This is a genomic window from Micromonospora vinacea, assembly GCF_015751785.1.
Taxonomy (GTDB): Bacteria; Actinomycetota; Actinomycetes; order Mycobacteriales; family Micromonosporaceae; genus Micromonospora; species Micromonospora vinacea.
This window is the reverse complement of record NZ_JADOTY010000001.1, coordinates 4,166,011-4,222,881: the sequence shown is the minus strand read 5'-3', so window position 1 is coordinate 4,222,881 and position 56,871 is coordinate 4,166,011. Positions and strand designations below refer to the sequence as shown.

Annotated in this window: 52 protein-coding genes (2 of these 52 cut by a window edge); 26 read left to right on the top strand and 26 right to left on the bottom strand. The window is 71.4% G+C overall.

Annotated features, from left to right (window positions below):
* The 4 genes in view from IW249_RS19940 to IW249_RS19925 are tightly spaced (at most 52 nt apart) and all read right to left on the bottom strand, a layout consistent with a single transcriptional unit that may run on beyond the window.
* Positions 1-198 carry the beginning of a Na+/H+ antiporter gene (locus IW249_RS19940; protein WP_196922140.1) on the bottom strand. It extends 1,374 nt beyond the left edge of the window, so the window shows 198 of its 1,572 coding nt (coding positions 1-198); its start codon is at positions 196-198; the stop codon falls past the left edge of the window.
* A 37-nt stretch (positions 199-235) separates the two neighbouring features.
* Complete coding sequence (locus tag IW249_RS19935) at positions 236-1,201, bottom strand: TIGR03885 family FMN-dependent LLM class oxidoreductase (RefSeq protein ID WP_196922139.1); 966 nt, start codon at positions 1,199-1,201, stop codon at positions 236-238.
* Between the two features lie 52 nt (positions 1,202-1,253).
* A complete protein-coding gene (locus IW249_RS19930) occupies positions 1,254-2,669 on the bottom strand; it encodes an NADP-dependent succinic semialdehyde dehydrogenase (RefSeq protein WP_196922138.1) in 1,416 nt (471 codons plus the stop codon).
* A 12-nt stretch (positions 2,670-2,681) separates the two neighbouring features.
* On the bottom strand, positions 2,682-2,945 hold the full coding sequence (locus IW249_RS19925) for a DUF6343 family protein (protein WP_091401582.1): 264 nt from the start codon (positions 2,943-2,945) through the stop codon (positions 2,682-2,684).
* A gap of 123 nt (positions 2,946-3,068) precedes the next feature.
* Between IW249_RS19925 and IW249_RS19920 the strand changes: the two genes are divergently transcribed.
* Both IW249_RS19920 and IW249_RS19915 read left to right on the top strand, forming a co-directional pair.
* Positions 3,069-3,662, top strand: coding sequence for an antibiotic biosynthesis monooxygenase (locus tag IW249_RS19920; protein WP_196922137.1), 594 nt, complete (start codon positions 3,069-3,071; stop codon positions 3,660-3,662).
* A gap of 120 nt (positions 3,663-3,782) precedes the next feature.
* Complete coding sequence (locus IW249_RS19915; protein WP_196922136.1) at positions 3,783-4,634, top strand: GDSL-type esterase/lipase family protein; 852 nt, start codon at positions 3,783-3,785, stop codon at positions 4,632-4,634.
* Between the two features lie 17 nt (positions 4,635-4,651).
* On the opposite strand, the gene IW249_RS19910 is transcribed toward IW249_RS19915, so the two are convergent.
* The 3 genes from IW249_RS19910 to IW249_RS19900 form a co-directional block, all read right to left on the bottom strand.
* Complete coding sequence (locus tag IW249_RS19910) at positions 4,652-5,407, bottom strand: EcsC family protein (protein ID WP_196922135.1); 756 nt, start codon at positions 5,405-5,407, stop codon at positions 4,652-4,654.
* Positions 5,408-5,456: 49 nt separating this feature from the next.
* Positions 5,457-5,603 (bottom strand): hypothetical protein, encoded by a 147-nt coding sequence (locus tag IW249_RS19905; protein WP_167457721.1) that lies wholly within the window; start codon positions 5,601-5,603, stop codon positions 5,457-5,459.
* A 106-nt stretch (positions 5,604-5,709) separates the two neighbouring features.
* Positions 5,710-6,570 carry a peptidase M23 gene (locus IW249_RS19900; protein ID WP_196922134.1) on the bottom strand — a complete coding sequence of 287 codons (861 nt, stop codon included), beginning with the start codon at positions 6,568-6,570 and terminating at the stop codon, positions 5,710-5,712.
* 421 nt (positions 6,571-6,991) lie between these two features.
* Here IW249_RS19900 and IW249_RS19895 point away from each other — a divergent pair, with 421 nt between their 5' ends.
* The 3 genes from IW249_RS19895 to IW249_RS19885 are packed head-to-tail and all read left to right on the top strand — an operon-like array spanning position 6,992 to position 9,082.
* Complete coding sequence (locus IW249_RS19895; protein ID WP_091401570.1) at positions 6,992-7,912, top strand: proteasome assembly chaperone family protein; 921 nt, start codon at positions 6,992-6,994, stop codon at positions 7,910-7,912.
* A gap of 37 nt (positions 7,913-7,949) precedes the next feature.
* The gene (locus IW249_RS19890) at positions 7,950-8,747 is read left to right on the top strand and encodes an exodeoxyribonuclease III (RefSeq protein WP_196922133.1); all 798 of its coding nucleotides are present in this window, start codon (positions 7,950-7,952) and stop codon (positions 8,745-8,747) included.
* A gap of 17 nt (positions 8,748-8,764) precedes the next feature.
* Positions 8,765-9,082: an antibiotic biosynthesis monooxygenase family protein gene (locus tag IW249_RS19885; protein WP_196922132.1), complete on the top strand. Its 318-nt coding sequence runs from the start codon at positions 8,765-8,767 to the stop codon at positions 9,080-9,082.
* A gap of 179 nt (positions 9,083-9,261) precedes the next feature.
* Here IW249_RS19885 and IW249_RS19880 read toward each other — a convergent pair whose 3' ends face one another.
* Both IW249_RS19880 and IW249_RS19875 read right to left on the bottom strand, forming a co-directional pair.
* Positions 9,262-10,062, bottom strand: coding sequence for a class F sortase (locus IW249_RS19880; protein ID WP_231393795.1), 801 nt, complete (start codon positions 10,060-10,062; stop codon positions 9,262-9,264).
* A 118-nt stretch (positions 10,063-10,180) separates the two neighbouring features.
* Positions 10,181-10,846 (bottom strand): hypothetical protein, encoded by a 666-nt coding sequence (locus IW249_RS19875; protein WP_196924867.1) that lies wholly within the window; start codon positions 10,844-10,846, stop codon positions 10,181-10,183.
* Between the two features lie 130 nt (positions 10,847-10,976).
* Here IW249_RS19875 and trmB point away from each other — a divergent pair, with 130 nt between their 5' ends.
* From trmB to IW249_RS19855, 4 genes are all read left to right on the top strand, one after another.
* Positions 10,977-11,684 carry a tRNA (guanosine(46)-N7)-methyltransferase TrmB gene (gene trmB / locus IW249_RS19870; protein WP_372432981.1) on the top strand — a complete coding sequence of 236 codons (708 nt, stop codon included), beginning with the start codon at positions 10,977-10,979 and terminating at the stop codon, positions 11,682-11,684.
* A gap of 112 nt (positions 11,685-11,796) precedes the next feature.
* Positions 11,797-14,310, top strand: coding sequence for a DEAD/DEAH box helicase (locus IW249_RS19865; protein ID WP_196922129.1), 2,514 nt, complete (start codon positions 11,797-11,799; stop codon positions 14,308-14,310).
* A gap of 156 nt (positions 14,311-14,466) precedes the next feature.
* Positions 14,467-15,111, top strand: a complete 645-nt coding sequence (locus tag IW249_RS19860) for a hypothetical protein (RefSeq protein WP_196922128.1) — start codon at positions 14,467-14,469, stop codon at positions 15,109-15,111.
* A 209-nt stretch (positions 15,112-15,320) separates the two neighbouring features.
* Positions 15,321-16,214, top strand: coding sequence for a type IV toxin-antitoxin system AbiEi family antitoxin (locus tag IW249_RS19855; RefSeq protein WP_196922127.1), 894 nt, complete (start codon positions 15,321-15,323; stop codon positions 16,212-16,214).
* Positions 16,215-16,365: 151 nt separating this feature from the next.
* Here IW249_RS19855 and IW249_RS19850 read toward each other — a convergent pair whose 3' ends face one another.
* From IW249_RS19850 to IW249_RS19835, 4 genes are read right to left on the bottom strand one after another with little or no spacing between them, the layout of a single operon-like run.
* Positions 16,366-17,313 (bottom strand): ABC transporter substrate-binding protein, encoded by a 948-nt coding sequence (locus IW249_RS19850; protein ID WP_196922126.1) that lies wholly within the window; start codon positions 17,311-17,313, stop codon positions 16,366-16,368.
* Positions 17,313-18,263, bottom strand: coding sequence for an ABC transporter ATP-binding protein (locus tag IW249_RS19845; protein WP_196922125.1), 951 nt, complete (start codon positions 18,261-18,263; stop codon positions 17,313-17,315). Before IW249_RS19845 ends, IW249_RS19850 begins: the two co-directional genes overlap by 1 nt.
* A gap of 19 nt (positions 18,264-18,282) precedes the next feature.
* Positions 18,283-19,356, bottom strand: coding sequence for a FecCD family ABC transporter permease (locus tag IW249_RS19840; protein WP_307788646.1), 1,074 nt, complete (start codon positions 19,354-19,356; stop codon positions 18,283-18,285).
* Complete coding sequence (locus IW249_RS19835) at positions 19,353-20,399, bottom strand: FecCD family ABC transporter permease (protein WP_196922124.1); 1,047 nt, start codon at positions 20,397-20,399, stop codon at positions 19,353-19,355. The genes IW249_RS19840 and IW249_RS19835 overlap by 4 nt, the downstream gene beginning before the upstream one ends.
* A 141-nt stretch (positions 20,400-20,540) precedes the next feature.
* On the opposite strand from IW249_RS19835, the gene IW249_RS19830 reads away from it, so the two are divergent.
* Positions 20,541-20,900 (top strand): YciI family protein, encoded by a 360-nt coding sequence (locus tag IW249_RS19830; protein ID WP_196922123.1) that lies wholly within the window; start codon positions 20,541-20,543, stop codon positions 20,898-20,900.
* A 12-nt stretch (positions 20,901-20,912) separates the two neighbouring features.
* Here the strand turns inward: IW249_RS19830 and IW249_RS19825 are convergent, their stop codons facing one another.
* Positions 20,913-21,305, bottom strand: coding sequence for a cytidine deaminase family protein (locus IW249_RS19825; RefSeq protein WP_196922122.1), 393 nt, complete (start codon positions 21,303-21,305; stop codon positions 20,913-20,915).
* Between the two features lie 143 nt (positions 21,306-21,448).
* Here IW249_RS19825 and hrpA point away from each other — a divergent pair, with 143 nt between their 5' ends.
* On the top strand, positions 21,449-25,510 hold the full coding sequence (gene hrpA / locus IW249_RS19820; RefSeq protein WP_196922121.1) for an ATP-dependent RNA helicase HrpA: 4,062 nt from the start codon (positions 21,449-21,451) through the stop codon (positions 25,508-25,510).
* 40 nt (positions 25,511-25,550) lie between these two features.
* On the opposite strand, the gene rfbB is transcribed toward hrpA, so the two are convergent.
* Complete coding sequence (gene rfbB, locus IW249_RS19815) at positions 25,551-26,591, bottom strand: dTDP-glucose 4,6-dehydratase (RefSeq protein ID WP_196922120.1); 1,041 nt, start codon at positions 26,589-26,591, stop codon at positions 25,551-25,553.
* 253 nt (positions 26,592-26,844) lie between these two features.
* Positions 26,845-27,774 carry a LysR family transcriptional regulator gene (locus IW249_RS19810; RefSeq protein ID WP_196922119.1) on the bottom strand — a complete coding sequence of 310 codons (930 nt, stop codon included), beginning with the start codon at positions 27,772-27,774 and terminating at the stop codon, positions 26,845-26,847.
* Positions 27,775-27,857: 83 nt separating this feature from the next.
* On the opposite strand from IW249_RS19810, the gene IW249_RS19805 reads away from it, so the two are divergent.
* From IW249_RS19805 to IW249_RS19795, 3 genes are read left to right on the top strand one after another with little or no spacing between them, the layout of a single operon-like run.
* The gene (locus IW249_RS19805; protein WP_307788828.1) at positions 27,858-28,541 is read left to right on the top strand and encodes a succinate dehydrogenase cytochrome b subunit; all 684 of its coding nucleotides are present in this window, start codon (positions 27,858-27,860) and stop codon (positions 28,539-28,541) included.
* A 1-nt stretch (position 28,542) separates the two neighbouring features.
* Positions 28,543-30,480 (top strand): fumarate reductase/succinate dehydrogenase flavoprotein subunit, encoded by a 1,938-nt coding sequence (locus IW249_RS19800; RefSeq protein WP_196922117.1) that lies wholly within the window; start codon positions 28,543-28,545, stop codon positions 30,478-30,480.
* Positions 30,477-31,241, top strand: coding sequence for a succinate dehydrogenase/fumarate reductase iron-sulfur subunit (locus tag IW249_RS19795; RefSeq protein WP_091401529.1), 765 nt, complete (start codon positions 30,477-30,479; stop codon positions 31,239-31,241). Before IW249_RS19800 ends, IW249_RS19795 begins: the two co-directional genes overlap by 4 nt.
* A 188-nt stretch (positions 31,242-31,429) precedes the next feature.
* On the opposite strand, the gene IW249_RS19790 is transcribed toward IW249_RS19795, so the two are convergent.
* The 5 genes from IW249_RS19790 to IW249_RS19770 form a co-directional block, all read right to left on the bottom strand.
* On the bottom strand, positions 31,430-32,470 hold the full coding sequence (locus IW249_RS19790; RefSeq protein WP_196922116.1) for a hypothetical protein: 1,041 nt from the start codon (positions 32,468-32,470) through the stop codon (positions 31,430-31,432).
* Positions 32,471-32,496: 26 nt separating this feature from the next.
* On the bottom strand, positions 32,497-33,393 hold the full coding sequence (locus IW249_RS19785) for an RNA polymerase sigma-70 factor (protein ID WP_307788645.1): 897 nt from the start codon (positions 33,391-33,393) through the stop codon (positions 32,497-32,499).
* A gap of 27 nt (positions 33,394-33,420) precedes the next feature.
* Complete coding sequence (locus tag IW249_RS19780; RefSeq protein ID WP_196922114.1) at positions 33,421-34,593, bottom strand: NAD(P)/FAD-dependent oxidoreductase; 1,173 nt, start codon at positions 34,591-34,593, stop codon at positions 33,421-33,423.
* A gap of 277 nt (positions 34,594-34,870) precedes the next feature.
* Positions 34,871-35,824: a sigma-70 family RNA polymerase sigma factor gene (locus IW249_RS19775; RefSeq protein ID WP_196922113.1), complete on the bottom strand. Its 954-nt coding sequence runs from the start codon at positions 35,822-35,824 to the stop codon at positions 34,871-34,873.
* A gap of 10 nt (positions 35,825-35,834) precedes the next feature.
* The gene (locus IW249_RS19770; RefSeq protein WP_196922112.1) at positions 35,835-37,043 is read right to left on the bottom strand and encodes an NAD(P)/FAD-dependent oxidoreductase; all 1,209 of its coding nucleotides are present in this window, start codon (positions 37,041-37,043) and stop codon (positions 35,835-35,837) included.
* Between the two features lie 612 nt (positions 37,044-37,655).
* Between IW249_RS19770 and IW249_RS19765 the strand changes: the two genes are divergently transcribed.
* The 4 genes from IW249_RS19765 to IW249_RS19750 all read left to right on the top strand — a co-directional run bounded on the left by IW249_RS19765 (position 37,656) and on the right by IW249_RS19750 (position 42,215).
* Entirely contained in the window at positions 37,656-38,840 is a 1,185-nt protein-coding gene (locus tag IW249_RS19765; protein ID WP_196922111.1) for a zinc-dependent alcohol dehydrogenase, read from the top strand.
* Between the two features lie 64 nt (positions 38,841-38,904).
* Complete coding sequence (locus IW249_RS19760; RefSeq protein WP_307788644.1) at positions 38,905-39,825, top strand: SDR family NAD(P)-dependent oxidoreductase; 921 nt, start codon at positions 38,905-38,907, stop codon at positions 39,823-39,825.
* A 112-nt stretch (positions 39,826-39,937) separates the two neighbouring features.
* A complete protein-coding gene (locus IW249_RS19755) occupies positions 39,938-40,942 on the top strand; it encodes a serine hydrolase (RefSeq protein WP_231392583.1) in 1,005 nt (334 codons plus the stop codon).
* Positions 40,943-41,066: 124 nt separating this feature from the next.
* Positions 41,067-42,215, top strand: coding sequence for an MBL fold metallo-hydrolase (locus IW249_RS19750; RefSeq protein WP_196922108.1), 1,149 nt, complete (start codon positions 41,067-41,069; stop codon positions 42,213-42,215).
* 33 nt (positions 42,216-42,248) lie between these two features.
* Here the strand turns inward: IW249_RS19750 and IW249_RS19745 are convergent, their stop codons facing one another.
* Entirely contained in the window at positions 42,249-43,760 is a 1,512-nt protein-coding gene (locus IW249_RS19745; protein ID WP_196922107.1) for a deoxyguanosinetriphosphate triphosphohydrolase family protein, read from the bottom strand.
* A gap of 171 nt (positions 43,761-43,931) precedes the next feature.
* Here IW249_RS19745 and IW249_RS19740 point away from each other — a divergent pair, with 171 nt between their 5' ends.
* The 3 genes from IW249_RS19740 to IW249_RS19730 all read left to right on the top strand — a co-directional run bounded on the left by IW249_RS19740 (position 43,932) and on the right by IW249_RS19730 (position 47,958).
* Complete coding sequence (locus tag IW249_RS19740) at positions 43,932-46,397, top strand: Tex family protein (protein ID WP_196922106.1); 2,466 nt, start codon at positions 43,932-43,934, stop codon at positions 46,395-46,397.
* 184 nt (positions 46,398-46,581) lie between these two features.
* Positions 46,582-47,466 carry an aminoglycoside phosphotransferase family protein gene (locus IW249_RS19735; protein WP_196924865.1) on the top strand — a complete coding sequence of 295 codons (885 nt, stop codon included), beginning with the start codon at positions 46,582-46,584 and terminating at the stop codon, positions 47,464-47,466.
* 24 nt (positions 47,467-47,490) lie between these two features.
* Positions 47,491-47,958 (top strand): hypothetical protein, encoded by a 468-nt coding sequence (locus IW249_RS19730; protein ID WP_196922105.1) that lies wholly within the window; start codon positions 47,491-47,493, stop codon positions 47,956-47,958.
* Here IW249_RS19730 and IW249_RS19725 read toward each other — a convergent pair.
* The gene (locus IW249_RS19725) at positions 47,888-48,835 is read right to left on the bottom strand and encodes a DUF389 domain-containing protein (protein WP_196922104.1); all 948 of its coding nucleotides are present in this window, start codon (positions 48,833-48,835) and stop codon (positions 47,888-47,890) included. The two genes, IW249_RS19730 and IW249_RS19725, sit on opposite strands and share 71 nt — an antisense overlap.
* A gap of 220 nt (positions 48,836-49,055) precedes the next feature.
* Here IW249_RS19725 and IW249_RS19720 point away from each other — a divergent pair, with 220 nt between their 5' ends.
* From IW249_RS19720 to IW249_RS19710, 3 genes are all read left to right on the top strand, one after another.
* A complete protein-coding gene (locus IW249_RS19720) occupies positions 49,056-50,216 on the top strand; it encodes a DegT/DnrJ/EryC1/StrS family aminotransferase (RefSeq protein ID WP_307788643.1) in 1,161 nt (386 codons plus the stop codon).
* Complete coding sequence (locus IW249_RS19715; protein WP_196922102.1) at positions 50,213-50,869, top strand: sugar transferase; 657 nt, start codon at positions 50,213-50,215, stop codon at positions 50,867-50,869. Before IW249_RS19720 ends, IW249_RS19715 begins: the two co-directional genes overlap by 4 nt.
* Before the next feature lie 118 nt (positions 50,870-50,987).
* Positions 50,988-52,136, top strand: a complete 1,149-nt coding sequence (locus IW249_RS19710) for a glycosyltransferase (RefSeq protein ID WP_307788642.1) — start codon at positions 50,988-50,990, stop codon at positions 52,134-52,136.
* Between the two features lie 59 nt (positions 52,137-52,195).
* Here IW249_RS19710 and wecB read toward each other — a convergent pair whose 3' ends face one another.
* Genes wecB through IW249_RS19695 form a run of 3 tightly spaced genes read right to left on the bottom strand, consistent with a single transcriptional unit; the run spans position 52,196 to position 55,501 of the window.
* On the bottom strand, positions 52,196-53,320 hold the full coding sequence (gene wecB, locus IW249_RS19705) for a non-hydrolyzing UDP-N-acetylglucosamine 2-epimerase (protein ID WP_196922101.1): 1,125 nt from the start codon (positions 53,318-53,320) through the stop codon (positions 52,196-52,198).
* Positions 53,321-53,342: 22 nt separating this feature from the next.
* The gene (locus tag IW249_RS19700) at positions 53,343-54,467 is read right to left on the bottom strand and encodes a polysaccharide biosynthesis C-terminal domain-containing protein (RefSeq protein ID WP_196922100.1); all 1,125 of its coding nucleotides are present in this window, start codon (positions 54,465-54,467) and stop codon (positions 53,343-53,345) included.
* Positions 54,461-55,501, bottom strand: a complete 1,041-nt coding sequence (locus IW249_RS19695; RefSeq protein ID WP_269215308.1) for a polysaccharide biosynthesis protein — start codon at positions 55,499-55,501, stop codon at positions 54,461-54,463. The genes IW249_RS19700 and IW249_RS19695 overlap by 7 nt, the downstream gene beginning before the upstream one ends.
* Positions 55,502-56,054: 553 nt before the next feature.
* On the opposite strand from IW249_RS19695, the gene IW249_RS19690 reads away from it, so the two are divergent.
* Positions 56,055-56,702: a NeuD/PglB/VioB family sugar acetyltransferase gene (locus IW249_RS19690; RefSeq protein ID WP_196922099.1), complete on the top strand. Its 648-nt coding sequence runs from the start codon at positions 56,055-56,057 to the stop codon at positions 56,700-56,702.
* A protein-coding gene (locus tag IW249_RS19685) for a glycosyltransferase (RefSeq protein ID WP_196922098.1) crosses the window boundary here: on the top strand, positions 56,699-56,871 show its 5' end (the start). Its footprint extends 1,120 nt past the window's final position; 173 of the gene's 1,293 nt are visible here — the first part of the coding sequence; its start codon is at positions 56,699-56,701; its stop codon lies off the right edge, out of view. The genes IW249_RS19690 and IW249_RS19685 overlap by 4 nt, the downstream gene beginning before the upstream one ends.

Here is a 56,871-nt window from a genome sequence, read left to right as displayed (position 1 = left end):
CACGTAGAGCAGCGGCGGCAGGATGCCGACCAGCACCAACTCCGGGTCGAGTTCCACCTGTGGGAAGCCCGGCACGAACGAGAGCCCCAGGCCGAGAACGACCAGCACGATCGGCGCGAGCAGGCCGAGCCGGCGGGCCAACGCGGCACCCAGGGTGGCGATCGCCAGGAAGACGACGACCGGAAACAGGCTTTCCATGGGGTACGAGCCTAGGGGTACGGCTGTTCGGCCTCGATCAGCCGCCCGGGCGCAGCTTCGGCAGCACCTCCGCACCGAACGCGTCGATGAAGCCGCGCTGCTCCTGCCCGACGTGGTGCAGGGCGATCTGGTCGAAGCCGAGCTGCGCGTACTCCTCCAACCAGCCGACGTGCCGGCCCAGGTCCGCGGACACGTTCACCACCTCGGCGACCCGCTGTGCCGGCACGTCGGCGGAGACCACGTCGAAGTGTTCGACGGTTTCCAGGTCCCAGCAGACCGGCGGGGCGAAGACGTTGCTGCGCCACTGGTCGTGGGCGATGGCCTCGGCCTGGGCCTGCTCGGGCGCCCAGGAGACGTGCACCTGGAGGTGCAGCGGCCCCCGCCCGCCCGCGTCCCGGTACGCGTCGATCATCTCGCGCAGGTGCGCCACCGGCGCGTTCACGGTGATCAGTCCGTCCGCCCATTCGGCGCACCAGCGGGCGGTGGCCACGCTGACGGCGGCGCCGACCAGCGCGGGCGGCTGCTCGGGGCGGGTCCAGAGCCGGGCCCGATCGACCCGGACCAGGCCGTCGTGGCTGACCTCCTCGCCGGCCAGCAGGGCCCGGATCACGTCCACGCACTCGCGCAGCCGGGCGGCGCGTACGTCCTTGCGCGGCCACGGGTCACCGGTGATGTGCTCGTTGCTGGCCTCGCCGGTGCCCAGGGCCGCCCAGAACCGGCCCGGGTACATCGCGCCGAGGGTGCCGATCGCCTGCGCGATGATCGCCGGGTGGTATCGCTGGCCGGGCGCGTTGACCACGCCGAACGGCATGCCGGTGGCCTGCAACGCCGAGCCCAGCCAGGACCAGGCGAAGCCGGACTCGCCCTGCCGGGCGCTCCACGGGGAGAAGTGGTCGGAGCACATGGCGGCGTCGAAGCCGGCCCGCTCGGCGTGCATCACCGCCTCCAACAGGGCGCGTGGACCGATCTGCTCATGTGAGGCGTGAAACCCGTACGACGTCATGGGCACACTTCCTACCCACGACGGCCCCGGCTGACGCGTGCCGCGCCCCGAACTACTCGGCGTGCGCCCCAGCGCCGGCCGAGGCGGCGCCCTCGCCCACCCAGACCGTCTTGGTGTTGCAGAACTCCCGCATGCCCAGCGCCGACAACTCCCGCCCGTAACCGGAGTTCTTCACACCGCCGAACGGCAACTCCGGGTAGGAGGTGGTCATCCCGTTGATGAAGACGTTGCCGGCGTCCAGGTCGGTCGCGAAGCGCTCCTGCTCGGCGCGGTCCCGGGTCCAGGCGTTCGACCCGAGCCCGAAGCTGGTGCCGTTGGCGACCTCGATGGCCTCCTCGTACGACGAGACCCGGAACAGGCCGGCGACCGGGCCGAAGACCTCCTCGGACCACATCCGCATCTGCGGGGTGAGGTCGGTGACCACTGTCGGCGGGTAGAACCAGCCGTCGCCGCTCGGTGGCTCGCCGCCGCAGAGCACCGTCGCGCCGTTGTCCACCGCGTCGCGGACCTGGGCGTGCACCTCGTCGCGGCCCCGCTCGCTGGCCAGCGGCCCGACGTCGGTGTTCGGGTCCATCGGGTCGCCGACGCGCAGCGCGGCCATGTTGGCGGCGAACTTCTCGGCGAAGGCGTCGAACACGTCGGTGTGCACGATGAACCGCTTCGCGGCGATGCAGGACTGGCCGTTGTTCTGGCAGCGGGCGGTGGTGGCCACCTCGGCGGCCCGGTCCACGTCCGCCGAGGGCATCACCACGAACGGGTCGCTGCCGCCGAGTTCGAGGACCGTCTTCTTCAGCTCGCGGCCGGCGATCTGGGCGATGGACCGGCCGGCGGGCTCACTGCCGGTGAGCGTCGCGGCGCGAACCCGGGGGTCGCTGAGGATGTGGTCGACGGCCTCCGAGTCGACCAGCACTGTGGTGAAGGCCCCCTCGGGGAAGCCGGCTCGCCGGAACACGTCCTCCAGCAGCAGCGCGGTCTGCGGCACGTTCGAGGCGTGCTTGAGCAGGCCGGTGTTGCCGGCCATCAGCGCCGGGGCGGCGAAGCGCATCACCTGCCAGAGCGGGAAGTTCCACGGCATCACAGCAAGCACCACGCCGATCGGCTGGTACCGGATGAACGCCCGGATCGCCTTCACGGCGTCGGCGTCGGCCGGCTCGTCGGCGAGGAACGCGGGGGCCTTGTCGGCGTAGAAGCGGGCGGCGCTGGCGCACTTGGTCACCTCGGCCTGCGCCGCGACGTACGTCTTGCCCATTTCCGTGGTCATGATCCGGGCGATCTCGTCGCGCTCGGCGTCCAGCAGGTCGGCCGCGGCGTTCATCCACTGGGCGCGCTGGTCGACGGTGGTCTCCCGCAGCTGGTGGAACGCGAGGTCGGTGCGCTCGATGGCGTCGTCGAGTTGCTCCGTGGACATCGCCTCATAGGTCTTGAGCACCTGTCCGGTGGCGGGGTTGGTGGTGGCGATGTGGGGCATCTCGTCCTCCTGTCACTCGAACAACGAGTGTCGTACGCCCGGCTCCTCGCGGCGGCGGGCGGCGCGGCGGCGCTGGATCACGACCAGGTCGACCACGGCGACCACGGCGAAGATCGCGCAGAGTACGCCGAGCCAGGCGATGCCGGCCCAGAACGCCAGCACCGCGAAGAGCACCATGATCACCAGCCCGAAGCTGGCGAGGGTGAGCCGAAGGTTCAATGCGCTGTTCGCGTGGCCGACCGTGCCACGGGCGCGCCGGGGCTGCGATCTCGTCATAACCCCCGATCTACCCCTGATCGGCCGGGTTAACCGGTACGGCGCGCTTCCACCCTCGGACGCGGCGGTGTGCTCCGGCACATCCGTTCGCGCCGGGGCCTCGCGCGACCGCAGGATGGGCGCATGTCAATGACCCTCGCCGTGCCGGTGACCGTCTCCATCGCCCGCCGCGTCGACCCCGGACGGGCCAGCGAGATGGTGGCCTGGATGCGGGCTGGCACCGCGCTGGCCGAGGCGTTCCCCGGCTTCCTCGGCGCCGGCTGGGTGCAGAGCGGCCCCGGTTCGCCGGAGTGGCACATGCTCTACCGCTTCGCCGACGCCGAGACGCTGCACCGGTGGGAGGAGTCGCCGCAGCGGCACTGGTGGCTCAGCTCGGCGCAGGGCATCGTCGAGCACACCCGGGTCGAGCGGCGTACCGGGATCGAGGGCTGGTTCGACAGGCCGCTGGAGCACTCGGTGGACCGGGTGGAGCCGGCACCGCCCGCGTCGCCGCCCCGCTGGAAGCAGGCGGTGACCATCTGGCTGGCGTTCTTCCCGCTGAGCCTGACCGCCACAGTGCTGACGAGCCGCTTCCTCGACGCGGTGCCGCTGGCGGCCCGGGTGCTGCTGATGACGCTCTGCCTGACCCCGCTGATGACCTATCTGGTGCTGCCCCGGATCACCAGGGCGTTGCACTGGTGGCTGCACGGCCAGCGGGCACCGTGGCGGGACGCATAGCATCTCGACGGCTCCCGCGTCGGCGCTCTGCCGCATACCCGACAGCAACTTCCCGGCAAACCACATCCTGCGCATAGAGTTACCGCGCTGTCGCTCTGTGCTGCGGGAACGGGAGACGTCATGCCTCGACGCTGGGTCGCCGCCCTGGCCTGTCTCGCGGCGCTGGTCGCGCTGGCCTGCGAGGGCGGCAACTCCGCGGAACCCCGCCCCACCACGAGCGCCCCGCCGTCGAGCGGGCCCGGCGGCATCGCCGCCCTCGGCGACTCGATCAGCACCGGCTTCGCCTCCTGCCTGGTGCTCACCTCCTGCGAGCGCAATTCCTGGTCGACCGGGGACGGGCTGCGGGTGCAGAGCCACTACCGGCGGCTGCTCGAACAGAATGCGGCGATCCGCGACCGGACGTACAACCATGCCCGTCCCGGCGCCCGCGCGGACGCTCTAGCGGGTCAGGCCCAGGCGGCGGTACGTGACCGCCCCGACTACGTCACGGTGCTGATCGGTGCCAACGACGTCTGCCGGGGCGGGGTGGACGCGATGACGCCGGTGGCCCAGTTCCGGGCCGACGTCGACAGGGGGCTGCGCGTCCTGCGGACCGGCCGGCCGAAGGCCCGGGTGCTGGTGGTGAGCATCCCCGACCTGTACCGGCTCTGGGAGGTCGGGCACGACGACGCCCGGGCGACCCGCGCGTGGCGGCGGGGCATCTGCCCGGCCCTGCTGGCCGACGCGACCTCGACCGCACCCGTCGACCGGGCGCGCCGGGCCGCCGTCCGGGACCGGATCGACGCGTACAACGCCGAGTTGAAGGCGGCCTGCCGGGCGTACGGGGCACGGTGCCGGCACGACGGCGGCGCGTTGCACAAGGTCCGGTTCACCCTGGACCTGCTCAACCCGCTGGACTGGTTCCACCCCAACGCCACCGGCCAGGGCCGCATCGCCGAGGTGACCTGGCGCTCCTCCGGCCTGGCCAACTGACCGCCCGGGCGGGGCCGTCAGGGCTGGCGCGGCTCCGGGACGGGGTTGCCGCGGGAGCGGTAGAGGGCCCGGGATCGCTGGGCGAGGTCCTTTGTAGCCGACGAGTTGGCCCAGGTGCCGAGCACGATGGCCGCACCGGGGACGATCTTGGCTACCATCCGCTTCGCGGCCCGGACGCCGGCCATCTGGGCCAGCCGGATGCCGAGTTGCAGCATGACCCGGCCGAGCGGACGCTGGCCACCCAGACCGAAGAGCGCGTCGGCGCGTTCCCGGCCGGCGGCCACACCGAGTGCCAGCCGGGCGCTCTCGGCGACCTTGTGCACCCGCTGGAGCACCAGCAGGTCGGTGGCCCGGTCACTGTGCAGGGGGTCGACGTCGTACGCGGCGGCGATGTGCAGCACCATCCGCGCCTGGGTCCAGGCCAGCACGCCCACGTCGATCACGGCGCCGGGCAGCCCGGCCGCGCCGGAGACCGCGCCGGAGAGCCGGGCCAGGTTGACGAACTTGCGGGCCGCCTGGTCTGCCAGGACATCGGCGGAGATCCCCGGCTGCTCGGCCCGGGCACGGCTGGCCCACTGCACGGCCTCCGGCCCGAGGCGGCGCACCGCCTCCAGGGCGAGGTGCTCCGGCGCGTACTGCGGGTCGTCCCGCATCCGGTCCCAGAGCCGGGCCGGTGGACCCTCGGGGGCGTCCACCGGCCCGGCCGGCAGGTCGACGGGAGGCTGCGGAGTAGGGGCGGCGGGCTGACCGCCGCCAGGTGGGGTGTCGGTCACCAGGTCTCCCCAGGGGTGGGAACGGTGGACAGGGCGGCCGATGGGGCGGTCAGCGGCGGCGGTTGGACAGCCGGGCCGCCAACCCCTTCAGCTTCTGCTGGTTGCCCGGCTTGGCCATCTCGCGGCGACCTCGCTCGACCAACTGCTGACCCTTCGGCGATCTCAGGAACGTGGTGATCCGCTGCATCAGTGACATGGCGTCCTCCTGTCGATGGTCCCGTAGTCATGTGTACCCCGAACCCGCAACACATGTACCCGGGATGCGACAGCCTCAACCCTGACCGTCCATAGTGGGCGGTAGGTTACCGCCCCGCCGGCACGATGGCGTCAACGACCCGGGTGGCCCGCCACTCGTGCTGCTGGTAGTGCTCGGGGTACGCGGAGACCTGCACTGCCTGGGCGGCGTCGGTGAGCCGCATCCGCTGCCAGCCGGGCACCTGCTCCAGCGCGCTGAGGAACTGCCGGGTGGCGAACTCTGGGTCCATCAGCCGCCCCACCGGGCCCCAGCCGCTGCTGGACCGCTGCTGGAACAACCCGACCGAGTCATGGTCCCAGCCGACGCCCTGGTGCGGGTAGTCCTGCGACTCGGGCAGTACGCCGCTGGCCACGTTGTAGAGATTGCTCTCCTGCATGGCGGTGGCCACCGCGATCACCAGACCCCGGCGCGGCACCCCCATCTTGCGGCCGGTCCGGACGATCGCCTCGGCGTTCTCCATCTGGTCCTCGTCCAGCCCGGCGACGGGTGCCGGGTCGGTCGGGCGCGCCGGGGCGACAGTGCGGGCCGCCGCTGTGGTGTCCGGGTCGGTGGCGCTCGCCGCGACGGACGGGGCGGCGGCGGAGGCGCTCGGGGCAGCCGTGCGGTCGAGGGAACGGGAGGCGCGCTGCTGCTCGGCGCGCTGCGCCAGTTCGGCGCTGGAGAGCGATCCACTCCGGGTCGCCGCGTCGGCGTCCTCGTTCCGAATCTGGACGACGGCGGTCAGACCGAGGCAGCACACCACACCGGTGGCCAGCGCCAGCTGTGCCCGGCGTCGACCGGTCAGGTCCCGGGCGTACGCCCGGAGCCGGCTCGCGGCGGTTGTCCGTTCGGTTGAGGTGCCATCCTCCGTATCGGTAGTGGGGCTGCTCGGGGCGTACGGGTCGTCGAGGGTGCCGTCGTCACGCATCAACCGAGGCTAGGCAGGTGCAAACCCCGATCACGCACGGTGATCACGTGGTGCTCGACACAGATTTGCCTCGTGCTGGTGGACGACCCGGGCGGGTCGACCCGCCCGGGGAACGAACCTCGCGTACCGGATGAAGCTGGCGGCGCACGCGGGCCGGCACGGCCCGGGACAGGCCCGGACATCCGACCTCCGAGCCTGACATGATCGACAAACTCGGCCTTTGGGCCGAACGATCCCTCGGCCGATCGGCCAAAGGGGCTTGGCCTGGTGGCGTAAACAGACGATTAGTCCGGTCACGCCCACCACCCGGCCAACGGATCGCCCGGCGCAGGAATGCACCAGGATGGCGGGTACGTTGCCCGAACGGGTGCCCTCCGTCGCGACGGCGCCCCGCAGGCACATTTCAGGGAGGTCCGCACCGGTGCTCGACCCACACGAGCTCTACCAGCTCACCGACGATCTGCCCGACCTCGGGCAGCCGGTCCTGATCCAGGCCCTCACCGGGTTCGTGGACGCCGGGAACGCCAGCCGACTGGCGCGTGAGCAGCTACTCACCTCGCTGGAGGGTCGGCCGATCGCCACCTTCGACGTCGACCAGCTCTTCGACTACCGATCGCGACGACCAGTGATGACCTTCGTCGAGGACCACTGGGAGAGCGTCGACGCGCCCAAGCTGGAGCTGCACCTGCTGCAGGACGACGACGAGACCCCGTTCCTGCTGCTCACCGGCCCGGAACCGGACCTTCAGTGGGAGCGTTTCGTGGCCGCCGTCGCCGGGCTCGCCGCCCGGTTGGACGTCCGGCTCACAGTGGGGCTCAACTCGATCCCGATGGCGGTCCCGCACACCCGGCCGACCGGGGTGACCGCGCACGCCACCCGCCCCGAGCTGATCGCCGGCTACGAGCCCTGGCTGCAACGCGTCCAGGTGCCCGGCAGCGTCGGTCACCTGCTGGAGTTCCGCCTCGGCGAGCAGGGCCGCGACGCGCTGGGCTTCGCCGCCCACGTGCCGCACTACGTGGCGCAGACCGAGTACCCGGCCGCCGCCGAGGTGCTGCTCACGTCGGTCTCCCGTAGCACCGGGCTGCTGCTGCCCGGCGACGGGCTGCGCTCGGCCGCCGAGGTGGTCCGGGTGGAGATCGACCGGCAGGTCGCGCAGACCGAGGACGCCGCGGCCCTGGTCCAGGCCCTGGAGGAGCAGTACGACGCGTTCGCCCGGGGTCGGGGCGAAAAGAGTCTGCTCGCCCCGGACGCCGGCCCGCTGCCCACCGCCGACGAACTGGGCGCGGAACTGGAACGGTTCCTGGCCGAACAGACCCGCCCCGGCGACACCCCGGGCAGCTGACCGGGCGTCGCGGCGGCGGATGCGGCAGGCTGGGGGCATGCGCCTGGCGACCTGGAACGTCAACTCGGTGAAGGCCCGCCTACCCCGGCTGCTGGAGTGGCTGGCCGACACCGGGCCGGACGTCGTCTGCCTGCAGGAGACCAAGTGCCCCGACGGCGCCTTCCCGGCGACCGAGGTGGGCGCGCTGGGCTACACAGTGGCCAGCCACAGCGACGGTCGGTGGAACGGGGTCGCCATCCTGTCCCGGGTCGGGCTGGGCGACGTCCGGGTCGGGTTCGCCGGTGAGCCCGGTTTTCCCGAGCCCGAGGCCCGGGCCATCTCCGCCACCTGCGACGGGGTGCGGGTCTGGTCGGTGTACGTGCCCAACGGCCGGACGCCGGACGACCCGCACTACGCGTACAAGTTGGCCTGGTTCGCGGCGCTGCGCGACGCGCTGGACGCGGAGCTGGCCGGCGGGTTGCCGCTGGCGGTCTGCGGCGACTTCAACGTCGCCCCGACCGACGCCGACGTCTGGGACCCGGCGGTCTTCACCCACTCCACGCACGTGACCCCGGCCGAGCGGGCAGCCCTCGCGGCACTGCGCGACCTGGGCCTCAGCGACGTCGTGCCCACTCCGATGAAAGGCCCCCACCCCTTCACCTACTGGGACTACCGGGCCGGCATGTTCCACCAGAACAAGGGCATGAGAATCGACCTGGTGTACGCGTCCGCGCCGTTCGCCCGAGCCGTCCGCGCCGCGTACGTGGACCGCGAGGCCCGCAAGGGCAAGGGCCCCTCCGACCACGCCCCGATCGTGGTCGACGCGGACCTGGTCCCGGCGGTCGAGACGTTCTGAGTGGCTAGGGTGGGCAGATGGCAGTCGTGAAGATCAACGCAATCGAGGTCCCGCCCGGTGGCGGCGCTGAGCTGGAGAAGCGGTTCGCCGCCCGGGCCGGCACGGTGGAGAACTCCCCCGGCTTCCTCGGCTTCGAACTCCTCCGCCCGGTGGCCGGCGAGACCCGCTACTTCGTCTACACGAAGTGGGAGAGCGAGGAGGCGTACCAGGCGTGGGCCGCCGGCCCGTCGCGCGCAGCCCACGCCGCCGCCCCCGGCGAGAAGCCCCGTCCCCCGGTCTCCACCGGCGCCAGCCTGCTGGAGTTCGAAGTGGCGCTGCACGTCCCACAGCCCTGACCACCCCGCTCCGCGATCTTGCACTTTCTGTCGACCTGCGGGTGCCGCCGGCTTGATCCACTCGGGTTCACGGAAACCGCGGTGACCGGGTCGGTCCGGCACCTCGACTTCAATGAAACCGAGTCGATCAAGCGGCAGCTGCCGGCCTGGCGCGCAGCCGACCAGGCGAGCGGGCGGTCTCAGGACTTGCGGGAGGACTGGAGGGTGGCGAAGGCGATGACGTTGTCGGCGTAGCCAGTGCGGCCCCCGATGAACTGGCCGCCGCAGGTGATCAACCGCAGCCCGGGTGGCCCGTCGTGGCCGTAGATCCGCTCGGCGGGCAGCTGGTCCTTCGGGAAGTGCTCGACGGTGTCGACCCGGAACACCACCACCGACTCGTCCGCCCGGGCCACCTCGATCAGGTCGCCGGGGTGCAGCTTGCCGAGGTCGTAGAAGACCGACGGGCCGCTCTTCGTGTCCACGTGCCCGACGATCACGGCGGGGCCAGGCTCGCCGGGTGTGGGCCCGCGGTCGTACCAACCGGTCTCGTTGTGCCGTTCCAGCGGCGGTACGGCGATCGAGCCGTCCCGCGCCTGCCCGACGGGCGCCACCGGCGCGGCCACCTTGATCGCCGGCACCGACAGGCGCACGGGCCGACTGGCCGACAACCCGACCGACTCACTGCGGGCCGGCCGGTCACCGCCGGTCGGAGCCAGGTCGAACGGGCCGACCGAACGGCCCAGCCCCGCCCCGGTGGCGAAGACCCCGGCCAACACCAACACCACTGCCAACGGTACGGACCAGGGGCTGCGGCCGGACGGACGACTGCGCCGGGGGGCGACGGCGGTCGGCGGGCGCGCCGCAACGGACGGGCGGTCGGGATCCGGCGGGCGGTCGGGATCTGGCGGGCGCTGGCGATTTGGCGGGCGCTGGGGACCTGGCGGGCGTTCGGAGTCCGCCCAACCGTCGTCCACCGGCAGCCGAACGTCATCGGGCGGCAAGGCAGGGCGGCCGGCGAACGGCTGGCGGGCACCGTCAGGCGGTGGGGCGGGACGGCCAGGGAACGGCGGGCGTGAACCGGCCGGCGGCGGCGTGGGGCGGAAGATCGTCATGGCGGGCTCAGCGACGCGTGGCGGCTCGGGGGCGGCGGAACGCCATCACGGCGAGGATCAGCCCGGTGATGGTCAGTGCCGCGCCGCCGGGCAGCAGCAGCTTGCCGGTCATCCCGCCGCTGCTCCCACCGAACCCGGTCGCCGGACCCCGACTCGGCTGGTTGGGGATCTTCTTGACCACCTGGAGCATTGTCGAGGCGGTCTCGCCGTCGCGGCACTCCAGCTTGACCCGGTAGTTGCCGGGGCGGGTGCGCTCGCGGACCATCGGCGCGGCGGTGAGCACCCCGCGCTGGGGTTGCACGCCGACCGCCCCGAAGGCGTCGGAGACCACTGTGGCGCCGACCGAGTTGTCCCGACAACTGGCCCGGATGCCGACCAGGTAGCCGGGCTGCACGGTGCTGGGGCTCACCTCGACGAAGATGTCCACCGACGGCGCCGGTTGGGGAGCACTTCCGGGCGGCCCTCCCGGCTGCGGCGCGGGCGCGACGGCGACGGCCCGCTCGGCCGCGACGGCGACACCCCGCTCGGGCGCGGCAAGATCAGCCCACTCGGGCGCGGCACGAGTGGCGAGGGCATGCTCGGGTGCGGCGAGGGCGGGCGTGGCGGCCAGCAGGGGGCCGGCGAGCACTGTCACCAGCGACAGGGTGACGACGCCGCGGGTCACTCTCACGATGCCCCCTCTCGACGCCGTGCGGCCGGGTCGGGCAGTGGAGCACCCGACCTGCCGTACCAGTTGGATCCTCTCATTTCCGGTCGCACATCACATCCGATCCGGCGGCGGCGTCGCGTACGCTCGGGTCGCTGTGACCGCCACCGACCATGACCCCGCCGTCCCGCCCGCGAGCCGGACGATCCGCACGTTCCACCCCCGCCGGGGTCGGATGAGCGACCGGCAGACCGACGCGCTGAGCCGGCTCTGGCCCGCGTACGGCCTGGATGTGCCGGACGGACCTGTGGTGCCCGTCGACCTGGCCGACCTGTTCGGTCGTCGGGCGCCCGTCGTGCTGGAGATCGGCTCGGGCATGGGCGACAGCACCGCTGCGATGGCTGCCGCCGACCCGGATCGAGATTATCTGGCGGTCGAGGTGCACACGCCGGGAATCGCCAACCTGCTCCACCTGGTGGAGCGCGGTGCCCTGCGCAACGTGCGGGTGGCGCAGGGCGACGCGTTGTCGCTGGTCAGCGGCTTGCCCGAGGGCGTGTTGGACGCTGTGCACGTCTTCTTCCCGGACCCGTGGCCGAAGTCCCGCCACCACAAGCGGCGGATCATCCAGCCGGCGCACGTGGCGCTGCTACGGTCCCGGCTGCGCTCCGGCGGCATGCTGCACTGCGCGACCGACTGGGCCGAGTACGCCGAGGCGATGCGGGAGACCCTCGACGCGGACCCGGAGCTGGTGGACGCGTACGGCGGCTTCGCGCCGCGGCCGGCGCACCGCCCGCTGACGAAGTTCGAGCGGCGGGCGATCACGGCCGGTCGGCCAGTCGTCGACCTGCTGTACCGCCGACCGTGACCGGCGAAACGCCCGAACCGCAACGCGGGGGCACGTTCCGGACGCCCGGACGGGGGTCCGGTGCGGGCCGGGTTGGCGTACCGGGGCATGATCCAGGCACCATGGACAGGCTATGACGCTCACCGCCGCGCTGCCGACAAGCGCCGACCCCGACACCCTCTTCGACGCGTTCGCCGGCTGGGCGAAGGAGCGCGGCCTCGACCTCTACCCCCATCAGGAAGAGGCGGTCATCGAGATCGTCTCCGGCGCCAACCTGATCATGAATACGCCCACCGGCTCGGGTAAGAGCCTGGTGGCGATCGCCGCGCACTTCGCGGCCCTCGCCGACAGCCGGACGACCTTCTACACCGCGCCGATCAAGGCCCTGGTGTCGGAGAAGTTCTTCGCGCTCTGCGAGGTCTTCGGCGCCGAGAACGTCGGCATGCTGACCGGCGACGCCAGCGTCAACGCCGACGCCCCGATCATCTGCTGCACCGCGGAGATCCTGGCGAACCTGGCGCTGCGCGAGGGCACGAAGGCCGACGTCGGCCAGGTGATCATGGACGAGTTCCACTTCTACGCCGAGCCCGACCGGGGCTGGGCGTGGCAGGTGCCGATCATCGAGCTGCCGCAGGCCCAGTTCATCCTGATGTCCGCCACCCTGGGGGACACCACCCGCTTCGTCGACGACCTGACCCGGCGCACCGGGCGGCCGACCGCCGTCGTGCGCACGGCCGAGCGGCCGGTCCCACTCATCTTCTCGTACGCGATGACGCCGCTGCACGAGACACTCGAGGAGCTGCTGGAGACCAAGCAGGCCCCGGTGTACGTGGTGCACTTCACCCAGGCCGCCGCACTGGAACGCGCCCAGGCGCTGACCAGCGTCAACGTCTGCACCCGCGCCGAGAAGGACATGATCGCCGAGGCGATCGGTGGTTTCCGGTTCACCGCCGGCTTCGGCAAGACGCTTTCCCGGCTGGTCCGGCACGGCATCGGCGTGCACCACGCCGGCATGCTGCCCAAGTACCGCCGCCTGGTGGAGACCCTCGCCCAGGCCGGCCTACTCAAGGTCATCTGCGGCACCGACACCCTCGGCGTCGGCATCAACGTGCCGATCCGCACCGTGCTGTTCACCGGCCTGTCCAAGTACGACGGGGTCCGTACCCGGCTGCTGAAGAACCGGGAGTTCCACCAGATCGCCGGGCGGGCCGGCCGGGCCGGTTACGACACCATCGGCCGGGTCGTGGTGCAGGCCCCCGAGCACGTCATCGACAACGAGAAGGCCCTCGCCAAGGCCGGCGACGACCCGAAGAAGCGGCGCAAGGTGGTCCGCAAGAAGCCGCCGGAGGGTTCGATCGGCTGGGGCCAGCCCACCTTCGACCGACTGGTCGACGCCGAACCGGAGCCGCTGACCTCCAGCTTCCAGGTCAGCCACTCGATGCTGCTCAACGTCATCGGCCGGCCCGGGGACGCGTTCACAGCGATGCGGCACCTGCTCACCGACAACCACGAGGAGCCCGCCGCGCAGCGCCGGCACATCCGCCGGGCGATCGCCATCTACCGGGCGCTGCGGGCCGGCGGGGTCGTCGAGGAGTTGCCCGAGCCGGACGAGACCGGCCGGCGGATCCGGCTCACCGTCGACCTCCAGCTCGACTTCGCCCTCAACCAGCCGCTCTCCCCCCTCGCGCTGGCCACCATCGAACTGCTCGACGCCGAGTCCCCGTCGTACGCGCTCGACGTGCTGAGCGTGATCGAGTCGATCCTCGACGACCCCCGGCAGATCCTCTCCGCGCAGCAGTTCAAGGCGCGCGGCGAGGCGGTCGCCGCCATGAAGGCCGAGGGCATCGAGTACGAGGCGCGCATCGAACTGCTCGACGAGGTGACCCACCCGAAGCCCCTGGCCGAGCTGCTGGAGGCCGCGTACGAGATGTACCGGCAGGGTCATCCCTGGGTCGCCGACCACCAGCTCTCCCCCAAGGCCGTCGTCCGCGACATGTACGAGCGGGCCATGACCTTCACCGAGTACGTGCAGTTCTACGGGCTGACCCGCTCCGAGGGTCTCGTCCTGCGCTACCTGGCCGACGCGTACAAGACGCTGCGCCAGACCGTGCCCGAGGACGCCAAGACCGAGGAACTGATCGACCTCATCGAGTGGTTGGGCGAGCTGGTCCGCCAGGTCGACTCCAGCCTCATCGACGAGTGGGAGCGGCTGCGCAACCCGTCCGACGTGGCCGAGGTGGCCCAGGCGCACGCCGCCCTGACGGATCGGCCACCGGCGGTGACCCGCAACGCGCGGGCGTTCCGGGTGCTGGTGCGCAACGCGCTGTTCCGCCGCGTCGAGCTGGCCGCGCTACGCCGCTGGGACCTGCTCGCCGAGTTGGATGCCGAGGACGGCTGGGACTACGACGCGTGGGCCGACGCCCTCGGGCCGTACTTCGAGGCGTACGACTCGATCGGGGTCGGGCCGGACGCCCGGGGTCCGGCACTGCTCATGATCGAGCAGGGTCGGGAGCGGTGGACCGTACGGCAGATCTTCGACGACCCGGACGGCGACCACGACTGGGGCATCAGCGCCGAGATCGACCTGGCGGCCTCGGACGAGGTCGGCGCGGCGGTCGTTCGGATCACCGACGTCGGCCAGCTCTAGCGAGCGTCCCGACAGGGGGTCGTCCGTACGCCGGACGGCCCCCTTTGTCGCGTCTTCCACACCCCTTCTTTCGCTGGGCGATGTCAGACCCGTCGATTAGAATGTATGTACTAATCGAGTTCCTGACCTGCAGGATTACGACCCGGGAGGACGCCCGTGACCGCTCCCGCCTCCACACCCCTCACCCCCTACGCCACACTGCTCGGCTTCACCCGCTACGTCGACCGCACCGGCCCCACCAAGGCGACCTTCGTCGGCGGGCTGCGCAAGCAACGCGCCAGCCGGTCCGGCTTCAACCCGCACGGCCAGTTCGTCAAGGCACTCAAGGCCGACATCGCCTTCCACACCGGCGGCACCCACCTGGCCGGGGTGGCCGACATCGTCAAGCCACGCTGGCGCCCGCTCTACCAGGCGCTCGTCCCCGGCGCCACGACCTGGTTGCACTCCCTCGGCGAGCCAGCCGCCATCGATCTCGCCCAGACCCGCGACGCCCTGGCCATGCTGGGTGACCTGCCCGTCAAGATCAACCCCCACTTCGGGGTACGCCACGCCGACGGCCGCGCCGAAGCGGTCCGCCTGCACTTCGACGAGGCCCCACCGAGCGAGGAGTCGGTGCTCGCCACCCTGCACCTGATGGCCCGTCACATGGACGCGGTGCTCCCGCACGCCGAGCCGGTCCTGGTCGACGTTCGCCGCGGCCTGGCCCACCGCATGCCCACCGACGCCAAGCCCGACCAGATCGAACGATGGCTCTCCGGCGAGGCCGCCGCCTTCCGCGCCATCTGGTCCACCGCCGCCTAACCCCACCCCCGCCCCACCCTCCCCCACCCACCCACCCACCCACCCACCCGGCCGGCCAAGATCCGCGCAACTTCGGGGATGCTGCTGTCTCGCGTCGCGAGAAGGCAGCAAGAACAGCGAAGCTGTGCGGATCTTGGCGTTCAGGCCTTTGGCCGGGGGTTATCCACAGGGGCTGCAGGCGAGCGCGAACGCCGGTCATGGTGTCTGTCATGCCTCTTTCCCCACGACGGCCGGCGAGTCTGCAGGGACGCGTCTTCCGCGGTTCCCGCGTCGTTGCCCAAGGCCTGCTGACCCGGACGGAGCTGCGCAGCGCGGCATGGCGTCCGCTGTTCAGGGACGTCTACGCCGATGCCCGGCTGGCGGTCACCCACCGCACTCGTTGTACCGCCGCGGCACTGTGGGTTCTGCCACCGGGCGCAGCGATAGCCGGTCGCAGTGCCGCGGCGCTCTACGGCGCGGCGTCGGTCGCCAACCACGAGCCCATCGATGTGCTCGTGCCCGCCGGCAAGCGGTTCGGTCCGGTCTCAGGGCTCGTTGTGCACACGGGTGCGATCGCCGCGACCGACGTTGCGGTACGTCAGGGCATCCCGCTGACCACGCCGACGCGCATCTGTTGGGACCTCGCCCAGTGGCTACCAACGGAGGACGCCGTCGCCGTCGTGGATCGCCTGGCCAGCCAACGGCTGGTGACGCTCCCTCGACTGCGCGCGGCCTCCCGAGCACGGATCGGCGACCGGGGCTGGAAGCGGATGGTGCGTGTCGCTGAGCTCGCCGACGCGGGCGCGGAGTCGATCCCGGAGTCCCAGCTTCGCGTGCGAATAGTGCTCGCCGGGGTGCCGGCGCCCGTGACGCAGTTCGTGGTCGAGCGCGATGGAAGGTTCGTGGCCCGTCTCGATCTGGCGTGGCCGCACCTCAAGGTCGCCGTCGAGTACGACGGGGTGTGGCACGACGATCCCGAGCAGTTCCACCGAGACCGCCGCCGCCTCAACCGACTGCTCGGTGAGGACTGGATCGTCCTGCACGTCACCGCGAAGCGGTTCCGCGAAGACTTCGACGGCTTCCTCGCCGAACTTCGTCAAGCCCTCCGGTCCCGCTCCCGCTGACTCTGCATAAGACCCAGACCCAGCAAGATCCGCGCAACTTCAGGGATCCTGCTGCCTGAACAGCTCACGAGGCAGCAGTTTCCCCGAACTTGCGCGGATCTTGGATGGTGTGCGCGGGGTGCGTCACGCCGGGTGGCCCTGGTGGGGTGTGTCAGGCGGCGGGGAGGTACTTGGCCAGGTCGTCGAGGATCTTGTTGGCGGCGCCGACGCCGATGCCGGTCATCCAGACCTCGTCGGAGACGGGGTACGCCTTGCCGGCCTTGACCGCGCCGAGGCCCTTCCAGAGCGTCCCGCCGGCGACCTTGGTCTGCTCGGCGGCGGCCTTGTCGCCGTACGCGGTCACGAAGATGACGTCACCGTCGACCTCGTTGATCCGCTCGGGGCTGACCAGGTCGAAGCGCTTGTCCTCCTTGTTGGCGAGCAACTGCCGCTCGGGGCGGCCCAGGCCGGTGTCGCCGATGACGATGCCGGAGAACGAGTCCGGGCCGTACACCCGGATGTTGCCCGGGATGAACCGCACGATCGACACCTTGCGGGCGGCGGGGTCGCCGAGCGTGGCGCCGAAGTCCTTGGCCCGCTTCTCGTACGTGGCGAGCAGATCCTTGGCCTGCTGCTCGCGGCCCAACGCCTTGCCGTCGAGGAGCAGGTTGTCCTTCCAGGTGATGCCCACCTTCTCGGTGAACACCGTGGGCGCGATGGCGGCCAGCTCGTCGTAGAACTTCTCCTGGCGGAACTTGCTGCCGAGGATGAGGTCCGGCTTCAGCGCGTTGATCGCCTCCAGGTCGGGCTCGGTGAGCACCCCGACCTCCTTGATGCCGGCGAGCTTGTCCGCGCCGAAGTACGTCGGCCAGCTCTTCGCCTCACCGGCGGTGGCGGCACCGACGGGCGTGATGCCCAGCGAGAGCGCGGTGTCGATCTTGTCGGTGTCGAGCACGACGACGCGCTTGGGCTCGGCCGGGACCTTGGTGGTACCCATGGCGTGGGTGATCTCCCGGGTCTCCCCGGTGGTGGAGCCGGCGACCGGGTCGCTCTCACCGCAGGCGGTGAGGCCGGCACCGAGGGCGACGGCCGCGGCGAGAGCTGCGACGAGACGACGCATCAGAGTCCTTTCGAGGGGTGCGAGCCGGCGAGCGGGTTGGCCGCGTCGCCGGTGGCGGGTCGGGCGTCCGGTACGGACGCCGTGGGCGAACTGGGGTCTTCGGCGTCAGCGGACGCGGCGACGGAAGCCGGAGCCGGACGGACAGCCGGAGCCGGAGCCGGAGCCGGAGCGCTGCCGCCGGTGTACGCGGGCACCACCAGCGGTGCGCCGGTCACCGGGCAGGGCACGACCACGCAGGCCAGCCCGAAGACGTCGCGGACCAGGTCGGCGGTGAGGATGTCCCGGGGCGGTCCGGCGGCGACCACGGCGCCGGCGCGCATGGCGACGAGGTGGTCGGCGTAGCGGGCGGCCTGGTTCAGGTCGTGCAGCACGGCGACCACTGTGCGGCCCCGCTCGGAGCGCAGCCGGTGCAGGAGGTCCAGCACCTCCACCTGGTGGGCCAGGTCGAGGAAGGTGGTCGGCTCGTCCAGCAGCAGGGCGTCGGTGTCCTGGGCGAGTGTCATGGCGATCCACACCCGTTGCCGCTGACCGCCGGAGAGGCTGTCCACCGGCCGGTCGGCGAGGTCCGTGACGTCGGCGAGGGCCATCGCCTGGTCCACAGCGGCACCGTCCTCCGCCGACCACTGCCGCCACCACCGCTGGTAGGGCTGTCGGCCGCGCCCGACCAGGTCTGCCACCGTGACGCCTTCGGGCACCAGCGGGCTCTGCGGCAGGACTCCGAGGCGGCGGGCGACCTCCCGGGTCGGCAGGTCGCGGATCGCGGTGCCGTCCAGCAGCACCGTGCCTCGGCGAGGGGTGAGCAGCCGGGCCATGGTGCGCAGCAGGGTGGACTTGCCGCACGCGTTGGGCCCGACGATCACGGTGAACGCGTCGGTGGGCAGGTCGAGGTCGAGCCCGTCGAGCACAGTTCGCTCGTCGTAGCCGGCGACCAGGTCGCGGGTGGAGAGCATCACACCACTCCTTGAGGCGTCACGACGACCGCCGCCGGCCGCGCAGCAGCAGGAAGATCAGGTACGGGCCACCGATCGCTGCGGTCAGCACACCGGCGGGTAGTTGGGTGGGTGCGAACAACCGCCGGCCGGCCAGATCGGCCAGCACCAGCAGGAGGGCGCCCAGCAGCGCCGCGCAGACCAGCGGTGGTCGTTCGGCGCGTACCAGTCGACGGGCCACCTGCGGGGCGACCAGCGCCACGAAATCGACGGCGCCGACCTGGGCGGTGACCATGGCAGCGACGAGTACGCCGGTGCCGGCGAGGCCGATCCGACGGGCCACCGGGCGCAGCCCGACGCCCCGGGCGGTGTCGTCGTCCAGGGCTGTGCTGTTCAGCGCCCAGCCGGCCCAGGCCAGCACCGGCAGCAGCACCAGCAGCGTGCCGGCGATCCAGGCGGCTTCGGTCCAGCCCTTGCCGGCCAGGGTGCCGATCAGCCAGATCTGCGCGCGCAGCCCGTCGATCGGGTCGGCGGTGAGCATGACCACCTCGGTGAGCGCCCGGAAGCCGAACGCGACCGCCACCCCGGCGAGCACGAACCGCTGCGCGGCCAGCCCGTGCCGGGCACCGAGGGCGAACAGCAGCACCGCCGCGAGCAGCCCGCCCACCAGCGCGGTGGGCGCCACCAGCACCGCGGCCATTCCGCTGGTCAGGGCCACTGTCGCGGCGAGGCCGGCGCCCTGGGTGATGCCGATGACGTCCGGGCTGGCGAGCGGGTTGCGGGCCACGCTCTGGATCAGCGTACCGGCCACGCCGAAGGCGGCGCCGGCCACGGCCGCCAGCACGACCCGCGGCAGCCGAAGATCAAAAACCACGAGGTCGTACGGCGTGCCGGCACCGGAGAGGGCGCGCAGCACGTCGGCCGGGGCGACGTACGGGGTGCCCAGCGAGAGGCTGAGCACGACGGCGAGCAGGAGCAGCACTGTCAACGCGGCGGCCACCAGCACCGCGCGACGGCGGATCAGCAGGCTGACCGGGCCGATCCGCAGCAGCGACCGCCCGGGCAGCCGAGCCGCGTCGGCACCAGCCGAGCCTGGGCGCAGGGTGGTGGTCACGCGGTCACCACCCGGGCGCGGCGGACCAGCACGGCCAGCAGTGGCGCGCCGATCAGGGCTGTGACGATCCCGGCCGGGATCTCGCCGGGCGGGGCGACGAGCCGACCGACGATGTCGGCGGCGAGCAGCAGCGCCGGCCCGAGCAGGGCGGAGACGGCGAGGGTCCAGCGGTGGTCCGCGCCGACCAGGGCGCGGGCCAGGTGCGGCACGGCCAGCCCGACGAACGCGACAGGTCCGGCGGCGGCTACCGCGGCACCGGTCAGCAGCACGGCGGCGAGGCCACCACCGAGGCGGACCAGGCCGATCCGGTGGCCGAGACCACGGGCCACGTCGTCGCCGAGGGCCAGGGCGTCGAGCCCTCGGGCAACCAGGGCAGCCAGCACCAGCCCGGCGAGGACGAACGGCAGCACCTGCGCGGCGACCGACAGGTCCCGGCCGGCCAGCCCGCCGACCACCCAGAAGCGGTACTCCTCGAAGGTGCGGGCGTCGATGCTGAGCAGCGCGTACACCCCGGAGGCCAGGCTGGCGTCGAGCGCCGCGCCGACCAGCGCGAGGGTGACCGGGCTGGCGCCCTCGCGGGCGCGGGTGGCGATGGCGAAGACCAGCAGCCCGGCGATCAGGGCTCCGGCGATGCCGAACCACACGTACCCGGCGAGCGTGCCGACGCCGAAGACGGAGATCGCGAGCACCACCCCGAACGACGCGCCCGCGCTGATGCCCAGGATGCGCGGCTCGGCGAGGGGGTTGCGGGTGAGCGCCTGGAACAGCACGCCCGCCACGGCGAGCGCGAGCCCGACAGCGAGGCCGAGCGCGGTCCGCGGCATCCGCAGCTCACGGACGATGGTGCTGGCGTCGCTGCCGTCCGGCGCGACGAGCGCGTGCCAGACCTGGTCGATGCCGAGTTGTCGGCTGCCGAGCGCGAAACTGGCCAGCACGGTGAGCAGCAGCACCAGCGCGGCCGCGACGGTGACGGCCACCCGGCGGCCGGTACGGGTGCCGGACCGGTTGCGGGCCGAGGTCGGCCGGGCGGCGAGGGTGATCACGAGTCTCCTGCACGTTCACGCTTAGGTTCGCCTAACCTTAGCCGCTCAGTTGAGGGTCACCTAACTGGCGCTCATCGATCCGCGACAGGCTGAGCAGGGCAGACGCCCGCGCAAAGGGCGCGGCGCACCTAGGGTTGGCTCATGCGATTCGACCAGCACACGGTCGTCCTGCTGACCCGACCGTCGGATCCGCCGGAGCTGCCGCAGGACGCGATCGACCGGTTGCAGGACGCGCACCTGGCCCACCAGGCGGGCCTCGTGCAGCAGGGGCTGGTGCTCGCGGCCGGGCCGTTCCTGCACCCCGACGACGAGCAGCTGCGGGGCTTCGTGGTGCTGTCCATCGCCCCGGACGAGGCACGCGCGCTCTTCGCCAACGACCCCGCCGTGCGGGCCGGTCGCCTGGTCGCGCGGGTCACATCGTGGCTGCTTCCGGAGGGCAACCTGCGGTTCGAGAGCGTGCCGGTGCCGCAGTCGATGCTGGAGGCGGCCTCCGGGGACTGACGCCGGGCCCGGTCAGCCGGCCGAGCCGCTCCCGGTATCCGCCGGCAACTCCCCGAGCGGGACCACCCGCAGGGCGTCCATCGGGCCGACGATCACCAGCAGTTCCGGGAAGTGGTCCCGCAGCACCTGCCGGCACCGGTCACAGGGCGCGACGACCTCGCGGCCGCGGTCGGCGACCGTGACGATCGTCTCCAACGCCGTGACGCCCTGGGTGGCGGCCGTGCCGATCAGGACCAGCTCGGCGCAGACCCCGCCGGTGGCGTGCTGGACGTTCACACCGGTGAAGACCCGCCCGTCCGCGGTCCGGGCCGCCGACGCGACAGTGTGGTGCTGGCTGCGGCAGCGCAGCTTGGAGACCGCGGTGGCGGCCTGCACCAACGCGCGGTCGGTGTCGCGCATCTCCATCCGGCTCCCCCAGCGCTCGACGTCGGCCGCCAACTCTAGGGCCCGCTCCTGGCCGTCCAGGGACGGGAGGTGGCCTCCGGAGAGCCGGCCGCTCGGTAACCCAGGGGCGGTGCGCCGCCGGGCTGCCTATCCTTGGGCACGACATGCAGAATCCAACCGCCTCCGTCGCGTCCGACCCCGTTCGCGAGCTGCACCGCCGCCTCACACCTCTGATGTTCCGCGACCAGCGCCGGCTCCAGCGGCGACTGGACGGTGCCCGCAAGCTGCGCGATCCGCAGCGTCGGGAGGCGGCGCTGACCGAGATCACCGCTGACCTGGTCCGGGCCGAGCAGCGGCTCGCCGCTCGCCAGGCGGCGGTGCCGGTGATCACGTACCCGGTGGGTCTGCCGGTCAGTGAGCGCAAGGACGACATCGCCGCCGCCATCCGCGATCACCAGGTGGTGATCGTGGCGGGCGAGACCGGCTCCGGCAAGACCACCCAGATTCCCAAGATCTGTCTGGAGTTGGGGCGCGGGGTGCACGGCCTGATCGGGCACACCCAGCCCCGGCGGTTGGCCGCCCGGACGGTGGCCGACCGGATCGCCGACGAGCTGGGCACCGAACTGGGCGACGTGGTCGGCTACAAGGTGCGCTTCACCGACCAGGTCAGCGAGCGCAGCCTGGTGAAGCTGATGACCGACGGCATCCTGCTGGCCGAGTTGCAGACCGACCGGATGCTGCGCCAGTACGACACGCTGATCATCGACGAGGCGCACGAACGCAGCCTCAACATCGACTTCATCCTCGGGTACCTGCGTGAGCTGCTGCCCCGACGACCCGACCTCAAGGTGATCATCACCTCGGCGACCATCGAGACCGACCGGTTCGCCCGGCACTTCGCCGGCCCACCCACCGCCGACGAGCCCGACGGCGTGCCCGCGCCGGTGGTCGAGGTGTCGGGGCGTACCTACCCGGTGGAGGTGCGCTACCGGCCGCTCGTCGAGCTGGCCGAGGGCGAGGAGGACGGCGACGACGACGAGAACGTCCGCGACCAGATCCAGGCGATCGGCGACGCCGTCGAGGAGCTGGCCGCCGAGGGCCCCGGCGACATCCTGGTCTTCCTCAGCGGTGAGCGGGAGATCCGGGACACCGCCGACGCGCTGGGCAAGCTGGTGCAGAAGAAGCGAACGCTACTCGGCACCGAGATCCTGCCGCTGTACGCGCGGCTGTCCTCCGCCGAGCAGCACCGGGTGTTCGCCGCGCACTCCTCGCGCCGGGTGGTGCTCGCCACCAACGTCGCGGAGACCTCGCTGACAGTGCCCGGGATCAAGTACGTGGTGGACCCGGGCACCGCCCGCATCTCCCGCTACTCCAGTCGGCTCAAGGTGCAGCGGCTGCCGATCGAGCCGGTCTCCCAGGCCTCGGCCAACCAGCGCAAGGGCCGCTGCGGTCGTACGTCGGACGGCATCTGCATCCGCCTCTACGACGAGCAGGACTTCCTGTCCCGGCCCGAGTTCACCGACCCGGAGATCCTGCGGACCAACCTGGCGTCGGTCATCCTCCAGATGACCGCGATCGGGCTCGGCGACCTCGCCGCGTTCCCGTTCATCGACCCACCGGACAAGCGCAACATCACCGACGGCGTGAACCTGCTGCACGAGCTGGGCGCGTTGGACCCGACCGAGGCCGACCCGGCGAAGCGGCTCACCGCGCTCGGCCGGCGGCTGGCCCAGTTGCCGGTCGACCCGCGGCTGGCCCGGATGGTGGTCGAGGGCGAACGCAACGGTTGCGCCACCGAGGTGCTGGTGATCGCCGCCGCGCTCTCCATCCAGGACCCGCGGGAGCGGCCGGCGGAGAAGCAGGCCCAGGCGGACCAGGCGCACGCCCGGTTCGCCGACAAGGAGTCGGACTTCGTCGCCTACCTCAACCTGTGGCGTTACCTGCGCGAGCAGCAGCGGGAGCTGTCCTCCAGCGCGTTCCGGCGGATGTGCAAGGCGGAGTACCTGAACTACTTGCGGATCCGCGAGTGGCAGGACATCGTCAGCCAACTGCGGCAGGTGCTGCGTACCCCGCAGGAGGGTGACCGGCGGGGTGGGCGGGCGGCCCGCGACACAGCGGACGACGCGGACGCCCGCCGGGGTCGCCGGGGTGGCGCGGACCTGCCGGAGGAGATCGACACCCCGAAGGTGCACCAGTCGCTGCTGCCCGGCCTGCTGTCACACATCGGCCTCAAGGACGCCCAGAAACACGAGTACCTGGGGGCGCGGGGCGCGAAGTTCGGGATCTTCCCCGGGTCGGCGTTGTTCAAGAAGCCGCCGCGTTGGGTGATGGCCGCCGAGCTGGTCGAGACCTCCCGGCTGTGGGGGCGCATCGCCGGCCGGGTCGAGCCGGAGTGGGTCGAACCGCTGGCGCAGCACCTGGTCAAGCGCAGCTACAGCGAACCGCACTGGGAGAAGAAGCAGGCCGCGGTGATGGCCTACGAGAAGGTCACCCTGTACGGCGTCCCGCTGGTCAGCTCCCGCACTGTCAACTTCGGCCGGATCGACCCGACGCTGAGCCGGGAGCTGTTCATCCGGCACGCCCTCGTCGAGGGCGACTGGCAGACCCACCACCAGTTCTGGGCGGACAACAAGCGGCTGCTCGCCGAGATCGAGGAGCTGGAGAGCCGGGCCCGACGCCGGGACATCCTGGTCGACGACGAGACCATCTTCGGCTTCTACGACCAGCGGATCCCGGCCGACGTGTCCTCCGGCCGGCACTTCGACAGCTGGTGGAAGAAGACCCGCCGCGAGCAACCCGACCTGCTCACCTTCACCCGCGACCTGCTGATCAACGACGGCCGACCGGGGGTGGACGAGGACGACTACCCGGACGAGTGGCAGGCCGACGGGGTGAGCCTTCCGCTGACCTACCGGTTCGAGCCGGGCACGCCGGACGACGGCGTCACTGTGGACATCCCGCTGCCGCTGCTCAACCAGGTGCCGGCGGAGACCTTCGACTGGCAGGTGCCGGGGTTGCGCGAGGAGACGGTGATCGCGCTGATCCGCTCGCTGCCCAAGGCGATCCGCCGCAACTTCGTCCCGGTGCCGGACTACGCCCGGGCCGCCCTGGCGGCGATCACCCCCGGCGAGGAGTCGCTGCTGGACGCGCTCACCCGGCAGCTGCGCCGGATGACCGGGGTGACAGTGCCCCGCGACGCCTGGGAGCCGGGCAAGCTCCCGGCGCACCTGCGGGTGACCTTCCGGGTCCTCGGCGACGACGAGAAACCGGTCGCCGAGGGCAAGGACCTGCCGGCCCTGCAACGCCAGCTCCGCCAGGAGGTACGCCAGGTGGTGGCGGCCGCCGCACCGGAGGTGGCCCGCACCGGGTTGCGCGAGTGGAGCGTCGGCACCCTGCCCCGGACCATCGAGCAGGTCCGCGCCGGTTACGCGGTCACCGCGTACCCGGCGCTCGTCGACGAGGGCGCCACTGTCGGGGTGAAGGTGTTCGACTCCCCCGCGGAGGCGGAGGCGGCGCACTGGGCCGGCACCCGCCGGCTGCTGCGGCTCACCGTGCCGTCACCGGCGCGGTTCCTCCAGGGGCGGCTGGACAACGAGGCGAAGCTGGCGCTGAGCCGCAACCCGCACGGCGGCGTGCAGGAGCTGATCGAGGACGCGGCGGGCGCCGCCATCGACCGGCTGATCGGTGTGGCCGGCGGGCCGGCGTGGGACGCCGACGGTTTCGCGGCCCTGCGCGAGAAGGTCCGCGCCGACCTGGTCGACACGGTGGTCGAGGTGATGGACCGCGTCCGCAAGGTCCTCGCCGCCGCGTACGCCGTCGAGCAGCGACTCGGTGCGACCCGCAACCTCGCCGTGGTGGCGGCGCTGGCCGACATCCGCAGCCAGCTCGCCGGGCTGGTGCACGCCGGTTTCATCACCGAGACCGGGTACGCGCGCCTGCCCGACCTGCTGCGCTACCTCACCGCCATCGAGCGTCGGCTGGACCGGCTGGGCGGTAACCCGCAGCGGGACCGCCAGCAGCAGGACCGGATCGCTGTGGTGCAGAAGGAGTACGCCGACCTGCTCGCCAACCTGCCGCCGGCCCGTCGCCAGGAGACGGCCGTCCGGCAGATCCGTTGGATGATCGAGGAGTTGCGGGTGAACGTCTTCGCCCAGGCGCTGGGCACCCCGTACCCCGTCTCCGAGCAGCGGATCTACCGGGCGATGGACGACGCCGAGGGCCGCTGACCCGGCCCGGCCACGTCGGCCGGGCCGGGTCGCGGGCCAGTCAGCGTGCCTGGACGGACAGCGCCCGGCTGGCTGGAACGCCGCGCACCGAGCTGGTCAGCGCCGCACTGCGGGGCTCCGTGGCGGTGGGCGTCCACCAGGCGCGGTTCTCCCGGTACCAGTGGAAGACCTCGGTCAGCCCGTCCTCGAACCGGATCTGCGGCTCGAAGCCGAGTTCCTCGGAGATCTTGCGGAAGTCCAGCGAGTAACGCTGGTCCTGCACCTTGCGGTCGGGCACGTGCCGGACACGGTCCCAGCCCGCGCCGGCCAGCCGCAGGATCCGCTCGGTGAGCGCACGGTTGGTCAGCTCAAGGTCGCCGCCGATGTTGTAGACCTCGCCGGCGCGGCCCTTGGCCAGCACCAGCGCGATGGCCCGACAGTGGTCGTCGACGTGCAGCCACTCGCGCACCGCGCTGCCGTCGCCGTGCAGGGTGATGTCCTGACCGGTGAGCAGGCTGGTGACGAAGCGCGGGATGACCTTCTCCACATGCTGGTACGGCCCGTAGTTGTTGGCGCAGCGGGTGATCGAGACGTCCACGTCGTACGTGCGCCAGTAGGAGCGGACCACGTGGTCGCTGGCCGCCTTGGAGGCCGCGTACGGGGAGTTGGGTTCCAGCACGCAGGACTCGTTCCAGGAGCCCTCGTTGATCGAGCCGTACACCTCGTCGGTGGAGACGTGCACGACCCGGCTGACACCGCCACGCGCGCAGGCGGACATCAGGTGGTGCGACCCCATCACGTTGGTCTCGAAGAACGGCGCCGGATCGTCGATGGACCGGTCGACGTGCGACTCGGCGGCGAAATGCACGACCGCGTCATGCCCTGGCACGAGGTCGGCGAGCAACTGCCGGTCGCAGATGTCCCCACGGACGAACGTCAGGCGGGGGTGCGCGGCCGGCAGGTTGGCCCGATCACTGGCGTAGGTCAGCTTGTCGATCACCGTGACGTCACAGTCTTCGAACCCGACGTAGCGTCCGCCGAGCAGACTGCGCGCGAAATGCGACCCGATGAAGCCAGCGCCGCCGGTAACCAGGATCCTCATGTCTAGCCTCCCTGCCGGCGAAATGCCCGCCGGTGAGCTGTTACGAGATGAATGAGTAATTTGACCCGTGCAAGGCTCCACTTTAAGTGACCTGGTCGGACATCGAGTCCTATATCCCGAGCTTAAGGTCGATTTAACCCAGCAAGGACGAACGGGATGATCAACGCGGAACGGTCGGCTGGGCGATACGAACCATTCAGCCGACGGCCGCCGGGGCACATCGGTGGTGAGGCCAACCCGACACCCACCCCCCTCAACGAGGCTCGACCCCGGGAGGCAGCTTCGCTTCGTCAATCGCGGACTGCACGTAGTCGAGCAGGATGCGCCGGAGCTCCCGACCGGCGTGGGTGGGTACGACGTCGCGCCGGCGGGCCACCGCGATGGTCCGCCGCACCCCGGGTGGGGCGAGCGGGGTGATCCGCACGCCCGGCCGGCGGGCCAGGACGATGCCGGGCACGAGCGCGATGCCGAGCCCCGCCTCGACGAAGCTGAGCACCGCGTCCATCTCGCCGCCGTCCACCGCGAAGGTCGGTTCGAAGCCCGCCTCCCGGCACGCCTGGATGGTCGCGTCGCGCAGGTCGTACCCCTCCCGGAACATCACCATGGGCTGGTCCCGCAGGTCGGTGATGCGCAGCTCCCCGGTCGCCGACGCGGTCGCCACCTCGCCCACCGAGGCCACCACCAGGCTCTCCCGCAGGATGGGGTCGACCCGCAGCCCCGGGTCGGCCCCCTGCGCCGGCATGATGATCAGAGCCAGGTCGAGGTCGCCGCGCAGGAGGTCGCGGACCAGGTCCTGGGAGCCGCCCTCCTCGACGCGCAGGTCGATGGTGGGGTGCGCGTCGCGGAACCGGCGCAGCACCGGCGGGGCGAGCGAGGTGGCCAGACTGGGGGTGGCCCCGAGCCGGACCCGGCCCCGGCGCAGCCCGACCAACTCCTGGACCTCCCGGGTCGCGGTCTCCACGTCGGCGAGGATCCGGGTGGCCAACGGCAGCAGCACCTCACCCGCCGCGGTGAGCGCGATGTTGCCCCTTACCCGCTCGAACAGCGGCGCTCCGAGGTCGGCCTCCAGAGCGTGAATTTGCTTACTGAGAGAAGGCTGAGTGATGCCCACGATGTCGGCGGCTTGGGTGAAATGTCGTACTTCGGCCACCGCGACGAAGTACCGGAGCTGATGGAGCTGCATCTAAATAGCCTACGGCTATCAACACTGCGAGTTTGATGCATTGGACGACTGATCGAAGTGCTCCTAGCGTCGGTCCTGTGGTAATCACGAAAACTCGGTCGCCCATCCGCTCGAACGTCGGCCTCAAGGCCGTCATGGCGGTGACGGGCATCCTGCTGGCGCTGTTCCTCATCGCCCACATGCTCGGGAACCTGAAGGTGTTCACGGGGGAGACCTCGTTCGACCACTACGCGCACTGGCTGCGTGACATCGGCAAGCCACTGCTGCCCGGCGTCTGGTTCCTGTGGATCCTGCGCACCGTGCTGGTCGTGGCGGTCGTCGCCCACATCGTGGCCGCCACCGTGCTGGCCCGGCGGGCCCGCGCCGCCCGCCCGGTCAAGTACGCCCACCGCAAGAAGGTCAACGGCAGCTACGCGGCCCGCACGATGCGCTGGGGTGGCGTGATCATCCTGCTCTTCGTGATCTACCACCTGCTGGACCTGACCACCGGCACGCTGAACCCGGTCGGCGACGCCAGCAAGCCGTACGGCAACGTCGTCGCCGACTTCGCCCCGGAACGCTGGTACGTCACGCTCTTCTACACGCTGGCCATCCTCGCGGTGGGCTTCCACCTGCGCCACGGCGCGTTCAGCGCGTTCCGCAGCCTCGGCCAGCAGACGCCGCGCGGCGAGCGCAGGGCGCGTACCGCGGCTCTGGTCTTCGCCGTGCTGCTCTGCGCCGGGTACCTGGTGGTCCCGTTCGCCGTACTCACCGGATTGGTGTCCTGACATGGAACTCTTCACCGAGGGCGACCCGATCGCCGACACCAAGGCTCCCGCCGGCCCGGTCGAGAAGCGTTGGGAGACCCGGCGCTTCGAGGCCAAGCTGGTCAACCCCGCGAACCGCCGCAAGATGACGGTGATCGTGGTCGGCACCGGCCTGGCCGGCGGCTCCGCCGCCGCGACCCTGGCCGAGCAGGGCTACCACGTCAAGTCCTACTGCTACCAGGACAGCCCGCGCCGGGCGCACTCCATCGCGGCACAGGGCGGCATCAACGCGGCGAAGAACTACCGCAACGACGGCGACTCCGTGCACCGGCTCTTCTACGACACCGTCAAGGGCGGCGACTTCCGCTCCCGGGAGTCGAACGTGCACCGGCTCGCCGAGGTGTCGGTCAACATCATCGACCAGTGCGTCGCCCAGGGGGTGCCGTTCGCCCGCGAGTACGGCGGCCTGCTGGACACCCGCTCCTTCGGTGGCGCCCAGGTGCAGCGCACCTTCTACGCCCGGGGCCAGACCGGCCAGCAGTTGCTGCTCGGCGCGTACCAGGCCCTCGAACGGCAGATCGGCCTGGGCAACGTGGAGATGAACGCCCGGCACGAGATGCTGGAGCTGGTTCTCGTCGACGGCAAGGCCCGGGGCATCGTGGTCCGGGACCTGGTCACCGGCGAGATCAGCACCGAGATGGCCGACGCCGTGGTGCTCGCCTCCGGCGGCTACGGCAACGTCTTCTACCTCTCCACCAACGCCAAGGGCTGCAACGTCACCGCCACCTGGCGCGCGCACCGCAAGGGCGCGTACTTCGCCAACCCGTGCTACACGCAGATCCACCCGACCTGCATCCCGGTCTCCGGCGACCACCAGTCGAAGCTGACCCTGATGAGCGAGTCGCTGCGCAACGATGGCCGGGTCTGGGTGCCGAAGACCAAGGGCGACGACCGCAGCCCGAAGGACATCCCGGAAGACGAGCGGGACTACTACCTGGAGCGGATCTACCCCTCCTTCGGCAACCTGGTCCCCCGCGACATCGCCTCCCGCGCCGCGAAGAACGTGTGCGACGAGGGCCGGGGCGTCGGGCCGACCAAGCTCGGCGTCTACCTCGACTTCGCCGACGCGATCGGGCGGCTGGGCCGCAAGGCCATCGAGGCCAAGTACGGCAACCTCTTCGAGATGTACGAGCGGATCACCGGCGAGGACCCGTACGAGGTGCCGATGCGCATCTACCCCGCCGTGCACTACACGATGGGCGGCCTGTGGGTCGACTACGACCTCCAGTCGAACATCCCCGGCCTGTTCGTGATCGGTGAGGCGAACTTCTCCGACCACGGCGCGAACCGGCTCGGCGCCTCGGCGCTGATGCAGGGCCTCGCCGACGGCTACTTCGTGCTGCCCACCACCATCGCCAACTACCTGGCCTCCGGTCCGCTGGAGAAGGTCGACGCCAGCCACCCGGCGGCCGTCGAGGCACGCACCGACGTCGAGGACCGCGTCCAGCGGCTGCTCGCGGTGAACGGCGACCGGACCGTGGACTCGTTCCACCGGGAACTGGGCCAGATCATGTGGGAGCACTGCGGCATGGAGCGCAGCGAGGCCGGGCTGCGCAAGGCGATCGACGAGATCCGCGCCCTGCGCGAACAGTTCTGGCAGCGGGTCAAGGTGTCCGGCACCGGCGAGGAACTCAACCAGTCGCTGGAGAAGGCCGGCCGGGTGGCCGACTTCTTCGAACTGGCCGAGCTGATGTGCATCGACGCCCTGCACCGCGAGGAGTCCTGCGGCGGCCACTTCCGGGCCGAGCACCAGACCCCCGACGGTGAGGCGCAGCGCGACGACGACCGGTTCGCGTACGTGGCGGCCTGGGAGTTCACCGCCGACGGCGAGCCCTCGGTGCTGCACAAGGAAGACCTGAAGTTCGAATACGTCCACCCCACGCAGCGGAGCTACAAGTGAACCTGACCCTGCGCATCTGGCGCCAGAAGGGCCCTGAGGACAAGGGTCGGATGGTGACCTACCCGGTCGACGACGTGTCCCCGGACATGTCGTTCCTGGAGATGCTCGACGTGCTCAACGAACGGCTGATCCTCGCGGGCGAGGACCCGGTGGCGTTCGACCACGACTGCCGCGAGGGCATCTGCGGCATGTGCGGCCTGATGATCAACGGCGACGCGCACGGGCCGCAGCGCGGCACCACCGCGTGCCAGCTGCACATGCGGCAGTTCAAGGACGGCGAGACCATCGACATCGAGCCGTGGCGGGCCAGCGCCTTCCCGGTCGTCAAGGACCTGGTCGTCAACCGGAGCGCCTTCGACAAGATCATCGCAGCTGGCGGCTACGTCACAGCGCCCACCGGCAGCGCGCCCGAAGCCCACTCCACCCCGGTCGCCAAGGCCAACGCCGACGCCGCCTTCGAGTCGGCCGCCTGCATCGGTTGCGGCGCCTGCGTGGCAGCCTGCCCGAACGGCTCTGGCATGCTCTTCACCGCCGCCAAGCTCACCCAACTCTCGCTCCTGCCGCAGGGCCAGCCGGAGCGCTACACCCGGGTGATCGGCATGGTCGACGCGCACGACGAGGCCGGCTTCGGCGGCTGCACCAACGCCGGCGAATGCACCCCGGCCTGCCCGAAGGGCATCCCGCTGAACACCATCGGCCGGCTCAACCGCGACTACCTCGCGGCCACCGCCAAGGGAGCCAACAACACCCCCGGTTCCTGACGTCCACCGGCACCACGCCAGACCGCCGTATCCCTTCCTGGGTACGGCGGTCTGGCGTTCGGCGGTCGGCGTATGGCTGGGCGGTTGCGGTCCGAGCCGGCACCCAGATGAGTGCGTCCGATCGTGACAGTCGGGAGTGCTGGACAGCGGCGGCGCAACCTCGATGCGAGTGACGCCGCCGCTGCACCTCACACGGTCGCCTGTGCGGCCGGCTGAGCGGTGGTCACTGGTTCGGCTGCCGGGCGTCGCCGGCGCAGGCTGCCTGCGAGGCACAGCAGTATGCCGAGCGTTAGCCACGTGGCGAGGACGATGATCGAATGGGTGGCGCCGCGGCCGTCGAAGAAGGCGGTGGATCGCAGCAGCCAACCTCCCGCGCCGGGCGGTAGCAGTTGGCCGAGCATGCCGGACCAGCCGGGCAGCATTTCGGGCGCGGTCGCGGTGCCCGACAAGGGATTGCCGATGAGCATCATCGTGGCCGCGCCCAGGCCGAGCCCGGCGTATCCGAGCACGGACTCCAGCCCGAGGATGCTCAGGGAGGTGGCCGCGACGGTCAGGGCGACCGCGCCGGTGTTCGCCCAGTAGGAGCCGGTCAGGGAGCCGAGCCAGAACTGCAGTATGGCCGACACGGCCAGGCCGCCGGTGACGGCGAAGGCGAACGCTCCGATGACCCGACGGGTGGTGCCAAGGACAAGTCTGGTCAGCAGAAGTGCGGCGAGCAGACCGCCCATGACGAGGGGCAGCCCGCCGGCGGCCAGCCCGGCACCACGCGGGTCGTCGGGCGGCAGCGGGACGAGGTCACGGACGGTGGCCTCCGTGCCGGCGCCCTGGAACTGCGGCTGGCTGAGCGCGGTGGCGATGCTGTTGAGGGTCTGGGCGACGGCCGCGCTGGCGGCGGTGGCGTGGATGACCTGTGGGGTATCGGAGCTGACGTCGATCGCCCCGTACACGTCGCGGTCGCGGATGAGCTGGTCGGCGGCGGCGGTGTCGGCGACTTCGGTGATCTCGAAGGCGTCGGGAAGGCGCTCGTCGAGGACCGTGCTGATCTGTCTGACCGCAGGCGCCGGCCCGGCGACGGCGATCGGCACGTCGTGCACCGACGAACGTATCGAGGGCCAGGCGAAGGCGGTCAGCAGCACGCTGACGGCCACCGTGAGCAGGGCGACGGCCCGGGCCACCGCGGTCCAGGGCGACGGCGATGCGTCGGTTGCCGGCTTGGCCTGAATGGCCATGTTTCCTCCTCCGAATCGGGCGGTGTTCATCGCAGGGTGAGCGGGGTTGCAGACTCGACGCGGGTGAGCTTTTCCGGATTGCGGACGTAGTAGAGACCGGTGATGCCGGCGTCCTCGACGCGGACGGCGAGGATTCCGTCGAGCTGGCCGTCCAGGCGCAGCACGAGTGATGGGTTGCCGTTGACCACGGTGGGCTCGGCGGTGAGGATGCTGTCCACCTTGGCGATGCCGGTGACGAACATGCGGGCCACCTTGTCGGCGCCGATGACCGGCCGCAACGCAGCCTGTTTGATGCCACCGCCGTCGGCCACCAGGACCACGTCTGGGGCGAGCACGTCGAGCAGGCCTCGCAGGTCCCCGGTTTCGATCGCGTGCCGCAGCGAGTCCAGTGCCGCCCGGGTCAAACTCGCAGGAACCACCTGGCGTGGGCGGCGGGCGTCGACGTGCTGGCGGGCGCGGTATGCGATCTGGCGGACCGCCGAAGGGCTCTTGTCGAGGGCTGCCGCGATCTCGTCGTAACTGACGTCGAAGACTTCACGTAGGACGAACACGGCACGTTCGGTCGGTGCCAACGTTTCGAGGACGAGCATGAGCGCCATCGACATGTTCTCCGCGAGCTCGACGTCGTCAGCCACGTCCGGTGCGGTGAGCAGCGGCTCCGGCAGCCAGGAGCCGACGTACGCCTCCTTGCGACGCTGCATCGTACGCAGCCGGTTGAGCGACTGCCGGGTGGTGACCCGGACCAGGTAGGCCCGCTGGTCGTTCACCCGCGCCAGGTCCACTTTGACCCAGCGCAGCCAGGTCTCCTGAAGGACGTCTTCGGCGTCGGCCGCCGATCCGAGCATCTCGTAGGCGACGGTGAACAGCAGGTTCCGGTGGGCCACGAAGGTTTCAGTGGCAGGGTCGGCTGGCGGCGTATTCACTGCAATACCTTCCATTTCCTGGTCGGTTCAGCGGGCGGCGAGCGCCTGGAGCCGCTGATGACGGGTGTCATCGCGGAACTTCCAGGTGTAGGAGCCGGGCTTGTGCGCCTCATGCGCCAGGTGCTCGATCAGGCCGGGGAAACTGCTGCTCTTGATCTTCGCGCCGAGGAGGCCGCCGACAGCGAAACCCTTGGCAACGTCGTTCTTCGAGGCGATCTGTACGGTGGCGGCGCCGCGGCCCAGGCTGACGCACTGCCCGAAGAAGCCGATGGCGATGGTCGCGGGCTGTCCGCCCGCGATCCGAGCGAGCACGGTGTCGGCCGCATGGGCGCCGAGTGGATTGGCCGACTGGCAGCTCATCCGTAGCGGCATGTCCGACGGTGCGGCCGAGTCCCCAGCGGCGACGATGCGGTCGTCGTCGATGCTGGTAAGCGTCTCGTCGGTCAGGAGACGTCCGGCCGCGTCGGTCGTGAGCCCGCTGCGGGCAGCCAGGTCGGGGACGCTGAACCCGGCCGTCCAGACGGTCACCGTGCTGCGCAGCTCGCGGCCGTCCCCGAGCAGGACGGCGTCGCGGCTCACCGCGGTGACCTTCGCACCAGGACCGTCGATGATGGTCACCCCGAGCTTGGCCAGCCGCTTGGCGAACGTGCGGCGAATCCTCGGGTGCAGATACGGGTGGAGCACCTTGCCACACGCAAGGGTCACGGTGCGGCCCTCGGCCGCCAACTCGGCGGCGACCTCGATGCCTGTCGCGCCCCCTCCGACCACCGTCACCACGTCCGTCGTCGGTGTGGCGTCGAGCACCGCCCGCAGTTGCTGTGCCTCCTCCAGGCTGGCCATGTTGTGGGCGTACTCGGATGCTCCGGGCACACTCGGGACGGCGCTGCCGCTGCCCACCGCGTAGATGAGGTAGTCGTAGCCCACCGTGCTTTCGTTCGCCAACGAAACGGTGCGCTCGGCCGCGTCGATCCGGGTCGCGGTGTCGACCACCAGCCGGACGCGGTCGGCCAGGACCTCCCGGTAGCCGACGACCGCGTCGCCGGTTCCGCCGACGAGCTGGTGCAGGCGAATGCGGTGAACGAAGCTCGGCCGCGGGTTGACCAGCGTAACGGTCACGTTGTCGCGCTGGCTGAGGCGGTTGGCCGCCATGACGCCGGCATATCCGCCGCCGACCACGACCACGTTGATGTTCTCCCTCATGGTGTCTCCCTCGTTCGCGGTGTTCGGCCACAAGACACCGCCTGGGGGGTTGGCGTAACAGCGCGTGAGACCGGCCACTCACCCGGTTCGCGCCGGACGTTCGGCAAGCAGCGGCCGGTACGTCATGCGCTGTGGTACGCGAGATCGACGACCAGAGCGGCTGTCACGGTGACGAGGAAGACGGCCGGCCGGTGAGCTTGCGGGAGGCCGGCTCATCCCCTTCCGCACCTCGGCGTCCGTCAGCCCGTGGCAGCGCAGGTTCCGTCCCAGGACCTCGTCACCACTGGGCGATGAGCGGCGTGTCCGGTTCGTGCTGCCGCCAGGCTTCGGTGAGGCGGGCAAGGCGGATAGGGGCGGCGATGCCACGCACAGTTGCGATCTTGCCGTTGGTGATGTCGAGCGTCACGGCGCCGACGACCTGGTCGCCGAGCACGAAGAGGATGGCGGGGGCGCGGTTGACGAGCGCGTAGTGGATGGCGGGCGTACCGCCGGCAAGTCGCCGCTTCGCGGGTGTGGGTTTGAAGCCGGCCCGTACGACGGCGGCGATGCGCTGCGGAGTGTCGTACCGCAGCAGCGTCTCGGTCAGGCCGGCGCCGTCGGAGATCGCAGTCGCGTCGTCGGCGAGTAGCGCCACCAGCCGTTCGGTGCGGCCCGAGGAGGCAGCGGCGAGGAATTCCTCGACGATCCTGCGGGCAGATGCCGGGTCGACCTCACCGCTGCGGCGGCGGGCGGTGGTGATGTGGCGCCGGGCCCGGTGCAGGTGCTGTTGGCTTGCGGACTCGGTGATGTCGAGGATCTCGGCGACCTCGGAGTGGCTGTAGGAGAACGCCTCGCGCAGGACGTAGACGGCCCGCTCAACGGGTGACAGGCGCTCCATGAGCGTCAACACAGCCAGGGAGACCGATTCGCGCTGCTCGAACGTGTCGGCTGGGCCGAGCATCGGGTCACCGTCGAGGAGCGGTTCGGGCAGCCAGGCGCCGACGGTGCGTTCGCGGCGGACCTGGGCCGAGCGGAGCCGGTCGAGGCACAGGTTGGTGACGACCTTGGTCAGCCATGCCTCCGGCACCATGATCCGCTGCCGGTCGGCGGCCTGCCAGTGCAGGAACGCATCCTGCACGGCGTCTTCGGCGTCGGCGGCGGAGCCCAGAAGCCGGTACGCCAGCGAGACCAGCCGGTTTCGGCTGGCCTCGAACCGGCTGGCGTCGAAGCGATCATTGGCGATGCTGTCCACGCGGACCAACCTAGGCGACTACGCGACCGTCTGTCCGGCGGGACGCATCCGGCACCGCGGCCAGGCGGTGCCTGCGCTTGGGCAGGCCGAAGGTCGGGTGCGAGACGGCCCACAGCGAGGTCTTGAGGATGCCCGCCTTGACCCGTGCGGCCTTCCGGCCGCCCACATACCTCGGCTTTGCTTGCGCTTCGTCGTCGACCATCTGCAGGATCCCGTCCCGCCGCCCAAGGCTGATGTGGTTACCCGGGTAGCCCAGCTTGGTGTTCGCAATCTTGTGGCCGGTCAGGCGTCCCACGATCGCCTCGATCGCCTGCATGCCGGTGTAGCCGGCCGAAGCGCAGGACATCGGCAGCGGCTGCCCGTTGTCACCGATGGCGTAGGCGCTGTCGCCGGCGGCGTAGACGTTCGGGTGCGAGACCGACCGCATGGTGCGGTCGACGACGATCTGACCGTTCCCGGTGACCTCCAGCCCGCTGGCGGCGGCGATGGGGCTGACCGCGAACCCGGCCGTCCACACGGTCGCGTCTGACGCCAGGACGGTGCCGTCGGCGCACAGCACCCGCGTCGCTTCGACGGCTTCGACGCTGGTGTACTCCAGGACGGTGATGCCCAGCCGGTCGCAGGCCTGGCGCAGGTGGCTGCGGGCTCCGGCGGAGAGCCGGGCACCCAGTTCGCCGCGGGCGACCAGCGCCACCGACAGGCCGGGCCGGGATTCGGCGATCTCGGTGGCGGTCTCGATGCCGGTCAACCCGTCGCCGACGACCAGCACCCTCCCGCATTCGCTGCGCCTGCCCAGGCTGTCCAGGCGCTCGCGCAGGCGCAGCGCCGAGGGCCGGGCGGCGATGTCGAAGGCGTACTCGGCCACGCCGGGGACGCCACAGTCGTTGCCGTGGCTGCCGAGCGCGTAGACAAGCGTGTCGTAGCCGATCTCGCCGCCAGCATCGGCGTCGGCCACGGCGACGACCTGGCGCTCGGGGTCCACGGCGCTGACACGGGCCAGGCGCAGCCGTATCCCCGTGCCCCCGAAGACGTCGGCGAGCTTCGGAGCCGCGATCTTCTGGCCGGTGGCGAGCTGGTGCAGCCGCAGACGCTCGACGAAGTCCGGCTCAACGTTGACCACGGTGATCTCGATGTCCACCGGGGACAGCCGGCGGGCCAGGTTCCCGGCCACGTGGGTCCCGGCATAGCCGGCGCCGAGAACGACGATGCGGTGCTTCATGTGTTGCTCCTGTCCTTTGGCGTGTCCTTTGGCGTGCTCTCGTGAGTTGAGCGGGACAGCGCCCCGATTGCTGACGGGGATCGCATGTGGCATGGGTCATAGAGCGTCGGGAGCGGCGCCCAACGATGCGCGCGACGCCGAGGCGGCGCAGATGCAGCCCACCCAGCCCAATGCATGATCCACTCGGGTTCCGTGAAGTCGGCCTGTCACCGCGCCTCGGATACCGCGACTTCAGGAAACGCGAGTTGATCAACTCAACCTCGCCGCAGCGAACCCGAACCAACACGACATAAGTGGGCAAGGCGGTCACATTGGCGCGCGGCGCACGGGGCACCGGGCTCACCGGCCGGCGCAGGAAGCGCACGGGCAGCGACCACCCGCCGGCCGCAGTTCACGGGCCGGCGCAGGAGGCGTACGGGCGGCGGCCGCCCATGGGCTGGGGGCGACGGTTCCCGGCGTAGGGATCAAGCCTGACCGCTCGAAGCCGGAGACGGTCGCCCCCAGCCCCGACCGCGACCACCCGACCGGCCCGAGACGGTCCTGCCGCCCAGCCGGTTCAAGTGCCCGCGCCCGGGTAGCAGTCTCCGGAGACGGCGAGAGGAGACGATGGACATGAAGGCCTTGACCTGGCAGGGCAAACGGGACGTACGGGTCGAAGAGGTCCCGGACCCCCGGATCGAGGAGCCGACCGACGCGATCGTGAAGATCACCTCGACCGCGATCTGCGGTTCCGACCTGCACCTGTACGAGGTGCTCGGGCCGTACCTGAAGCCGGGTGACGTCCTGGGCCACGAGCCGATGGGCATCGTCGAGGAGGTCGGGTCGGAGGTGACCGGGCTCAAGCCGGGCGACCGGGTGGTGGTGCCGTTCAACATCGCCTGCGGCAGTTGCTGGATGTGCTCGCGCCAGCTCTACGCCCAGTGCGAGACCACCCAGGTCACCAGCGAGGGCAAGGGCGCGTCCCTGTTCGGCTACACCTCGCTCTACGGTTCGGTGCCGGGCGGGCAGGCCGAGTACCTGCGCGTACCGCAGGCCCACTTCGGGCCGATCAAGATCCCGCAGACCGGCGCCGACGAGCGCTACCTCTACCTGTCCGACATTCTGCCCACCGCGTGGCAGGCGGTGAAGTACGCGGACACCCCGCCGGGCGGCACCCTGGCCGTCTTCGGGTTGGGTCCGGTCGGGCAGTTCTGCGCGCGGATCGGCCGCCACCTCGGCGCGGGCCGGGTGATCGGGCTGGACCTGGTTCCCGAGCGGCTGGAGTTGGCCCGCCGGCACGGCATTGAGGTGCTCGACGTCAGCGAACTGTCCGACGTGCCGGGCGCGCTGATCGACCTGGTCGACGGCCGCGGCCCGGACGCGGTGATCGACGCGGTCGGGATGGAGGCGCACGGTTCGCCGGCGGGGAAGTTGGCGCAGACCGCAGCCGGGCTGTTGCCGGACAAGCTGGCCCAGACGATGACCGACCGGGCGGGTGTGGACCGGCTGTCCGTCCTGCACGCCGCGCTCAAGGCGGTTCGCCGCGGCGGCACCGTGTCGCTCTCCGGGGTGTACGGCGGCGAGGCGGACCCGATGCCGCTGATGGAGATGTTCGACCGGGGCATCCAGCTGCGGATGGGGCAGTGTCACGTGCGCCGCTGGACCGACGAGATCCTGCCGCTGCTCTCCGGCGACGACGACCCGCTGGGCGTGGAGGACCTGCGTACCCACCGGTTGCCGCTGGCGCGGGCGCCGCAGGCGTACGAGATGTTCCAGAAGAAGGAGGACGGCTGCATCAAGGTCGTGCTCCAGCCGTGAGTGCGAGGAGTGAGCCGGGGTTGCGAGCCCCGCAGTCACGAATTCAAGTGGCACCGTGAGCCGGGTGGTCGTGATCGTTGGCGCGAGCAGCGGGATCGGCCGGGCGACGGCCCGGGCGTTCGCCGAGCGCGGTGACCGTTTGGTCCTCGCGGCTCGCGCCACCACGACCCTGGCCGAGGTACGCGCTGAGTGCGCCGACGTCGACGTGCTGACCGTGCCGACCGACGTGACCGAGCCGGACGCGCTGGACGCGCTCGCGGGTGCGGCGTTGGACCGCTTCGGTCGTATCGACGTGTGGGTGCACACGGCGGCGGTGATGGCCTACGGACGCTTCGACGAGTTGCCGGAACGGGTCTTCGACCAGGTGGTGCGCACCGACCTGCTCGGCGCCGCCGGTTCGGTACGGGTGGCGCTGCGGCACTTCCGGGCCGCCGGGGCCGGCACGGTGATCCTCACCGGTTCGGTGCTCGGGCACATCACCGCGCCGTACATGAGCGCGTACGTGGCGAGCAAGTGGGGGTTGCAGGGCCTGGTCCGGACGGTGCAGCAGGAGTTGCGGGACAGCCCGGGGATCCGGCTGTGTCTGGTCAATCCGGGCAGTGTGGACACTCCGGTGTACCAGCAGGCGGCCAACTATCTGGGCCGGATCGGGCGACCTCCGCCGCCGGTCGCCGGCCCGCAGCGGGTGGGTCGGGCCATCGTGGACTGTGTGGACCGGCCTCGCCGGGAGGTGTCCGTGGGCCGACTCAACGTGGTGCTGCGGGCCGGCTTCACCGTCCTGCCGGGGGTCTACGACGTCCTCGTCGGCCCGTTGATGCGGGCGGCGGGCCTGAGTGGACGGTCCGTCGCCGCGCACGACGGCTCGGTCTTCGCCCCCAACCCCTCCGGCGAGGCGGTCCGCGGCGGTCATCTGCCCGACCTGCGGCAACTCGTGTTCGGGCCGGTCACTGCGGTGGGCGCCGCACTGCGCCGACGGTTCGGTTGACCTGTTCGGACTCGTTCGGGACATGTTCGGGGGCCTCGTGCGTCGATCAACTCGCCTAGGGTGGTGGGCCAGCAAGCGCTCTGGCACACCACGATCGGGGAGACGATTGACCATGCGACTGAACCGCAGAACGGCGCTCGGCTTGGGCACTGTGGCCACCGCCGGCACGGTGCTGGGTGCCGCCGCCCCGGCGAGCGCCGCCGACGTCTCCGAGGCGTCGCCGACCACCCCCGCTCGGGCCGCCCGTCGGGTCGCCTCCGTCTTCACCAAGCACAGCGCCGAGGCCGGCGGCAACTGGCAGGCGTACGTCAGTGTCGCCGACCCGGCCGGCGCGCCGGTGGTCGCCGTGGAGGCTGACGCGGACCGGCGGATCGAGGCGTACAGCGTCAACAAGATCGCCGTCGCCACGGCGGTGCTCGACAAGGTCGACCGTGGGCTGCTCACCCTGGACCAGCAGGTCGAGGTGAGCGCGGCGATCGTCGTACCGGGTGGTGACGGCATCTTCAGCCTGGACGGCGCGTACCCGAGCCTGGTGACCATCGGGCACGTGCTGGCCAACCTGCTGACCGTCTCGGACGACACGGCGGTGCGGTTGTGCGGGCTGGTCGCTCCGGCCGCCGAGATCAACTCCATCCTGGTCGCCAAGGGTTTCCCGAACACCCAGGTCCAGCTGGTGGCCAACCCGAACCGGTTCTTCCTCGGCACCAGCACCCCCCGGGAGACGCACGACCTGCTGCGCGCCCTGGTCGCCGGCACGCTGCTCTCCCCCGCCTCGACGACGTACCTGTTGGGCATCCTGCGCTCCCCGGTGGCCTTCACCGACGGCATCCGGCGCACCATGTCCTCGGACGAGCGGGCCCGGATCGCCACCAAGGCCGGTTGGTTCGCCGACGCCCGGCACGAGGCGGGTGTGATCTTCGACCGCTCCGGCGCGGCGGTGCTCACCTACGCGCTCTTCGCCGACGGGCAGGCCAGCCCGGAGGACTTCGGCGCGACCCACCCGGCGGTGCAGGCCCGGGCCGCCATGGGCCCCAAGTTCCTGGCCGCGGTTGACCGGATCGCGGGCGTCGGCAAGACGTTCCGGATCACCGCCCGACGCCCCAGCAACGGCGGCTAGGGCACCCCGTAGGTCCGTCCCGGGTCGGTCGCCGCTGTCGGCGACCGACCCGGCGTGCCGACCACCGAGGCACGGGTCGGTCCGGGTGACTACCGTGTAGGGCGGACACGTCGGAGGGACGGCAATGGCACGAGCGCAGAACACGGACGTCGAACGGTCGCTCGGGCGACGGATGCGGGGCGCCGCTGGCCTGGCCGCGCTCGCCGGCCTGGCCTGGGTCGCCCGGGATGTCCCGGCGGCGCTGGGTGGCCGCCTCAGCGGGGCGCGGGCGGAACGGGCGGCCCGCTCGCCGCAGTTCCGCGAGGGCACCTTCCACAACCGGGCCGGCACCCGCACGATGATCGCCGAGCCGGGGCGCAACCTGGTCCGCGAGCTGATCTTCGGCAAGCAGAAGCGGCGTCCGACCGCGCCGGTGCCGCTGCTGCGTCCGAGCGCCGGCGGGCCGGACGCCGCCGACACCGCCGACGAGCTCAACATCGTCTGGTACGGCCACGCCTCGACGTTGATCGAGATCGAGGGCCGGCGGGTGCTGCTCGACCCGGTGTGGAGCGACAGGTGCTCCCCGTCGGGTCTGGTCGGCCCGCGCCGGCTGCACGAGCCACCGGTGGGCATCGACGAGCTGCCCCCGCTGGACGCCATCCTGATCTCGCACGACCACTACGACCACCTCGACATGGCCACCGTGCGAGCGCTGCTCGCCGGGCAGTCCGCGCCGTTCCTGGTGCCGCTCGGCGTGGGCGCGCACCTGGACCGCTGGGGCGTACCCGCCGAGCGGATCATCGAGCTGGACTGGTCCGAGTCGCACCAGGTCGCCGGGCTGGAGATCACCGCCACCGCCGCCCAGCACTTCTCTGGACGCGGGCTGCGCCGCGACGGCACGCTCTGGAGTTCGTGGGTGGTGGCCGGGGCGCGCCGCAAGGTCTTCTACACCGGCGACTCCGGATACTTCGACGGGTACGCCGAGATCGGCGCCGAGCACGGGCCGTTCGACGTGACGCTGATGCAGATCGGCGCGTACGACAGGGCCTGGCCGACGATCCACATGTTCCCGGAGGAGGCGGTCGACGCCCACCTCGACCTGCGCGGCGGGCTGTTCGTGCCGGTGCACTGGGCGACGTTCAACCTGGCCCTGCACGACTGGTCCGAGCCGGTCGACCGGCTGTGGGCCGAGGCGAAGGCCCGCGACGTGCGGCTCGCCGTGCCCCGGCCGGGCGAGCGGGTCGTCGTCGACGAGCCGCCCGCCGTCGACGGGTGGTGGCAGTCGGTCGCCTGAGCCAGGCCAACGCAGGCACCGCCCGACGTCGGGTCAGAGCACGAACGCGTCGGTCCAGAGCGCGCCGGAGCGGCCGGAGAGCGCGTCCAGCATGGCCACCGCCTGACCGTCGGTGAGCTGCGCGACGAAGTCCACGATGGCTCGGCCCCGGGCGCGACCGATCCGGTCCGGGGTACGCGGGTGCAGCTCCGCCTCGGCCAACTCCACCAGGTCGTGCAGCCGCCGGGGCAGCCGGGACTCCTCCTCCGGGTCGAGCAGCCACTCCCAGAGCGCCTCGACCAGGGTGCCCAACAGCCGGGCCTGGCCGCGCTGGTGCAGGGCGAGGTCCGGGCGGGCCAGCACGAACCGGTGGTGGACGAACTTGAGCACCTGCACCTCGTGCCACTGGGCGCAGCCCAGCAGCACGTGCCCGGAGCGCACCGACGGCTGTTCGGTGACCGTGATCGCCTCGACGAAGCGGGTGGACCAGCGGGCGGAGAACCGGGCCACGTACTGCTCGGCCTCGATCGAGCCGTCGAACGGCATCGCGAGCAGCCCGTCCACCAACTCCTCGCGGACGTGCTCGACGGCGGCGGCGAACGCGTCGTCGTCGGCGATCCAGGCGTCCTTGCGGTGCAGTTGCCGGCGCAGCCGCTCGATCGCCGCCCCGGGTCGCCGGGCCGCCGTGGCCAGCGCCGCGTCGGTGATCGCCCGCAGCTGCCCGCTCTCGCGCTGCCAGGCCATCAACTCCGCGGAGACCGAACCCTGCTGGAGCACCCCGACCCGGTAGAAGTCCTCCACGTCGTGGATGGCGTACGCGATGTCGTCGGCGGTGTCCATCACCGACGCCTCCACTGTCTGCTGCCAGTCCGGGATGCGACCGGCGAACGGCGCCCGGGCCTGCCGCAGGTCGTCCAGCTCGGTCCGGTAGGCGCCGAACTTCGACGAGCCGCTCTCCGGGTCGTCCGGCGGCGGGGTGGCGCCGCGCGGCGGCGGGTCCATCGTGCGGGGGTGCGGGTCGGGGTGGTCCAGGCGGGTCCACGGGTACTTCAGCATCGCCGCGCGGACCGCCGCGGTCAGGTCCAACCCGGTGGTGGCCGCGCCGCGGATCTCGGTGCTGGTGACGATCCGGTACGACTGCGCGTTGCCCTCGAAACCGTCGGAGAGGCCGAGGCGCTGGCGGGCCAGCCGGTCCAGCACCCGCTCCCCCAGGTGCCCGAACGGTGGGTGCCCGAGGTCGTGGGCGAGGGCCGCCGCCTCCACCACGTCGGGGTCGCAGCCACCGAGCTTGTCGAGCAGGTCACGCCAGCGCTCGTCGCCGCTCAGCCGTTCGGCGACCGCCCGGGCCACCTGGGCGACCTTGAGGCTGTGGGTGAGCCGGTTGTGCACCAGCAGCCCGGAGCCGACCGGGCTGATCACCTGGGTGACACCGCCGAGGCGGGCGAAGAACGGCGAGCCGACGATCCGGTCCCGGTCGGCGCGGAACGGGTTGGCCGTGAGGTCGCCGAGGGCTCGGGCGCTGCCGCCGAAGAGCCGCCGGGCGCGCGGATCCGCAGCAGATTCCATGATCGCCACGCTAGCGCAGGCCCGACCGGACCGCCGCCGGTCACCCCGGCCGGGCGCGGGGGTTCGGTCCCCCGCCCCGGCCGGGCGCGGCGACAGCGCCCCGACCCGCCCGGCAGAATGCAGGCGTACCCGCTCTGTGAAGGCGGATCGAGTCGAAGGCGGATCGAGATCGTGACCCAGTCTGTTCATCAGCGGATCGCCGACGAGCTCGGCGTGGCCGAGCGTCAGGTGCGGGCGGCCGTGGAGCTGCTCGACGGCGGCGCCACAGTGCCGTTCATCGCCCGCTACCGCAAGGAGGCCACCGGCCTGCTCGACGATACCCAGCTGCGCACCCTGGAGGAGCGGCTGCGTTACCTGCGCGAGCTGGACGAGCGGCGGGCCGCGGTGCTGGAGTCCATCCGCAGCCAGGGCAAGCTCGACGAGGCCCTCGAGGCGCAGATCATGGCCGCCGACTCGAAGTCCCGGCTGGAGGACATCTACCTCCCGTACAAGCCGAAGCGGCGGACCCGGGCGCAGATCGCCCGCGAGGCCGGGTTGGCGCCGTTGGCCGAGACGCTGCTGGCCGACCCGGGTCAGGACCCGCGTGCCACCGCCGCCGGGTTCGTCGATGAGGAGAAGGGCGTCGCCGACGCCGCCGCCGCGCTGGAGGGCGCCCGGGCCATCCTCATCGAGATCTTCGCCGAGGACGCCGACCTGATCGGCACGCTGCGCGAGCAGATGTGGTCGCGGGGCCGGCTGGTTTCCCGGGTACGCGAGGGTCAGGAGGCGGCCGGCGCCAAGTTCGCCGACTACTTCGACTTCTCCGAGCCGTACCCGAAGTTGCCCTCGCACCGGATCCTGGCGATGTTCCGGGGCGAGAAGGAGGGCGTGCTCGACCTGACGATGGAGTCGGAGGAGGCGGGCGAGGCGGACACCGTACCGACCGGCCCGACCCGGTACGAGGCGGCCATCGCCGGCCGGTTCGGGGTGTCCGACGCGGGCCGCCCGGCCGACCGCTGGCTGACCGACACGGTCCGCTGGGCGTGGCGTACCCGGATCCTGATCCACCTCGGCGCGGACCTGCGGATGCGGCTGTGGCAGGCCGCCGAGGAGGAGGCGGTGCGGGTCTTCGCCACCAACCTGCGGGACCTGCTGCTCGCCGCGCCGGCCGGCACCCGGCCCACGATGGGCCTGGACCCGGGTCTGCGGACCGGTGTGAAGGTCGCCGTGGTGGACGCCACCGGCAAGGTGGTCGCCACCGACACCATCTACCCGCACGAGCCGCGCCGGCAGTGGGACGCGTCGGTGGAGACCCTCGCCCGGCTGGCCGGGGCGCACGGGGTGGAGCTGATCGCGATCGGCAACGGCACCGCCTCCCGCGAGACCGACAAGCTCGCCGGTGAGCTGATCGCCCGGCACCCGCAGCTCAACCTGACCAAGGTGATGGTCTCCGAGGCCGGCGCGTCGGTCTACTCCGCCTCCGCGTACGCCTCGCAGGAGCTGCCCGGGATGGACGTGTCGCTGCGCGGCGCGGTCTCCATCGCCCGCCGCCTCCAGGACCCCCTCGCGGAGCTGGTCAAGATCGACCCGCGCTCGATCGGCGTCGGTCAGTACCAGCACGACCTGTCCGAGGTGAAGCTGTCCCGGTCGCTGGACGCGGTTGTGGAGGACTGCGTCAACGCGGTCGGCGTGGACGTCAACACCGCCTCCGCGCCACTGCTGACCCGGGTCTCCGGGATCGGCGCCGGCCTGGCCGAGAACATCGTGCTGCACCGGGACGCCAACGGGCCGTTCCGCTCACGTACCGAGCTGAAGAAGGTGGCCCGGCTCGGGCCGAAGGCGTTCGAGCAGTGCGCCGGCTTCCTGCGCATCCCCGACGGAGACGACCCGCTGGACTCCTCCAGCGTGCACCCCGAGGCGTACCCGGTGGTGCGCCGGATCCTCTCCACCACGGGGCAGGACCTGCGCTCGGTGATCGGCAAGAGCGGCATCCTGCGCGGGCTGCGGGCAACCGACTTCGTCGACGACCGGTTCGGCCTCCCCACCGTCACCGACATCCTCGCCGAGCTGGAGAAGCCGGGCCGGGATCCCCGCCCCGAGTTCCGCACCGCCACCTTCGTCGAGGGGGTGGAGAAGATCAGCGATCTGACGCCGGGAATGGTGCTGGAGGGCGTGGTCACCAACGTGGCCGCGTTCGGCGCGTTCGTCGACGTCGGGGTGCACCAGGACGGTCTGGTGCACGTCTCGGCGATGTCCCGGACCTTCGTGAAGGACCCCCGCGAGGTGGTGAAGTCCGGCGACGTGGTCAAGGTCCGGGTGCTCGACGTGGACGTACCCCGCAAGCGGATCTCGTTGACCCTGCGCCTGGACGACGAGCCCGCCACCGGCGACGGTGGTGGTAGCAGCCGGACCGGCCAGGAAGGTCGGGGCCCGGCGCAGCGCGCGCCGCAGGGCGGTCGCGGCGGCGGGCAGGGCGGTCGCGAAGGCCAGGCCGGTCGCGGCGGCGGGCAGCAGGGGCGCGGCGGGCAGGGCGGTCGCGAAGGCCAGGGCGGTCGTGGCGGCGGGCACGGCGGTCGCGGCGGGCAGCAGCGGCAGGGCGCACCGGCGCCAGCCAACGACGCGATGGCGGAAGCCCTGCGCCGCGCCGGACTGGCCTGACCCCGTTCAGCACATCAACCCCGCGCCCTTCCCCGTCGATCTTGCACTTACTGTCCCGACATAAGCCGGCATTCTGCCTATCTCGACGACCGAAAGTGCAAGATCGGCGCGGGTGGGGCCTGCGCGGCCCTCGGAAATCAGCTCGCGTGACCGCGGGTTTCAGGGCGATGATCTCGCGGTGAGGATGCACGCCGATCAGGTGGACGTGAGCGTGGACGTGGTTTCCGCGCTGGTGGCCGAGCAGTTTCCGCGCTGGCGGGGCCTGCCGGTCCGGCCGCTCCCCTCGACCGGCACCGTGAACGCCCTGTTCCGGCTCGGCCCGGACATCGTGCTGCGGTTTCCGCTGCTCCCCTCGACCGATCCCGAGCTGCACGCCGAGTTGCGGCGCGAGCAGGAGAACGCAGTGCTGCTCGGCGAGCACCTGCCGGTCGAGGTGCCCGAACCGCTCGGCCTCGGTGAGCCGGGTGACGGGTACCCCGGGCCGTGGACGGCGTACCAGTTCATTCCGGGGGAGACGGCCCAGCTCGGCCGGATCGGCGACCTCGACGTGTTCGCGCGGGATCTGGCCGACGTGGTGACGGCCCTGCACGCCATCGACACCGGCGGCCGGGCCTGGTCCGGGAACGGACGGGGCGGGCCGCTGGCCGCCGAGGACACCGACGTGCGAGCCGCGCTCGCGGTCAGCGGCGGGCTCACCGACACCGCCGCGCTCGCCGAGGTGTGGGACCGGTGCCGCGAGGCGCGCCGGGACGATCCCGCCGACGTGTGGATCCACGCCGACCTGATGCCGGGCAACCTGCTGGTCCGCGACGGCCGGCTGGCCGCCGTCATCGACCTGGGCGCGGTCGGCGTGGGTGACCCGGCGGTGGACCTGATGCCGGCGTGGAACCTGTTCGACGCCGGGTCCCGGGAGACGTACCGGCGGGCGCTCGGCGTGGACGATGCGACGTGGGAGCGCGGACGCGGATGGGCGCTGCAACAGGCGATCAACGCGCTGCCCTACTACGTCGAGACCAACCTGGTGATGGCCGCGATCGCCCGACGCACCCTGCGGGCCGTACTCGACTGAGCCCCGTCGCGTACCGTCGGCGTCGTGAGTGAGCCGGACGGCCGGACGTGGCGGGATCAGCAGCGGCAGGCGGTGCGGGCGCACGCCGACGCGGACGCGCGGCGGCGGGCTGCGGAGCAGGCGGAGGCGGCGGAGCTGGTGGCCTGGTTCGTGGCCGAGGCGACCCGGCGAGGGCTGCGCACCACCCGGCTGGTCGCCCGGGGTTACGACGGGCGCGGGCGCTACCGGACCAGGCTGACCGGCTGGTACGTCGACCGGGCCGAGACCCGGGCGGTGGACGTGGCCGGCCGGTTCCACCTGCTGACCGTGCCGGGCGGTCTGCGGGCCCGGCTGTTCGGCGCTGACCCGGAGCCCAGCCCGGCGCCGTTGGTGGTCGGGGCCGGTGGCCGCGACGGCGAGTCGATCCCGTTGCGGACGCTGCTCACCCGGTTGCTGGACGACGGGTCCGGCGAGCCAGGTTCCACCACCAGGCCTGCTGCACCAGGAGCGTGAGGAGCCCGGCGAGGACGATCGCAGACAGGTTGATCACGAGCTGGAGAGCCGAACCGCCCGCCTCGTCCCACACTCCGTAGGCAGCGGCCACGGCCACGTTCGCCGCGGCCGGGACCGTGGTCACCGAGATGAGCACCCCAACGAGGCTGCCCGACTTCTTCGACGTGAGGGAGAGCATGCCGGCAACGCCGGCAAGCAGGCCCACCACCCAGGACAGCGCATCCGGCCGCCAGATGAAGTCGGTGAGCGGTCGCTCGGCGAGCAGCATCTCCTCGGTCACCAGGCCAGCGGCGGTCAGCGCCCAGGTGCTCAGCACGGTCGCCACCATGGCCGCCAGGAAGCCGCCGGTGAGGGCCTGCACGGACCTGCCGATCACGTCGAGCCGGCGGCGCAGCAGCGCCACGCAGAGCGCGGCGAGCGGGCCGAACTCCGGTCCCACGACCATCGCGCCGACGATGAGGATCGGCTGGTCCAACAGAACACCGATGCCGGCGATCATCGTGGCCACCACGATCAACACCAGGTAGGTGCCGGACAGTTCGGTCTGTTCGCCGGTCTTCGCCGCGATCTCGTCCCAGACCACCGCGTCGGCGCCACTACCGGGGGCCTTCTCCGCAGCCCGGTCGGCCGACGCGGAGATGGTCAGCTCGACGTCCTCGGCGGCGATACCGCCGCGCGCCTCCACCCCGAGCTGCTGCAGGCTCCGCAGAACGCCGTCGGCGCTCTCGCGGACCACATCGCAGAGGATCAGATCGCCCTGCGGCTGTCGGGCCGCACCGGGCAGCACGGCCAGGTGGGTCACCCCTGCCTCGGTGGTCAGCAGGTCGACTATCTCCGAGGACCGGTCCACCGGGGCAATCACCCTGAGGTGCAGCACTCGTTCTCCCTGTTGTACGCGGCACGCGGGCGCGGCCGGCAGCACTCTAGCCGGCCGGGCTCGGCTATCGGTTCGTGCGCCAGGGGCCGGTCGGCTCTATTTAGCGCAAAGTCGGCGAAAACAGCCGTCAACGACTAAAGGCCCTGCTACAACCATTTTGGTCTTTTATCACGTCCGATCGGAGGCGCCGTCCGTGGACCTGATCCACAACCGTCCGTCCGTGGCACCGCGCAGCGGCGGCCCGACCGTGACCGACCCGGTCTACCTGTCGTCGCCGGACATCGGCGAGCTGGAGGAGTCTTACCTCCTGCGTGCCATCCGCAGCGGTCGTTTCGACCCCGACGGGCCGGAACTGGGCGCGTTCGAACGAGAGATGGCCGCACGGGTCGAAGTCGGGTACGCGCTGGGGCTCTCCTCCGGCACCGCCGCGCTGCACATGGCGTTGCTCGCGGTGGGTGCCGGGCCGGACAGCGTGGTGGTGGTGCCCACGCTCACGTTCGCGGCCACCGCCAACGCGGTCACCTACACCGGCGCCGAACCGGTCTTCGTGGACTGTGACGCCTCCACCGGCAACCTCGACGTCGACCTGCTCTCCGACCTGCTCGGCCAACTCGCCGATTCCGGCCGACGGGTCGCCGCCGTGCTGGCCGTCGACATCAACGGCCGGTGCGCCGACTACGACCGGCTGCTGCCGCTCTGCGCGGCCATCGGCGTTCCCGTGGTGGAGGACGCCGCGCAGGCGTTGGGCTCCACATACCGTGGGCGCTGCGCCGGCACCCTCGGCCGGGTCGGGATCTACTCGTTCAGCCACAACAAGGTGATGACCACCTCGGCCGGCGGGATGCTGATCTCCGACGACGCCGCGCTCGTCGCCCGGGCCCGCCACCTGGCCACCCAGGCCCGCGAGCCGGTGCCGCACTACGAGCACCGCGACATCGGCTACAACTACCGCCTCAGCACGCTGCTGGCCGCTCTCGGCCGGGCGCAGCTCAGCAGGCTGGACACGATGGTCGCCCGACGACGGGCGCTGCGGGACCGGTACGCGCGACTCTTCGCCACCGTGCCGGGCACGCGGATCCTCGGCGCCGACGACCCCGGCTCGAACTGTTGGCTGACCTCCGTGGTGGTCGAGCCGGAGCGGACCGGCTGGCACCCCGGCGAACTCGCCGCGCACCTGGCCGGCCGTGGTGTGGAGAGCCGGCCAATGTGGAAGCCGATGCACCGCCAACCGGTGTACGAGGACCGGCAGGTCGCCCTCACGGGCGCCGCCGACCACCTCTTCGCCACCAGCCTCTCCCTGCCCAGCGGCTCCGCGCTCACCGACGACCAGGTCGAGCGCGTGTTCGCCGCGATCGCCGAGTTCCTTGAGGGACGCCAATGAGGCGGCCCTATGACGCCGTCAAGCGGGTGCTGGACGTGCTCGTGGCCGCCGTCGGTCTGCTGCTGACCGCCCCGGTGCTCGCCGCGGTGGCATTGGCCGTCCTGATCACGATGGGTCGCCCGGTGCTGTTCCGCCAGGCCCGACCGGGGCGGCACGGGCGGCTGTTCGAGCTGGTCAAGTTCCGCTCGATGAGCATCGACGGCGAGGACGGCGCACCGACCAACGACGGCGCCCGGCTCACCCCGTTCGGCCGGTGGCTGCGGACGACCAGCCTGGACGAGCTGCCTCAACTGTGGAACGTGCTGCGCGGCGAGATGAGCCTGGTCGGGCCACGCCCGCTGCTGCCGGCGTACCTGAACCGGTACACTCCGGAGCAATTCCGCCGCCACGAGGTGCGTCCCGGCATCACCGGTCTCCAGCAGGCATACGGGCGCAACGCGCTGAGCTGGGACGAACGGTTCGCCCTCGACGTGTGCTACGTGCGGCAGCGTTCGTTCGGGCTGGACCTGCGCATCCTGCTCCGCACGGTACGCATCGTGCTGCGCCGTGATGGCATCACCGCCCCCGGGGCGGCCACCGCACGCGAGTATCTCGGCCCGCGTGAGCTGGCCGCCGCAGGCACCGGCCACAGCTCCGCGGAGGGCCCTCGGTGAGCCTGGTCACCGGCCTCGACGACCGTGTTGGGCACTGTCGGGCGGCCAAGGGACTCCCGGCCCGGTGAGCGCCGTCGGCGCGGTTCATCCGCCCAGTCCGCGACGGTTACGTATCGCGGTGCTGGTCAAGACCAACGCGGGCGGAATGTGGCTGCTCCCCCAGGTGGAAGAGCTGCGGCACCGGGGGCATGAGGTGGCCGTGGTGCTGCCGCCCGGGTCCGGTCAGCTCAGCGACGAACTGGAACGCCGGGGCATCGAGGTGCTCGCCTCGCCGTACGACTTCACGATGGGCCGGTACCTACCCATCGGGCTGTTGCGGCTACGTGCGCTGCTGCGCCGGCTGCGCCCTGACGTGGTGCAGTACCACCTCATCGCCTCGGCGTACGCGGTGCGGCTGGCCACGCTGGGTCTGCCGGTGCGTCGGGTGCACATGGTGGCCGGCCCGGCGTATCTGGAGTCCCGGCTGGTCCGGTCAGTGGAGCGGATGATGTGGCGGCTGGACGATGTGGTCATCTGCAGCTGCCGGTATGCCTCCGTCCGGTACGGGGAACTGGGCTGCCCGCCGCAGCGACGCCCGGTCGCCGTGTACGGGGTGGACACCGACGCGTTCAGCCCGGACGCGACCGGCCCGGACCAACGGGCAAAGCTCCGCGCCGAGCTGGGGATCGACCAGGCCGCGTTCCTCGCGGTGATGGTCTCCCACGTCTACCCGCCCATGCGCCTGGTCCGCTCGGGCCGGGGCGTGAAGGGGCATGAGGTGCTGCTGGCCGCGTGGCGGACGTTCCGCCGCCGGCATCCGGACGCGCATCTGCTGCTGGTCGGGGGCGGCTGGACGGCTGCCGGGGAAGACTACCGGCGGCGGCTCAGCGATCAGTTTGGCGTGGCCGGCGATCCGGGGGTGACCTGGGTCGAGTCGGTCCCGGACGTGCGGCCCTGCTACGCCGCCGCCGACATCAGCGTCTCCCCGTCACTGTGCGACGGGCCGGGATCGGCAGTGGAGGCCGGTTCGATGGGCGTGCCGAGCATCGTCAGTGCCGCTGGCGGTCTGCCCGAGGCGATCACCGAACGCTCCGGCTGGGTAGTGCCACCGGCCGATCCGGTGGCCCTGCTTGGCGCGCTCGACGCGGCGTACCAGGGCTGGGTCACCGGCACACTCACCCTGCGCGGCCGGTTGGCCCGCCGACACGTGCGGGCGTCCTTCGACGACCTGCGGGCGGCGGCCGAGGTGGCCGACATCGTGGAGGACGTGGCGGCCCGCCGCCGCTGAGCATGGCGCCGGGCGGCCGGTGGTCGGTCCCGCCGGACCACCGCTCGCCCGCCGTGGGGTCAGTGCCGGATGCCCGCCCAGTCGTGGTGGCGGCGCACGGTGGAGAGGATGAAGTCGACCACCCGCCGGGAGGTGTCGGGCACCTGGTAGTCGACCGGGCACGGCACCCCCTGCGCGGCGACCTGCGCCACCGTCACCGCCACCGCCTCGACCACGCCCTGCGGGTCGAGGCCGGTCATGATGATCCCGCCCGCGTCGAGCGCCTCGGGGCGTTCGATCGACTCACGCAGCGTCACCGCCGGGAAGCCGAGGATGGCAGCCTCCTCGCTGATCGTCCCGCTGTCCGACAGCGTGCAGTACGCCATGGTCTCCAGGTGCACGTAGTCGAGCAGGCCGAACGGCTCGTGGAAGGCGATGCCGTCCATCGCGGTGGCGTCCGCTGCCAGCGCCTCCAGCCGCTTACGGGTCCGTGGATGGGTGGAGACCAGCACCGGCAGACCCCAACGGTCACGGACCGCGACCAGGCAGTCGAGCAACCGCCGGAGCCGGTCGGGCCGGTCGACGTTCTCCTCCCGGTGCGCGCTGACCAGGAAGTATCCGCCCCGGTCCAGTTCCAGCTGACGCAGGATGGTCGACTTGCCGATCGCTGCCTGGTAGTGCTCCAGCACCTCGCGCATCGGTGAGCCGGTGTGCAGGATCCTTCGCGGGTGCAGGCCCTCGGCGAGCAGGTTGCGCCGGGCGTGTTCGGTGTAGACCAGGTTGAAGTCGGCAACGTGGTCGACCAGCCGCCGGTTCGTCTCCTCCGGCACGTTCAGGTCGAAGCAGCGGTTGCCGGCCTCCATGTGGTAGACCGGCACCCGCATCCGGCGGGCCATCAGCGCGGCTATGCAGCTGTTGGTGTCGCCGAGTACGAGCAGCGCGTCCGGCCGCACCTCGGCGATCGCCGCCTCCATGCCGACGAGGACCCCGCCGAGCACCCGACCCAGCGACGACGTGTCGACGCGCAGGAACCGGTCGGGCTCCCGAAGGCGCAGTTCGGTGAAGAACACGTCGGAGAGGGTGGTGTCCCAATTTTGCCCGGTGTGCACCAGCACGTGGTCGACGGTTTCGTCGAGCCGGCTGAGCACCCGGGACAGCCGGATGATTTCAGGACGGGTGCCGACGACGGTCATAACCCGGGTCATATGTTCTTCCTCCGCAGGTCGATCACCGGACGCCGGCCGGCACTCGGTGCTCGTCACCGACCGACTCCGGCCACGTGTCGGGCCGCTCCGAGTCGAACAGCTCATTGGTCCAGAAGAGAGTGAGCAGCTCGTCCTGGCCGGTGTTGGTGATGTTGTGCGCCCACATGGTCGGCATGTCGATCACGACCGGTTCATCACCGCTCACCCGAAACCGGATGACCTCGGTGTCGCCGATCCGGCGCAGGCTGATCTCGGCCGTGCCACGCAGCACCACGAACCGCTCCACCTTGGCCAGGTGGAAGTGCTCGCCCCGAGTGATGCCGGGTCGGGTGGTGGAGCAGAACGTCTGCCCCGCTCCACCGTGCGTCTTCACCGTCTCGACCAGCGCACCCCGGGCGTCGGCCCTGGTGGGCAGGGCGAGCGGGTAGTGCGCCGGGAAGCAGTGCGACCGGTACGTGTTGAACAGCCGTACTTCGTGCCGGTTGTGCAACGGGGGGATCTCACCGGTGCGGTAGACGCCGGCGTATGAGCCGAGCTGGTCGGCGAGGTCGCGGACCCCGATCCGCAGCGCCGGCATCGCCGGGTCCCAGGAGCCTCCCGCCGCGACGCCGGCCAGCCGGGCCGCCGCGTCGGTGACGTGCACCAGGTCCATCTCACGGTCGGCGTGCACCTCCGGCTGACCGCCCTCGGCGAGCACCCGGCAGAAGGTGGCGACCGCCGAGTTGTACCAGGGCCGGCCGTGCTCGCCGTACAGGTTGGGCAGCAGCAGGTCGTCCAGCGGCACGCCGGTGTCGGCGAGGATGCTGGCGGCGGCGGCCTTGGCGTCGCCGTACGGGGTGCCGTTGCCGGCCTGCACCGAGTTGGCGAAGACCACACCGATGGGCGGGTCCGAGCAGGCACGCAGGCCGCTGGCGAGCTGGGCGGCGAGCTGGACGTTGCCGGCGGCCACGTCGGCGGGTTCACCCCGGTTGACCCCGGCCAGGTGCAGCACCCGGTCCACTCCGGCGATCTTGCGGGCGACCACGGCCGGGGCGGCGAGGTCGGCGCGGGTCAGCACTGTCGGCTCAGGCCAGCCGAGCGCCCGCAGCAGGACCCGCAGGTGCCAGCCGAGGAAGCCGCCGGCGCCGGTGACGGCGAGGCTCAGCACGCCAGCGCCGGATCGCGCAGCGCCAGCTCCGCCCGGATCTCCGGCAGCGTCTTGAGCAGTTCCACGATCTCGGGTACGCCGAGCCGGGTGGCATTGGCCGAGTTGAAGTCCTCGCGGGGCCTCTCGCCCAGCTCACCCTCGGAGACGTACAGCGCGTAGTTGAGGTCCCGCGCGTCCAGCGGCACCCGGAAGAAGTCACCGAAGTCGTCGGCCTGGGCCAGTTCTTCCCGGCTCGCGAGGGTCTCGTGCCACTTCTCGCTGTGCCGCACGCCAATGATGTCCAGCTTGAACGGCACCTCGAAGAGCTGGCAGACCGCCTCGGCCAGGTCGCTGATCGTGCAGGCGGCGGCCTTGCGGATGAACACGTCGCCGGGGCGGGCGTTATGGAAGGCGTGCTCGACCAGTTCGACCGAGTCGGCCAGCGACATCAGGAAGCGGGTCATGGTGGGTTCGGTGACGGTGGGCGTACGGCCCGCCTTGATCTGCTCGATGAAGAGCGGGATCACTGAGCCGCGCGAGTACATCACGTTGCCGTACCGGACGCAGGAGACGGTGGTGGCGCTGTTCGGGTTGTTCCGGGCGTACGCCTGAGCGACCTTTTCCATGAGCGCCTTGCTCATGCCCATCGCGTTCACCGGGTAGACGGCCTTGTCGGTGCTGAGCACGACCACCGAGCTGACGCCGTTGTGCGCGGCAGCCTCGACCACGTTGCCGCTGCCGAGGATGTTGGTGCGTACCGCTTCGAGGGGGAAGAATTCGCAGGACGGCACCTGCTTGAGTGCCGCTGCGTGGAAGACGTAGTCGACCCCCCGAGTGGCCCGCAGCACGGTGTCGACGTCGCGGACGTCGCCGACGTGATAGCGCACCCGGTCGTCGCCGAGGGAACGCCGCATGGCTTCCTGCTTGGCCTCGTCCCGGCTGAGGATCCGCACCTCGGCGACATCGCGGTCGAGCAGGCGCCGAGCCATGGTCTGTCCAAAGGATCCGGTCCCGCCGGTGATCAGTACCCGGCGGCCCGCGGTCATCACGCTCATCGGTTCTCCCGTTCGTTATCCGACGGGCGGCTTCCACCCGCCAGCCCCTGACGGAGCACTACGCGCTGCACGACCGGGGGCACCGGCAACCGGCGGCCAGGTTGGTTCCCCACCGGTCACGGCCATCCGGCTCAACGAATGCTCTGAGCAGCAGATACGGACCGGCGTGAGCCGGCGCGCGCCGCACATGCCCTCAGCGCCACCCCGGACCCGGCCGAAACTGTCTGCGGACGCATCCCTACGACGGCGGGGCGTGGCATCGTGTCGCAGAGGATCGCGACATCGAGGCGGTGTTCGGCGCGGCGATCATCTGCCACCTGCGACGCCCAGAGCCTGCGATACGGCGGGCCGCCAGACACGGCTGCGCCTGCCGCGAGCGACCGAAAGATTTCATTTCTACCGTAACGTCCCGGTGTTAATTGACGTTGACGGGGTGGGTCCGTCTCGTCGTGGCGAGCCGGCGCGCAGAAGCCTGCCCCGCAAGACGGATCCGCCCACCTGTCGACAGCACCGGAGACGTAATTGTGGATCTTCTTTGCGAGAGGAACCGGTCATGGTCACGGACCTCGTGATCGTGGGCTGCGGTGGACACGGCCGGGAAGTTCTCACGATCGTCCAGGCCGTCAACAAGGCATCCAAGGCCGGATCCGGCTGGCGGATAGGTGGCTTCGTCGACGATGCGCCGAGTGAGGTCAACCTGAAGCGCCTACGCGCACTCGGCGCCGACTACCTGGGCCGGATCGACGTTCTAGCGACGCTTCCGGCGGAGACGCACGTGGCCCTTGGCATCGGCGACCCGCGCGGAAGGCAGACAGTGGTCGACAGGATGGCGGCATATCCACGGCCCGCAGCGGTGCTGGTGCATCCGGACGCGACGGTGGGACCGGACCTCGTCCACGGCGAAGGGCTGTTGGTCTTCGCCGGCGCGCGGATCACCACCAACGTCGTTCTGGGCCGGCACGTCCACGTCAACCAGAACGCGACAGTCGGACACGACTGCGCTCTCGGTGATTTCGTATCGATCAATCCACTGGCCGCCGTCTCCGGCGACTGCCGGGTGGACAGCGGTGCGCTGGTCGGCGCTGGCGCCGTCGTCCTCCAGCAGCGTCACGTCGCGACCGGCGCCACCGTCGGCGCGGCGGCCTGCGTCGTCCGGGACGTCCCGTCGCACGCCGTCGTCAAAGGGGTACCAGCCCGATGAACTCCCACTTCGCACGTCCGGAGATCCTCCGCCCCTACGTGCCGGAAGATGGATCAGAGGAGAACATCCGGCCCCTGCGGGTGGCTGTCCTCGTCAAGACCAACGAGGGCGGGATGTGGATCCTGCCGCAGATCGAAGAGCTTCGCAGACGGCGCCATGAGGTAGTCGT

Excerpts from the sequence above, each read along its gene's own strand:
- IW249_RS19845 (WP_196922125.1), bottom strand. The coding sequence starts at position 18,263 with ATGCTCTCCACCCGCGACCTGGTCGCCGGCTACGACGAGCGAACTGTG.
- IW249_RS19890 (WP_196922133.1), top strand. The coding sequence starts at position 7,950 with ATGCGCCTGGCGACCTGGAACGTCAACTCGGTGAAGGCCCGCCTACCC.
- IW249_RS19925 (WP_091401582.1), bottom strand. The coding sequence starts at position 2,945 with ATGACGAGATCGCAGCCCCGGCGCGCCCGTGGCACGGTCGGCCACGCG.
- IW249_RS19915 (WP_196922136.1), top strand. The coding sequence starts at position 3,783 with ATGCCTCGACGCTGGGTCGCCGCCCTGGCCTGTCTCGCGGCGCTGGTC.
- rfbB (WP_196922120.1), bottom strand. The coding sequence starts at position 26,591 with ATGAGGATCCTGGTTACCGGCGGCGCTGGCTTCATCGGGTCGCATTTC.
- IW249_RS19825 (WP_196922122.1), bottom strand. The coding sequence starts at position 21,305 with ATGGAGATGCGCGACACCGACCGCGCGTTGGTGCAGGCCGCCACCGCG.
- IW249_RS19865 (WP_196922129.1), top strand. The coding sequence starts at position 11,797 with ATGACGCTCACCGCCGCGCTGCCGACAAGCGCCGACCCCGACACCCTC.
- IW249_RS19930 (WP_196922138.1), bottom strand. The coding sequence starts at position 2,669 with ATGCCCCACATCGCCACCACCAACCCCGCCACCGGACAGGTGCTCAAG.
- IW249_RS19800 (WP_196922117.1), top strand. The coding sequence starts at position 28,543 with ATGGAACTCTTCACCGAGGGCGACCCGATCGCCGACACCAAGGCTCCC.
- IW249_RS19750 (WP_196922108.1), top strand. The coding sequence starts at position 41,067 with ATGGCACGAGCGCAGAACACGGACGTCGAACGGTCGCTCGGGCGACGG.
- IW249_RS19735 (WP_196924865.1), top strand. The coding sequence starts at position 46,582 with ATGCACGCCGATCAGGTGGACGTGAGCGTGGACGTGGTTTCCGCGCTG.
- IW249_RS19695 (WP_269215308.1), bottom strand. The coding sequence starts at position 55,501 with ATGAGCGTGATGACCGCGGGCCGCCGGGTACTGATCACCGGCGGGACC.
- IW249_RS19770 (WP_196922112.1), bottom strand. The coding sequence starts at position 37,043 with ATGAAGCACCGCATCGTCGTTCTCGGCGCCGGCTATGCCGGGACCCAC.
- IW249_RS19900 (WP_196922134.1), bottom strand. The coding sequence starts at position 6,570 with ATGCGTGACGACGGCACCCTCGACGACCCGTACGCCCCGAGCAGCCCC.
- IW249_RS19690 (WP_196922099.1), top strand. The coding sequence starts at position 56,055 with ATGGTCACGGACCTCGTGATCGTGGGCTGCGGTGGACACGGCCGGGAA.
- hrpA (WP_196922121.1), top strand. The coding sequence starts at position 21,449 with ATGCAGAATCCAACCGCCTCCGTCGCGTCCGACCCCGTTCGCGAGCTG.
- IW249_RS19885 (WP_196922132.1), top strand. The coding sequence starts at position 8,765 with ATGGCAGTCGTGAAGATCAACGCAATCGAGGTCCCGCCCGGTGGCGGC.
- IW249_RS19905 (WP_167457721.1), bottom strand. The coding sequence starts at position 5,603 with ATGTCACTGATGCAGCGGATCACCACGTTCCTGAGATCGCCGAAGGGT.
- IW249_RS19780 (WP_196922114.1), bottom strand. The coding sequence starts at position 34,593 with ATGAGGGAGAACATCAACGTGGTCGTGGTCGGCGGCGGATATGCCGGC.
- IW249_RS19765 (WP_196922111.1), top strand. The coding sequence starts at position 37,656 with ATGAAGGCCTTGACCTGGCAGGGCAAACGGGACGTACGGGTCGAAGAG.
- IW249_RS19935 (WP_196922139.1), bottom strand. The coding sequence starts at position 1,201 with ATGACGTCGTACGGGTTTCACGCCTCACATGAGCAGATCGGTCCACGC.
- wecB (WP_196922101.1), bottom strand. The coding sequence starts at position 53,320 with ATGACCCGGGTTATGACCGTCGTCGGCACCCGTCCTGAAATCATCCGG.
- IW249_RS19920 (WP_196922137.1), top strand. The coding sequence starts at position 3,069 with ATGTCAATGACCCTCGCCGTGCCGGTGACCGTCTCCATCGCCCGCCGC.
- IW249_RS19855 (WP_196922127.1), top strand. The coding sequence starts at position 15,321 with ATGCCTCTTTCCCCACGACGGCCGGCGAGTCTGCAGGGACGCGTCTTC.
- IW249_RS19810 (WP_196922119.1), bottom strand. The coding sequence starts at position 27,774 with ATGCAGCTCCATCAGCTCCGGTACTTCGTCGCGGTGGCCGAAGTACGA.
- IW249_RS19790 (WP_196922116.1), bottom strand. The coding sequence starts at position 32,470 with ATGGCCATTCAGGCCAAGCCGGCAACCGACGCATCGCCGTCGCCCTGG.
- IW249_RS19715 (WP_196922102.1), top strand. The coding sequence starts at position 50,213 with ATGAGGCGGCCCTATGACGCCGTCAAGCGGGTGCTGGACGTGCTCGTG.
- IW249_RS19755 (WP_231392583.1), top strand. The coding sequence starts at position 39,938 with ATGCGACTGAACCGCAGAACGGCGCTCGGCTTGGGCACTGTGGCCACC.
- IW249_RS19850 (WP_196922126.1), bottom strand. The coding sequence starts at position 17,313 with ATGCGTCGTCTCGTCGCAGCTCTCGCCGCGGCCGTCGCCCTCGGTGCC.
- IW249_RS19830 (WP_196922123.1), top strand. The coding sequence starts at position 20,541 with ATGCGATTCGACCAGCACACGGTCGTCCTGCTGACCCGACCGTCGGAT.
- IW249_RS19745 (WP_196922107.1), bottom strand. The coding sequence starts at position 43,760 with ATGGAATCTGCTGCGGATCCGCGCGCCCGGCGGCTCTTCGGCGGCAGC.